The 56,739-nt window shown below is 67.7% G+C and carries 49 protein-coding genes and 1 tRNA gene (2 of these 50 cut by a window edge); 29 read left to right on the top strand and 21 right to left on the bottom strand.

From position 1 onward, the window contains the following. Both HWX76_RS03700 and HWX76_RS03695 read right to left on the bottom strand, forming a co-directional pair. On the bottom strand, positions 1-1,131 hold the 5' portion of the coding sequence (locus HWX76_RS03700; RefSeq protein ID WP_050014463.1) for an isoprenylcysteine carboxylmethyltransferase family protein. 153 nt of this gene lie to the left of the window's left edge; the window shows 1,131 of its 1,284 coding nt (coding positions 1-1,131); it begins with the start codon at positions 1,129-1,131; the stop codon falls past the left edge of the window. Between the two features lie 127 nt (positions 1,132-1,258). Next, on the bottom strand, positions 1,259-3,322 hold the full coding sequence (locus tag HWX76_RS03695; RefSeq protein WP_176015500.1) for a collagen-like triple helix repeat-containing protein: 2,064 nt from the start codon (positions 3,320-3,322) through the stop codon (positions 1,259-1,261). A gap of 364 nt (positions 3,323-3,686) precedes the next feature. Here HWX76_RS03695 and HWX76_RS03690 point away from each other — a divergent pair, with 364 nt between their 5' ends. Further along, on the top strand, positions 3,687-4,085 hold the full coding sequence (locus HWX76_RS03690; RefSeq protein ID WP_050014467.1) for a carboxymuconolactone decarboxylase family protein: 399 nt from the start codon (positions 3,687-3,689) through the stop codon (positions 4,083-4,085). Between the two features lie 57 nt (positions 4,086-4,142). Here the strand turns inward: HWX76_RS03690 and HWX76_RS03685 are convergent, their stop codons facing one another. From HWX76_RS03685 to HWX76_RS03675, 3 genes are read right to left on the bottom strand one after another with little or no spacing between them, the layout of a single operon-like run. After that, positions 4,143-5,126 carry an alpha/beta hydrolase gene (locus HWX76_RS03685; RefSeq protein WP_176015499.1) on the bottom strand — a complete coding sequence of 328 codons (984 nt, stop codon included), beginning with the start codon at positions 5,124-5,126 and terminating at the stop codon, positions 4,143-4,145. Between the two features lie 7 nt (positions 5,127-5,133). Beyond that, positions 5,134-6,735, bottom strand: coding sequence for an NAD(P)/FAD-dependent oxidoreductase (locus tag HWX76_RS03680; protein ID WP_176015498.1), 1,602 nt, complete (start codon positions 6,733-6,735; stop codon positions 5,134-5,136). Further along, the gene (locus HWX76_RS03675; protein WP_176015497.1) at positions 6,732-7,634 is read right to left on the bottom strand and encodes an SDR family NAD(P)-dependent oxidoreductase; all 903 of its coding nucleotides are present in this window, start codon (positions 7,632-7,634) and stop codon (positions 6,732-6,734) included. Before HWX76_RS03675 ends, HWX76_RS03680 begins: the two co-directional genes overlap by 4 nt. Before the next feature lie 87 nt (positions 7,635-7,721). On the opposite strand from HWX76_RS03675, the gene HWX76_RS03670 reads away from it, so the two are divergent. The 3 genes from HWX76_RS03670 (at position 7,722) to HWX76_RS03660 (ending at position 9,067) form a co-directional block, all read left to right on the top strand. Continuing rightward, positions 7,722-8,378 carry a TetR/AcrR family transcriptional regulator gene (locus tag HWX76_RS03670; RefSeq protein ID WP_089489057.1) on the top strand — a complete coding sequence of 219 codons (657 nt, stop codon included), beginning with the start codon at positions 7,722-7,724 and terminating at the stop codon, positions 8,376-8,378. 90 nt (positions 8,379-8,468) lie between these two features. Then, positions 8,469-8,741, top strand: a complete 273-nt coding sequence (locus tag HWX76_RS03665) for a type II toxin-antitoxin system Phd/YefM family antitoxin (RefSeq protein WP_050014516.1) — start codon at positions 8,469-8,471, stop codon at positions 8,739-8,741. Next, entirely contained in the window at positions 8,738-9,067 is a 330-nt protein-coding gene (locus HWX76_RS03660) for a type II toxin-antitoxin system RelE/ParE family toxin (protein ID WP_176015496.1), read from the top strand. Before HWX76_RS03665 ends, HWX76_RS03660 begins: the two co-directional genes overlap by 4 nt. A gap of 24 nt (positions 9,068-9,091) precedes the next feature. On the opposite strand, the gene HWX76_RS03655 is transcribed toward HWX76_RS03660, so the two are convergent. Continuing rightward, positions 9,092-10,051 (bottom strand): LysR family transcriptional regulator, encoded by a 960-nt coding sequence (locus HWX76_RS03655; protein ID WP_176015495.1) that lies wholly within the window; start codon positions 10,049-10,051, stop codon positions 9,092-9,094. Positions 10,052-10,177: 126 nt separating this feature from the next. On the opposite strand from HWX76_RS03655, the gene HWX76_RS03650 reads away from it, so the two are divergent. The 6 genes from HWX76_RS03650 to HWX76_RS03625 all read left to right on the top strand — a co-directional run bounded on the left by HWX76_RS03650 (position 10,178) and on the right by HWX76_RS03625 (position 18,069). Then, positions 10,178-10,822, top strand: coding sequence for a glutathione S-transferase (locus HWX76_RS03650; RefSeq protein WP_023475046.1), 645 nt, complete (start codon positions 10,178-10,180; stop codon positions 10,820-10,822). Between the two features lie 37 nt (positions 10,823-10,859). Then, the gene (locus HWX76_RS03645; protein WP_176015494.1) at positions 10,860-12,923 is read left to right on the top strand and encodes a pyridoxamine 5'-phosphate oxidase family protein; all 2,064 of its coding nucleotides are present in this window, start codon (positions 10,860-10,862) and stop codon (positions 12,921-12,923) included. 120 nt (positions 12,924-13,043) lie between these two features. Further along, entirely contained in the window at positions 13,044-13,247 is a 204-nt protein-coding gene (locus tag HWX76_RS03640) for a DUF2970 domain-containing protein (RefSeq protein WP_050014477.1), read from the top strand. A gap of 675 nt (positions 13,248-13,922) precedes the next feature. Further along, positions 13,923-16,154 (top strand): TonB-dependent siderophore receptor, encoded by a 2,232-nt coding sequence (locus HWX76_RS03635; RefSeq protein WP_176015493.1) that lies wholly within the window; start codon positions 13,923-13,925, stop codon positions 16,152-16,154. A 59-nt stretch (positions 16,155-16,213) separates the two neighbouring features. Beyond that, complete coding sequence (pnuC, locus tag HWX76_RS03630; protein WP_050014479.1) at positions 16,214-16,846, top strand: nicotinamide riboside transporter PnuC; 633 nt, start codon at positions 16,214-16,216, stop codon at positions 16,844-16,846. Positions 16,847-16,878: 32 nt separating this feature from the next. Further along, a complete protein-coding gene (locus tag HWX76_RS03625; protein WP_176015492.1) occupies positions 16,879-18,069 on the top strand; it encodes a phosphotransferase in 1,191 nt (396 codons plus the stop codon). Between the two features lie 163 nt (positions 18,070-18,232). On the opposite strand, the gene HWX76_RS03620 is transcribed toward HWX76_RS03625, so the two are convergent. Continuing rightward, positions 18,233-18,703: a hypothetical protein gene (locus HWX76_RS03620; protein ID WP_176015491.1), complete on the bottom strand. Its 471-nt coding sequence runs from the start codon at positions 18,701-18,703 to the stop codon at positions 18,233-18,235. 358 nt (positions 18,704-19,061) lie between these two features. Here HWX76_RS03620 and HWX76_RS03615 point away from each other — a divergent pair, with 358 nt between their 5' ends. The 5 genes from HWX76_RS03615 (at position 19,062) to HWX76_RS03595 (ending at position 27,330) form a co-directional block, all read left to right on the top strand. Beyond that, on the top strand, positions 19,062-20,372 hold the full coding sequence (locus HWX76_RS03615) for a TolC family protein (RefSeq protein WP_176015490.1): 1,311 nt from the start codon (positions 19,062-19,064) through the stop codon (positions 20,370-20,372). A 34-nt stretch (positions 20,373-20,406) separates the two neighbouring features. Beyond that, positions 20,407-21,879 (top strand): efflux RND transporter periplasmic adaptor subunit, encoded by a 1,473-nt coding sequence (locus HWX76_RS03610; RefSeq protein ID WP_050014484.1) that lies wholly within the window; start codon positions 20,407-20,409, stop codon positions 21,877-21,879. Between the two features lie 128 nt (positions 21,880-22,007). Next, positions 22,008-25,220, top strand: a complete 3,213-nt coding sequence (locus HWX76_RS03605; RefSeq protein WP_089489063.1) for a CusA/CzcA family heavy metal efflux RND transporter — start codon at positions 22,008-22,010, stop codon at positions 25,218-25,220. Beyond that, complete coding sequence (gene irlR, locus HWX76_RS03600; RefSeq protein ID WP_124639314.1) at positions 25,220-25,903, top strand: heavy metal response regulator transcription factor IrlR; 684 nt, start codon at positions 25,220-25,222, stop codon at positions 25,901-25,903. Before HWX76_RS03605 ends, irlR begins: the two co-directional genes overlap by 1 nt. After that, complete coding sequence (locus HWX76_RS03595) at positions 25,900-27,330, top strand: heavy metal sensor histidine kinase (protein WP_176015489.1); 1,431 nt, start codon at positions 25,900-25,902, stop codon at positions 27,328-27,330. Before irlR ends, HWX76_RS03595 begins: the two co-directional genes overlap by 4 nt. A gap of 79 nt (positions 27,331-27,409) precedes the next feature. Here the strand turns inward: HWX76_RS03595 and HWX76_RS03590 are convergent, their stop codons facing one another. Continuing rightward, positions 27,410-27,697, bottom strand: a complete 288-nt coding sequence (locus HWX76_RS03590) for a DUF4148 domain-containing protein (RefSeq protein WP_176015488.1) — start codon at positions 27,695-27,697, stop codon at positions 27,410-27,412. Between the two features lie 141 nt (positions 27,698-27,838). Here HWX76_RS03590 and HWX76_RS03585 point away from each other — a divergent pair, with 141 nt between their 5' ends. From HWX76_RS03585 to HWX76_RS03575, 3 genes are all read left to right on the top strand, one after another. Next, positions 27,839-28,234, top strand: coding sequence for a hypothetical protein (locus tag HWX76_RS03585; RefSeq protein WP_244137938.1), 396 nt, complete (start codon positions 27,839-27,841; stop codon positions 28,232-28,234). A 433-nt stretch (positions 28,235-28,667) separates the two neighbouring features. Continuing rightward, positions 28,668-28,943, top strand: coding sequence for a DUF4148 domain-containing protein (locus tag HWX76_RS03580; RefSeq protein WP_050014493.1), 276 nt, complete (start codon positions 28,668-28,670; stop codon positions 28,941-28,943). Positions 28,944-29,006: 63 nt separating this feature from the next. Further along, positions 29,007-29,510, top strand: coding sequence for a hypothetical protein (locus HWX76_RS03575; protein WP_176015487.1), 504 nt, complete (start codon positions 29,007-29,009; stop codon positions 29,508-29,510). A gap of 22 nt (positions 29,511-29,532) precedes the next feature. Here HWX76_RS03575 and HWX76_RS03570 read toward each other — a convergent pair whose 3' ends face one another. From HWX76_RS03570 to HWX76_RS03545, 6 genes are all read right to left on the bottom strand, one after another. After that, complete coding sequence (locus HWX76_RS03570) at positions 29,533-30,258, bottom strand: hypothetical protein (protein ID WP_050014495.1); 726 nt, start codon at positions 30,256-30,258, stop codon at positions 29,533-29,535. Between the two features lie 162 nt (positions 30,259-30,420). Next, positions 30,421-31,716, bottom strand: a complete 1,296-nt coding sequence (locus HWX76_RS03565; protein WP_124679444.1) for an aminotransferase class I/II-fold pyridoxal phosphate-dependent enzyme — start codon at positions 31,714-31,716, stop codon at positions 30,421-30,423. A 192-nt stretch (positions 31,717-31,908) separates the two neighbouring features. After that, a complete protein-coding gene (locus tag HWX76_RS03560; RefSeq protein WP_050014497.1) occupies positions 31,909-33,204 on the bottom strand; it encodes a hypothetical protein in 1,296 nt (431 codons plus the stop codon). A gap of 62 nt (positions 33,205-33,266) precedes the next feature. Next, positions 33,267-34,415: a DUF1176 domain-containing protein gene (locus HWX76_RS03555; protein ID WP_176015486.1), complete on the bottom strand. Its 1,149-nt coding sequence runs from the start codon at positions 34,413-34,415 to the stop codon at positions 33,267-33,269. A gap of 262 nt (positions 34,416-34,677) precedes the next feature. Further along, positions 34,678-35,493, bottom strand: coding sequence for a nucleotidyltransferase domain-containing protein (locus tag HWX76_RS03550; protein WP_089489067.1), 816 nt, complete (start codon positions 35,491-35,493; stop codon positions 34,678-34,680). A 55-nt stretch (positions 35,494-35,548) separates the two neighbouring features. Continuing rightward, the gene (locus HWX76_RS03545) at positions 35,549-36,772 is read right to left on the bottom strand and encodes an RtcB family protein (RefSeq protein WP_050014499.1); all 1,224 of its coding nucleotides are present in this window, start codon (positions 36,770-36,772) and stop codon (positions 35,549-35,551) included. Between the two features lie 92 nt (positions 36,773-36,864). Between HWX76_RS03545 and HWX76_RS03540 the strand changes: the two genes are divergently transcribed. Further along, the gene (locus HWX76_RS03540; RefSeq protein WP_089489069.1) at positions 36,865-37,917 is read left to right on the top strand and encodes an RNA-guided endonuclease TnpB family protein; all 1,053 of its coding nucleotides are present in this window, start codon (positions 36,865-36,867) and stop codon (positions 37,915-37,917) included. A 79-nt stretch (positions 37,918-37,996) separates the two neighbouring features. Here HWX76_RS03540 and HWX76_RS03535 read toward each other — a convergent pair whose 3' ends face one another. From HWX76_RS03535 to HWX76_RS03525, 3 genes are all read right to left on the bottom strand, one after another. Next, on the bottom strand, positions 37,997-39,136 hold the full coding sequence (locus HWX76_RS03535) for a slipin family protein (RefSeq protein ID WP_050014519.1): 1,140 nt from the start codon (positions 39,134-39,136) through the stop codon (positions 37,997-37,999). Continuing rightward, positions 39,115-39,372: a hypothetical protein gene (locus tag HWX76_RS03530; RefSeq protein WP_124595474.1), complete on the bottom strand. Its 258-nt coding sequence runs from the start codon at positions 39,370-39,372 to the stop codon at positions 39,115-39,117. The genes HWX76_RS03535 and HWX76_RS03530 overlap by 22 nt, the downstream gene beginning before the upstream one ends. 21 nt (positions 39,373-39,393) lie before the next feature. After that, a tRNA-Phe gene (locus tag HWX76_RS03525) sits at positions 39,394-39,466 on the bottom strand. Between the two features lie 339 nt (positions 39,467-39,805). On the opposite strand from HWX76_RS03525, the gene rtcR reads away from it, so the two are divergent. Next, positions 39,806-41,422 carry an RNA repair transcriptional activator RtcR gene (gene rtcR, locus HWX76_RS03520; RefSeq protein ID WP_050014502.1) on the top strand — a complete coding sequence of 539 codons (1,617 nt, stop codon included), beginning with the start codon at positions 39,806-39,808 and terminating at the stop codon, positions 41,420-41,422. A 36-nt stretch (positions 41,423-41,458) separates the two neighbouring features. Here rtcR and HWX76_RS03515 read toward each other — a convergent pair whose 3' ends face one another. Beyond that, on the bottom strand, positions 41,459-42,211 hold the full coding sequence (locus tag HWX76_RS03515) for a class I SAM-dependent methyltransferase (protein ID WP_050014521.1): 753 nt from the start codon (positions 42,209-42,211) through the stop codon (positions 41,459-41,461). 13 nt (positions 42,212-42,224) lie between these two features. After that, the gene (locus tag HWX76_RS03510; RefSeq protein WP_089489071.1) at positions 42,225-42,851 is read right to left on the bottom strand and encodes a LysE family translocator; all 627 of its coding nucleotides are present in this window, start codon (positions 42,849-42,851) and stop codon (positions 42,225-42,227) included. 167 nt (positions 42,852-43,018) lie between these two features. Here HWX76_RS03510 and HWX76_RS03505 point away from each other — a divergent pair, with 167 nt between their 5' ends. The 3 genes from HWX76_RS03505 (at position 43,019) to HWX76_RS03495 (ending at position 45,477) form a co-directional block, all read left to right on the top strand. Beyond that, entirely contained in the window at positions 43,019-43,819 is an 801-nt protein-coding gene (locus tag HWX76_RS03505; protein WP_050014505.1) for a helix-turn-helix transcriptional regulator, read from the top strand. A 120-nt stretch (positions 43,820-43,939) separates the two neighbouring features. Then, the gene (locus tag HWX76_RS03500) at positions 43,940-44,359 is read left to right on the top strand and encodes a hypothetical protein (protein WP_050014507.1); all 420 of its coding nucleotides are present in this window, start codon (positions 43,940-43,942) and stop codon (positions 44,357-44,359) included. Between the two features lie 113 nt (positions 44,360-44,472). Further along, positions 44,473-45,477: a LysR family transcriptional regulator gene (locus tag HWX76_RS03495; RefSeq protein WP_050014509.1), complete on the top strand. Its 1,005-nt coding sequence runs from the start codon at positions 44,473-44,475 to the stop codon at positions 45,475-45,477. A 225-nt stretch (positions 45,478-45,702) separates the two neighbouring features. Here the strand turns inward: HWX76_RS03495 and HWX76_RS03490 are convergent, their stop codons facing one another. Next, positions 45,703-46,623 (bottom strand): LysR substrate-binding domain-containing protein, encoded by a 921-nt coding sequence (locus HWX76_RS03490; protein ID WP_124630815.1) that lies wholly within the window; start codon positions 46,621-46,623, stop codon positions 45,703-45,705. A 108-nt stretch (positions 46,624-46,731) separates the two neighbouring features. On the opposite strand from HWX76_RS03490, the gene HWX76_RS03485 reads away from it, so the two are divergent. Together HWX76_RS03485 and HWX76_RS03480 are read left to right on the top strand one after the other, a co-directional pair. Beyond that, positions 46,732-47,814 carry a tartrate dehydrogenase gene (locus HWX76_RS03485; protein ID WP_050018246.1) on the top strand — a complete coding sequence of 361 codons (1,083 nt, stop codon included), beginning with the start codon at positions 46,732-46,734 and terminating at the stop codon, positions 47,812-47,814. Positions 47,815-47,983: 169 nt separating this feature from the next. Then, positions 47,984-49,294 (top strand): MFS transporter, encoded by a 1,311-nt coding sequence (locus HWX76_RS03480; protein WP_050018244.1) that lies wholly within the window; start codon positions 47,984-47,986, stop codon positions 49,292-49,294. Positions 49,295-49,372: 78 nt separating this feature from the next. Here the strand turns inward: HWX76_RS03480 and HWX76_RS03475 are convergent, their stop codons facing one another. Next, complete coding sequence (locus HWX76_RS03475) at positions 49,373-49,888, bottom strand: shikimate kinase (protein WP_089489073.1); 516 nt, start codon at positions 49,886-49,888, stop codon at positions 49,373-49,375. A gap of 244 nt (positions 49,889-50,132) precedes the next feature. On the opposite strand from HWX76_RS03475, the gene HWX76_RS03470 reads away from it, so the two are divergent. The 4 genes from HWX76_RS03470 to HWX76_RS03455 form a co-directional block, all read left to right on the top strand. Beyond that, positions 50,133-52,271 carry a filamentous hemagglutinin N-terminal domain-containing protein gene (locus HWX76_RS03470; protein ID WP_244137937.1) on the top strand — a complete coding sequence of 713 codons (2,139 nt, stop codon included), beginning with the start codon at positions 50,133-50,135 and terminating at the stop codon, positions 52,269-52,271. Then, positions 52,271-54,097, top strand: coding sequence for a ShlB/FhaC/HecB family hemolysin secretion/activation protein (locus tag HWX76_RS03465; protein ID WP_124630814.1), 1,827 nt, complete (start codon positions 52,271-52,273; stop codon positions 54,095-54,097). The genes HWX76_RS03470 and HWX76_RS03465 overlap by 1 nt, the downstream gene beginning before the upstream one ends. 11 nt (positions 54,098-54,108) lie before the next feature. Continuing rightward, entirely contained in the window at positions 54,109-55,029 is a 921-nt protein-coding gene (locus tag HWX76_RS03460) for a peptidyl-prolyl cis-trans isomerase (RefSeq protein WP_089489712.1), read from the top strand. Between the two features lie 154 nt (positions 55,030-55,183). After that, positions 55,184-56,739 carry the beginning of a filamentous hemagglutinin N-terminal domain-containing protein gene (locus HWX76_RS03455; RefSeq protein WP_244137940.1) on the top strand. It continues 10,381 nt past the right edge of the window, so only the first 1,556 of its 11,937 coding nucleotides appear in the window; the start codon lies at positions 55,184-55,186; its stop codon lies off the right edge, out of view.

The following is a 56,739-nucleotide window of genomic DNA, read 5'->3' as shown; positions in this document are numbered from 1 at the left end:
GAGCCCCGCGCAGTGCATGAGCCCGATCTGCCAGCCGAGCGGTTCGACGAACGGCACCGACACCATCCAGTACGACAGGTTCTTCGTGATGTACGCCGGATGCTTCGTGAAGCGGTACGGGCCCGACGTGATGATCCCGCGGTTGGTGAGGTTCGAGAACCGCAGCCCGAACGAGATCGTGCACAGCGCGTAGGTCAGCAGCAGCAGGATGATCGTCGTGCCCCAGATCACGCGCAGCGTCGGCGCCGACAGCAGCCAGTTGTCCCAGAACAGCGAGCCTTCGTAGCGGATGTAGTTGTTCGAGATCAGCGACCAGAACGGCTGGTAGCAGATCAGCGCGGCGACCCAGCCGAGCGTCGTCGGCTCGACGGTGCGCACGTGACTGTCGAGGATGCGGAACGTGCACAGGTAGCCGACGGTGCCGAACATCAGGTCCATCGTGAACGACAGGTCGTACATGAACACGAAGGTCGCGATCGTCATCGGCGCATGCATCGCGTTCGCGAGCGACGCGCTCAGGTGATCGGCATCCTTCGACAGGTAGACGGTCATCAGCGGCAGGAAGAACGCCTTCACGCCCCAGCCGGCCAGCATCTCGCGCACCGGCTTCCAGCTCGCGGGCCGCGCGCGGCGGAACAGGAAGCGGCCCCACAGCAGATACGCGTCGTCGGTCTCGCGTTGGTGGCGGTCCATCCACGCGAAGTAGAACGGCGCGGCGACGATCACGTACGGCGCGAGCGAGCGCAGCAGCGACCAGAACGGCAGGTAGAACGCGCCGTGGTATTCGGGCAGCAGCCAGTAGATCGCGCCGATACCTGCGTAGATCGACGTCAGCGCGCCGAGCCGCGTCGCCACGCGCGCGATGCCGAGCGGCCGGACGGCCTGCCGCGACAGCCCCGCGCTCGGGCGCAGGTAGACGCGCGAGATGAAGAGTTCGTGCAGCGCGATCGTGCCGATGATCGCGAGGCTCGCGATGACCGCGCGCGTGGCCGCGTCGAGGGCCGGGTGGTCGCGCGTGACCCACAGCGCGAAGAGTCCGGCCGCGATGCCGAGCAGGCCGGCGCGCAACGGCGTGGCGGAACGGGGTGGGCGGTCCGGGGCAGCGACGATGCCGTCGAGCGTGGAGTTCATGATCGGATCCTCGTAGGGATGAGGGCCGGCGCCCCCGCTTGGCGGGTGACGCCGGCCGTCGGCCGGGCTGTTTATGGATGCGCGCCCGGCCATTGGCCTGTCGTTCTGATACGTGTTGCGTTGACGCTTACTTCTTGGTGACGCCGCCCAGCAGACCGCCGAGCAGGTTCGTCACCGGCGACAGCAGGTTGCCGGTGCCGCTTGCGGTGCCGCCGCTCGTGCCGCCGGTCAGGCCGGTCACCACGGAGCCGCTGCCGCCCGGCGTCGTCACGGTGCCCGTTGCGCCGCCAGGGCTGACCGTGCCGATGGCGCCGGCCGAGCCGGCCGGCGTGCCCAGCGCACCCGTGAGCGTGCCGACAGGGCCGCTCGTCAGCACGCCGCCGACCGTGCCGGACAGGTTGCCGCCCGGCGTCGTGACGGTGCCGGTGAGGCTCGCGCCGAGCGGCGTCAGCGAGTTGACGAGGTTGGTGACCGGCGCGAGCAGGCCGCCGACGCCTGCGCCGCTTGTCCCACTCGTCCCGCTGGTGCCGCCGGTGCCGCTCGAGCCGATGCTGCCGAGCGCACCCGTCACCGTGCCGAGCAGGCCGGTGATCGGCGCGAGGGGGCCGCCGCTGGTACCGCTCGTGCCGCCTGAGCCGCTCGAGCTGCCGCCGCCGCCGAGTGCGCCCGTCAGCGAACCGAGCACGCCCGTGATCGGCGCGAGCGGATTGGTGCCGCTGCTGGAGCTGCCGCTGGACAGCAGGCCGCCGGCCGATGTCACCGTGTTGCCGAGCTGGGACACGCTGCTGCCGGCGCTCGTGCCGACCGGATTGCCGGTTGCGCCGCCGACCTGCGAACCAGCGAGGCCGAGGCCGCTGCCGAGCGTGCTCAGCAAGCCGCTGAGCGGGGCGCCGAGCAGGGTCGCGTTGCCGAGCGTCTGCGTGACGCCCGGCGTCGTGACACCGCCGGTCAGCGTGTTCGTGATCGGGTTGATCACGCTGCCGAGCTGCGTCTCGAGTTGCTGCACCGGCGCGCTGTTCAGCGCCGTATTCAGCGCCGATGCGGTCGAGTTGACCGCGGTGCCGACCGTGTTGACGAGACTGCCGACGAGGGTCGTCGCCGGCGCGAGCGGCGACAGCGGACCGGTGCCGAGGCTCGTCACGGCATTGCCGAGGCTGTTGACCGCGCCGCCGGCGCCGGTCAGCAGGCCGGTGGTCGACGTGAGCGTCGGCCCGAGCGGGTTCGGCGACACGCCGATCGAACCGAGGCCGGCCGCGACGCCGTTGCCGAGCGATTGCACGCCGTTGCCGAGGCTGCTGACCGCGTTGCCGACGCTGTTGACCGTCGTCGCGTTCGTGCCGGGAATCTGCACGCCGCCGATCTGACTGCCGCCGTTCACGACCGTCGTGCCGAGCGCCGTCACGAGGTTGCCGGATTGCTGAAGGACATTGCCGAGGGGGGTGACGCTGGTGCCGGAGGTGCCGGACGTACCCGAGGTGCCGGAAGTGCCCGACGTGCCGGAAGTGCCCGACGTGCCGGAAGTGCCGGAAGTGCCGGAAGTGCCGGAAGTGCCGGAAGTGCCGGAAGTGCCGGAAGTGCCGGAAGTGCCGGAAGTGCCGGAAGTGCCGGACGTACCCGAAGTGCCGGAAGTGCCCGAAGTACCCGAAGTACCCGAAGTACCCGAAGTACCCGAAGTACCCGAAGTACCCGAAGTACCCGAAGTACCCGAAGTACCCGAAGTACCCGAAGTGCCCGAAGTGCCCGAAGTGCCCGAAGTGCCCGAAGTGCCGGACGTACCCGAGGTGCCGGAAGTGCCTGACGTGCCGGAAGTACCCGACGTACCGGAGGTGCCCGAGGTGCCGGAAGTACCCGAGGTGCCCGAGGTGCCGGAAGTACCCGAGGTGCCCGAGGTACCCGACGTACCGGAAGTACCCGACGTGCCAGAAGTACCCGACGTACCGGAAGTACCCGACGTACCGGAAGTACCCGACGACCCCGAACTACCGCCGCCCGACGTCCCCGACGAACCGCCGCCCGACGTCCCCGACGAACCGCCGCCCGACGTCCCGGAAGTCCCCGACGTGCCGCTTGTCCCGGACGTGCTCGGCTTGATGGTCGGCGTCGTCGGCCCATCGACCGAGCCGCAGCCGTACAGCGCGAGCAGTGACGAGACGGCCATCGTTACCGTCGTCTTCTTGATGAGAATGTGCATGTTGGCCTCGACATTGGAAGTGTGTCCCAGCCTTCACTGCAAATTCCGCGCCACGGCGTGTTTCGCGAAACGGTGTCGCGATTTGTTGCGGGAATCGGGGCTATCGATGCGATTTAAACGGAGGAATGGCGGTTTCGCGCGACAGGCGCGCGTGATCCCCGAACGTCGCGGCTGCGATGTTCCCGTAAGGCGCCGTAACGCGCGACGGGATGTTACGTAGCGTTCGACCGCACGTGACGCGCACGGCCGGGAACCGAGGCCCGCATCTTTGACGAAACGCGTCGTCCCGCCGAACATGACGCGAAACCCCCCGGCCGCCGGCGGCGGCGCAGCGGCCACGACTCCAGACCACGAGGACACCGACATGAGCGAACAGGACAGGGAATACGGCAAGGCGCGGCGCATCGACGTGATGGGCGAGGCGTTCGTCGAGCGCGCGATGAGCGATCTCGACGGATTCTCGCGCCCGCTGCAGGACTGGCTGAACGAGCATGCGTGGGGCAGCACGTGGCAGCGGGGCGGGATCGACCTGAAGACGCGCAGCCTGTGCACGTGCGCGATGCTGGCGGCGCTCGGCCGCAGCACGGAACTGAAGGGGCACATTCGCGGCGCGCTCAACAACGGCGCGAGCCTCGTCGAGATCCGCGAGGTATTGCTGCACAGCGCGCTGTATGCCGGCGCGCCGGCCGCGGTCGAGGCGTTTCGCAGCGCGCGCGAGGTGCTGTCGGAGCGCGGGTTGTCGCTACCCGACGACGAAGCCTGATTCCGTCGCGGCGTCGGCTGCCCGCCACGGAATCGGGCTGCGCTTCGCCGCCGCGATCTACGCGATGCGCACGGGCTGCGCCGCCACGTCGACTGGCGCGGCGGCGACTTCGAGGAGCCAGTCGGCCGTCGCTTCGGGCATCGTGACCGGCAGCATGTGCCCGCCCTCGACCACCTTCAGCCGCACGCGCGCCGATTTCTTCGCGAGCGCATCGCCGTGCTCGCGCCAGTTCAGGATCGGATCGGCGTGGCCGTACAGCACGTCGACCGGCAGCGCGAGCTCCGCGTAGCGGCGCGCCATCGCAGGCAGGTCGACGGGCGCCGACAGCAGGTCCGTCGCCGTCGCGTAGAACACGTGCGGGCGCATCCCGAGCAGGCCGCCGCCCTTGGTGGGGAAGTCGCGCGGCACGTCCTCCGGCGCGAACACCTGGCGCACGGCCTGGCGGCCCGTCAGGATGGTCAGCGGGATCGCGAAGGTCCACGACACGAAACGGCGCACGAGCGGCGACGGCAGCATCAGCGGCTTGAACGGCGCGGGCGGCTCGGTCTGCTCGTGCGACAGCGGCGCGATCAGCGCGAGCCGGCTCACGCGGTCCGCATGGTTGAGGCCGACCGCGAGCGCGATCGCGCCGCCGAGCGAGTGGCCGACCAGCACGGGCTTGTCGAGCTGCAGCGCGTCGATGAACGCGGCGACCGTGCGGGCCTGCGCGAACACGTTCGCCTGCGAGGCCGCGCCGCGCAGCGAGCGGCCGGCGCCCGGGCGGTCGATCAGGATCACGCGATGCTGCTGCGCGAGCCGCGTGAGCGGCAGGTACGCGAAATTGCGCCATTGCCCCGCGAGCCCGTGGACGAACACGATCGGCGGGCCGTTGCCGTATTCGACGTAGTGGATACGATCGCCGTCGATGTCGACGAAGCGGCCTTCGGGCGGAAACGCGCGCGTCACGCGACGGGCCACGTAGCCGGAAAACAGCGCGAGCGCGGCGAGTACCGCGACGACGCCGAGCAGCACGTTCTGGATCAGATGGAGCGTAGGAGTCATGTCGGCCTCAGCGGGTGTCGAGTGCGGGTTCGGCTGCCGGCGCGGCGGCGGCCGGGCCGGTTTTTGCGCGGCGTTCGAAATGCATCGCGGAATCGGCGAGCGCGCTGAACTTCAGCGACGCGAGATCGAGCACGTAATTCTGATGAAATTTCCACGGCTTGCGGTGCCCCTGTTTCGGCAGGATGCCGGCCGCGCGCTGGATGTAGCCCGAGCTCAGGTTGACGGCCGGCACGTCGCCGAGATCGCCCGCGCCGAGCCGCGGCACGCACGTGTCGTAGCCGTTCGCGTGCATGTGGTTGAGCAGCCGGCACACGTAGCGTGCGATCAGCTCGGCCTTCAGCGTCCACGACGCATTCGTGTAGCCGAACGACGACGCGAGGTTCGGCACGTCGCTGTACATCATCCCCTTGTACGACACCGTCTCCGGCAAATCGACCGCGCGGCCGTCGACCGTCACGCGCGCGCCGCCGAGCATCTTCACCTTCAGCCCGGTCGCGGTGACGATCACGTCCGCGTCGAGCTGCTGGCCGCTCTTCAGCTGGAGGCCGGTCGGCGTGAAGCGTTCGATCTCGTCGGTGACGATCGATGCGCGGCCCGCGCGGATCGCCTTGAACAGGTCGCCGTTCGGCACGAGGCACACGCGCTGGTCCCACGGCATGTAGCGCGGCGTCAGGTGCTTCGCGACGTCGAAGTCGGGGCCGAGCTGCCGGCTGGCCGCGCGGATGATGAATTGCTTCGTCCGGTCGGGCTTGCGGCGCGACACGTTGTACAGGTACATCGTCAGCAGCACGTTCTTCACGCGCACGAGCCGGTGCGCGAGCCGCGACGGCAGCACGCGGCGCAGCGCGTTCGCGATCTTGTCGCGCGCGGGCAGCGACACGATGTAGGTCGGCGAACGCTGCAGCATCGTCACGTGCCGCGCGTCGGCCGCCATCGACGGCACCAGCGTGACGGCCGTCGCGCCGCTGCCGATCACGACCACGCGCCGGTTCGCGTACGACAGGTCCTTCGGCCAGTGCTGCGGATGCACGAGCTTGCCCTCGAACGTGTCCATGCCTCGCCAGTCGGGCAGGTAGCCGGCATCGTAATCGTAGTAGCCGCTGCACATGAACAGGAAGCGGCAGGTGTAGACCAGCGTGTCGGTCGCGCCGTCCCGCGTGCGCTCGACGCGGACCGTCCAGCGCGCGCGGTTCGAATCCCAGTCGGCCGCGACGACCTTCCGGCCGTAGCGGATCGTCTTGTCGATGCCGTAGGTGCGCGCGGTGTCGCGGATGTAGTCGAGGATCGTCTGGCCGTCGGAGATCGCCTTGTCGCTGTGCCACGGCCGGAAGCTGTAGCCGAGCGTGAACATGTCGGAATCCGAACGAACGCCCGGATAGCGGAACAGGTCCCAGGTGCCGCCGATCGCGTCGCGCGCCTCGACGATCGCCACGCTCGCATGCGGGCAGCGCTGCTTCAGGTGATACGCGGCGCCGATGCCGGACAGGCCGGCGCCGACGATCAGCACGTCGAGGTCGCGAAGGTCGCGATCGTCGCGGTTATCGCCACTGTCGCGGCGGGCGTCGGAGGCGGGCGGCGCGTCCCGCCGGTCGGTCGTCGTCGAGATCATGCGGGGTCCTGGGTCGGCGTGGTCGGGCGCGCGGCCGGCGCGTGCGCGCGTTCGAGGTTGCGTGCGCGGGCGCGGCGCACGTGGCGCAGCATCAGCCACTGGTAACCGGCGCCGAGCAGCCGCGCGATCCGGTCGAGCCGGCGCGCGTCGGCGCCGACCAGCACGCGGCGCGCATTGCGCTCGACGCCCGCGAGGATCTGCCGCGCGGCCTCGTCGGCCGTCGTCGTGTTGATCAGGCGGTTCGCCTGACGGCGATGGGTCGCTTCGTCCTGCCCCGTCAGCGCGTGGATGCTGGTGTCGACGCGGCCCGCATCGACGATGTTCGTCGCGACGCCGCCCGGATGCACGCAGGTCGCGCTCACCGGCGCGCCGTCGAGTTCGAGTTCCATCCGCAGCGCCTCGGTGAAGCCGCGCACCGCGAACTTGGTCGCGTTGTACGCGCTTTGCGTCGGCATCGCGACGAGCCCGAACAGGCTCGACGTGTTCACCACGTGGCCGTCGCCCGACGCGCGCAGATGCGGCAGGAACGCCTGCGTGCCGTGCACGACACCCCAGAAGTTGATGCCGACGATCCATTCGAGATCGGCGAGACGCGCGGTTTCGGCGCTGGCGGCCAGCGACACGCCCGCATTGTTGAAGATCAGGTTGATCTTGCCGTGCTCGGCGCGCACGAAATCGGCCCACGCGAACACCGCATCGCGATCGGCGACGTCGAGCCGCCGCGTGCTCACGCGCACGCCGTGCCGTGCGCAGGCGGCTGCCGTGCCGGCGAGCCCGACGTCGTTGACGTCGGCGAGCGCGACCTCGCAGCCGCGCCGCGCAAGCTCGACCGCGAGGCTGCGGCCCATGCCCGAACCGGCGCCCGTGATCGCGGCGACCTTGCCGGAAAACCCCTTCATTCGTCGTCCTCCCGTTCCGCTTGCGCCGCACCGGCGGCGCATCTATTGTGGTGTTGATCGTCACCACTTTAGTTTTCGGGTGTCCTGATGTCAAATAGCGGAATGGAGAAAGCACTCGAAACGGAAAAAAAGGGCCGGTCGTATGGCGGCGTGGCACCCGAGGTGCGGGCCGCCGAGCGGCGCGACGCGTTGATCCGCGCGGCGACGCGCGTGTTCGGCACGGTGGGTTTTCGCAAGGCGACCGTGCGGTCGATCTGCCAGGAAGCGAAGCTCAACGATCGCTATTTCTATGCGGCCTTCGACAGCACCGAGGATCTGTTGCGCTGCACCTACCTGCATCACGCGCAACAACTGCATGACGCGGTCGCGCACGCGGTCGCCGCGCGCGGCGGCGATCTGCGGGAGCGCGTCGACGCGGGGCTCGCGGCGTTCTTCGCGTTTTTGCGCGACCCGTGCGCGGCGCGCGTGCTGCTGCTCGAGGTGATGGGCGTGAGCGCGGATACCGACATGACGTATCAGCGCATGCTGATCGACTTCGGCAAGCTGATCATGGCGATTGGCGCGCCGCGCGAGGCTGCGACGCCTGCCGAGCGCACCGAGCAGCGGCTGATCGGGCTCGCGCTGGTGGGCGCGATGACGAACGTCGGCGCGGCGTGGCTGCTGACCGACTATCGCGATCCGGAGGCGCAGGTGGTGGCCAGTTGCCGGAAGGTGCTGCTGGGGACGTTGCAGGCGCGCGACTAGGGACGCGCGGGAAAACGGGGCTCATTGGCCGGATGAGACCAAATTCGGACTATAATCAGTCTTGTTATGGACTGGCACAGGACGTGTTCCATGAAATTCTCTACCCAGGTCAAGCCCATCAGCTATCTCAAGAGCCACGCCGCCGATATCGTCAGGGACATCTCGGAAAGCCGCGAGCCGATGCTGATTACCCAGAACGGAGAGGCGAAGCTCGTTGTCATGGACGTCAAGTCGTATGAGGAGCATGAAGAGACGCTTGCGCTTCTTCGGCTGCTTGCACTCGGCAATCGGGAGATCGAGCAGGGCCACTTCCGTCCAGTCGAGGATGTCTTTGCGGACCTCGACAAGGACGACGATCAATGACACTGCGGGTTGTCGCTCTTCGTTCGGCGGAAGAAGATCTGAGGAGGTTGAAGCGCTATCTCGTATCGAATTTCGGTTCGGCTACCTGGCAAACGAGCTACCGGCAGATCAAGGACGCCATTGCATCGATTCGCGCTTTTCCGAATCACGGCAGGATTCCTGATGAACTCGCGAATATCAGCCTCGGTCAGTATCGCGAAGTCATTGCCGGAATGAACCGCATCATTTATGACGTGCGAGGCGACACCATTCACGTGCATATCGTTTGCGATACGCGCAGGGATCTGAAGTCCTTGCTGATGAGGCGGCTTGTGGTCGCTCATTGAGCGCGATCGCCATTCTTCCTCGTTTCACGATCCCGCCCTCCGTGGTTTCGAACTTGCGCGCCGGATAATCGGTGCCGCCGCCGCCACCCCGATCCTCGCCTTCATCGCCTCGATGAACGCCCGCACCTTCGGCGAAGGCAGCCGCGTCGACGGATACACCGCATGGATCCCGGCCGGCGCCGTATGCCAGCCCGGCAGCAGCCGCACGAGCCGGCCGGCCGCGACGTCGTCCGCGGTCGAGAAATCCGTCAGCAATCCGAAGCCGCCGCCCGCGAGTACGATCGCGCGGCACGCGGTCGCGGTGTTCGACACGACCGGCGCGACGCAGCGCACCGACGCGCGGCCGCCGCGCACGTTATCGAGTTCGAGCGTATGCGGGCGCGGCAGCGACGACAGCATCACGAACGGCAGCGCGGCGAGCGCATCGGGATCGCGCGGCAGCCCGTGTCGCGCGACGAACGCCGGGCTCGCGACCAGCCATTTCTCGTACGTGCCGAGCTGCACCGCGCGATAGTTGGAATCGGCGAGGCGGCCGATGCGGATCGCGACGTCGAGGTTGTCCGCGACGAGATCGACGACGCGGTCGTTCGCGACGAGTTCGACGGCGAGCGCCGGATGCCGGTCGCGCAGCGCGACGACGGCCGGCGCGACGATCAGTGCGCCATAGTCGATCGGCACGCTCACGCGCAGCGTGCCGCGCAGCGGCCCCGCGTCGGACGACACCGCGTCGAGCGCGGCTTCGGTCGCGCGCACGATGTCGCGGCACGCGTCGTAGAACACGCGTCCGGCGTCGGTCACGCTCAGCCGCCGCGTCGTGCGCACCAGCAGGTTCGCGCCGATCTCGGATTCGAGGCGCTGCATGTGCGTGCTGACGACCGTCTTCGCCAGGCCGAGCCGCTCGGCCGCGGCCGTCAGCGAGCCGGCGTCGACCACCGCGACGAAGATCGCCAGCCGGTTCAGGTTCACGTCGCGCAGATCGGCCATCGTCGATTGTCCTATGGAAGAGGATGATGTTTCCGTGATTATCCGTCTTCTGGCGACGAACGGCGAGCGCTACGCTGGAGCCGTTCGTCGCCGATCCCCGGCGGCGCGAGATTCCGGAGTGTTTCCATGTCTGCCGCCAGCAAGCCCGCTTCGCCCATTCGCGTCTATTCGTTCCTGCTGTCCGGGCACGCGCACCGCGTCCGGTTGTTCCTGTCGCTGCTCGGTTTGCCGTCGAAGACCATCGACGTCGATCTCGCGGCCGGCGCGCAGCGCGAACCGGCGTTTCTCGCGTTGAATCCGCTCGGGCAGGTGCCGGTGATCGACGACGGCGGCACCGTGATCGCCGATTCGAACGCGATCCTCGTGTACCTCGCGAAGCGGTACGGCGATGCGCACTGGCTGCCGGACGACCCGGTCGGCGCGGCCGTCGTGCAGCGCTGGCTGTCGTACGCGGCCGGCCCGATCGCATCGGGCCCCGCGGCCGCGCGGCTCGTGACCGTGTTCGGCGCGCAGCTCGACCCGGAAGCGGCCAAGCGCACGGCCGCGAAGGTGCTCGACGTGATCGATCGCGAACTGGCCGGCAAGCCGTTCGCGGCCGGCGCGCAGCCGACCATCGCGGACATCGCCGCGTACACGTACATCGCGCACGCGCCGGAAGGCGGCGTGTCGCTCGAACCGTATCCGCACGTGCGTGCTTGGCTGGCCCGTATCGAGGCGTTGCCGGGCTTCGTCGCGATGCCGACGACGCGCGCGGGCCTGCTCGCCGCTTGACGCTCACTGCCGCCGCGCTTGTTCAGGAGAGAACGCGATGAATGCGCCGACCGCCGTCGTACCGGGCTGGGAACTCGATACCGCGCCGTTTCACGCGGGCGAGCTTGCCGTGCAGCAGCGCGCAGGCGTGACGGACGCGGCGGGCGCGGCCGGCCGGCGCGGGATCCGGCGCTTCATGCCGGACCAGCACCGGACGTTTTTCGCGCAACTGCCGTTCTTCGTGCTCGGCGGCGTCGATGCAAGCGGCCAGCCGTGGGCGACGCTGCGGGCCGGTGCGCCGGGTTTCGTCACGTCGCCGGACGCCCGCACGCTGCGCATCGCGGCGCGCGCGCTGCCGGGCGATCCGCTGGCCGGCGCGTGGCAGGCGGGCGCACCGCTCGGCGGGCTCGGGATCGAATTCGATACGCGGCGGCGCAATCGCGTGAACGGCGTCGTGCGCGCGGTCGACGGCGATGCGCTGACGATCGCGGTCGAGCAGAGCTTCGGCAATTGTGCGAAGTACATTCAGGGCCGCAAGCCGACTTTCGTCGCGCGGGACGTCGGGGCGTCCGTCGCGCCGGACGTATCGGATGCGCTGAGCGACGCGGACCGCGCGCTGCTCGCGCAGGCCGATACGTTCTTCGTCGCGAGTGCGAACACGTCGGCGGAGGCGGGCGCGGCGCGCGGCGCGGACGTGTCGCATCGCGGCGGGATGCCTGGCTTCGTGCGCGTCGACGATGCGCGCACGCTGACGACGCCCGATTTCAGCGGCAACCGGTTCTTCAATACGCTGGGCAACTTGCGGCACGATCCGCGAGCGGGGCTGCTGTTCGTCGATTTCGACACCGGCGATGTGCTGTATGTCGCCGCGCACGCGGAGATCGTGTGGGACGGGCCGGTCGTCGCATCGTTCGACGGCGCGCAGCGCGTCGTGCGTTTCCACGTGCGGGAAGTGCGGCGCATGCGGGCGGTGCTGCCGTTCCGGTGGTCGGCGGTCGAGCGTGCGCCGCAGTTCGCGGCGATGGCGGCGGCGTCGAGTGGCGTGGCGGCAACGGCCGGATCTGCGCCGTCCGCGGCCGCGCCGGCATCGGCGCCCGCATGGCGGTCGCTGCGCATCGCGAAGATCGTCGACGAAGCGCGCGCGATCCGGTCGTTTCATTTCGAACCGGCGGACGGCGGGGCATTGCCGGCCTACGAAGCCGGTCAGCACCTGACGTTGCGCATCGCGCTGCCGGGCAGCGACGCGCCGACGATGCGCAGCTACACGCTGTCCGACGCGCCGGGCGGCGCACACTACCGGATCACCGTGAAGCGCGAAGGACGCGTATCGGCGTGGCTGCACGATCATGCGCAGGCCGGCATGACGCTCGACGCGCAGATGCCGCGCGGACGCTTCACGTTCGATCTCGCAAGCCCGCGCCCGGCCGTGCTCGTGTCGGCCGGCATCGGCATCACGCCGATGGTCGCGATGCTGCGCCGGGCACTGGCCGACGACACGCCGTCGCGTCGTGTCGTGTTCGTGCACGGCGCCCGCGAAGCGGCCGACCGGCCGTTCGCCGCGGAACTGGTGCGCATCGCGGCCACCGATGCACGCGTGTCGCTTCACTGGTTCGACAGTCATCCTCAAGAAGGCTCGGGTGCGCGGGCCGGTCGCATCGACATCGGGCAATTGAAGCGGGCCCTTTCATTCGACGATTACGATTTCTATCTGTGCGGGCCGTCGGCATTCATGCGCGACCTGTACGACGGGCTGCGCGCGCTGAACGTGCCGGACGAACGCATCCGGTTCGAGGCGTTCGGGCCGTCGAGCGTTTCGCGCAGTGCAACCCGGGCAACTGCCAAGCCTGCGACGGAAAGCGTGCCGGTCGTGTTCCGGCGCACGGCGCGCGAAGCCGCGTGGACGACCGCCGACGGCACGCTGCTCGAATTCGCGGAAGGGCAGCGCGTGGCCGTGCCGTTCGAATGCCGCTCCGGGTCGTGCGGCGCGTGCGCGACGCGCGTGCTGTCCGGCGCGGTCGACTACGCGCAAACGCCCGATGCGGCGATCGAACCCGGCTGCGCGCTGCTGTGCGTCGCACGGCCCGCAGAAGGGGCGACGGAGCCGCTCGTACTCGACCGCTGACGTGCGTGCGACATGCCGCCGCAGATGGCCTGCTGCGCGAAAAGCGCACGCAACTGCTGCTTTTTTCGAATGCCGTCCGGATCGACGATAGCGCCAACCGATTCGATAAAGGAGCCCATCATGAAACTGCTCGGCATGGTTCGCCTGGTCCTGTGGAGTTTTTTCGGCGTACGCAACAGCAAGGCGCACGCGAACGATCTCGCGAACGCCAACTTCACGCTGCTGCCGTTCGTGGCGCTCCTGCTTGCGCTGCTGGTCGGCGCGGTGATTTACGGCGTCGTGCATCTGGTCGTCGATCCGACCGTGACGATGCAGGGGTTTTGAGCGAGCGACTGATGAACCGGTAGCGGGGCCGCCATTCCCGCTCCGGTTCCAGGCCGCGTGACCGGCGCATGATGACGCCGGCCTCAGTGGCCGGCACGCACGAGGCGAATCGCGACCGCATCGTTGGCATCGCCGCCGTTATCGTGCCGCCCGCACCGTTCGTCCCCGTTCCCGCCTTCCCGTTCCCCGTTTCCCGTTTCCCGTTTCCCGTTTCCCGTTTCCCGTTTCCCGTTTCCCGTTCCGCCCGATTCCGCGGCTCTATGCCCCGCCCGGGGTAAAATGCGCGCCACGCCGCGATGTCGCGCGACGGACAGGCCGCCGTTCCGATGAACGGCCGGCCCGACTGCCCGCCGCCCGAACCGGGGCGTTCGAAGCGTCCCCCGCATGACACGACCACGCGACGCAGTCGGCCGCCCGACAGGCACCCGACGAACCCGTCGGCCGCTGCATCGGTTTGCGGCGCGTCATCCGAATCCGATGTCCCATCCTGCGTTGTCCCGACCGGCCGGCCCGCTTGCACGCCGCAGGGTCGGGTTCGTCCGATGAATATCGTGTCGACGGAACGCGTCCGGCGACGGGCGCGGCGGCGTTCGCTGACGCGCGCTTCGCAGCTTCCTAACGGGTTTCGGGTTTCGGGTTTCGACAGGTCGAATGGCGAGTTTTCCATCCAGAACAATGACGGTGAATAGAACAACAGCGGCACGCGCACGTCGGCGGCGCGCGAAGGTCGGGCTCGGTGTCGGTCTCGGCGTCACGCTTTTCGCGGCGCAGGCCGCAGCGGCTCAGGGCGACACACCTGCGTCAGGCGCCGATGCAACCGGCAGCGCGACGCTGCCCGCGATCACGGTGAGCGGCGAGCGCGGCCACGCGTTGCGCGCGCGCGAAGCGTCGGTCGCGGGGCTCGACGACGCGCCGCTGCGCGACACGCCGGCGTCGGTGAACGTCATCACGCGCGCGCTGATCGACGATCAGCAGGCGAAGCGGCTGAGCGACGTGGTGCGCAACGATGCGTCGGTCGTCAACGACTATGCGCCGGTCGGCTATTTCGAGGGCTTCGCGATCCGCGGCTTTCCGGTCGATCTCGCGAGCGCGATCCGGATCGACGGGCTGACGGTGTCCGGCGAGCAGAACGTGCCGCTGGAGAACAAGGAGCGCGTCGAGATCCTGAAGGGGCTCGCGGGCATCGACAGCGGCGTCGTCGCGCCGGGCGGCGTGTTCAACTTCGTGACCAAGCGCTCCGCGAACGTCGCGAGCGTGACGGGCGGCGTCGACAGCCGCGGCTCGACGTCGGCGGCCGTCGATCTCGGCCGCCGCTTCGGCCCGAACAATCAGTTCGGGTTCCGGATCAATGCGGCGAAGGAGAACATGCACTCGTATATCGACGGCACGAACGGACGACGCACGTTCGGCTCGATCGCCGCCGACTGGGACATCAGCCCCCGCGCGAGCCTGCAGCTGAACGCCGAATTCCAGCAGTGGATCCAGCGTTCCGCACCCGGCTACCAGTTGCTCGGCGGCACCGTCGTGCCGTCGGTGAAGACGACGTCGAAGGCGCTCGGCACGCAGCCGTGGGCGAAACCGGTGACGACAGATGCGCTGAACCTGAACGCGCGTTTCGACTACCAGTTCAACGACGACTGGAAGGCATACATCGCCGCGGGTCACAGCCGCACGATGATCGACGACAACAGCGCGTTCGCGTACGGCTGCTCGTACGCGGCGAGCTGCGCGGCCGGCGCGACGTCGCCGTTCTTCTTCGGCGCGAACGGCGACTACGACGTGTACGACTTCCGCAGCCCCGGCGAATACCGGCGCAACGACGATCTGCGCGCGGTCACGACCGGCAAGTTCGCGACGGGGCCGCTGCGGCACGAACTGACGCTCGGCGTGAGCGTGCAGCGCCGCGTCGTGCACATGGCCGACGCCGTGTACGACTATGTGGGCAGCGAGAATATCTACGGGCCGGACCTGACTTTCCCGTCGTCGCCGAATGCGCCGGGGCCGTCGTATCCGCGCCTCGATGCGTGGCAGTACGGCGTGTTCGGGCTCGACCGCATCAGTATCGGCGAACACTGGCAGGTGCTTGCGGGCGGCAAGGAAGTGCTGCTGCGACAGCGCAGCTGGAGCAGCCTCGACGGCGAGACGACGCATACCGACCGCTCGGTGTTTCTGCCGCAGGTCGCGCTCGTCTACAAGCCGGTGAACGTACTGTCGCTGTATGCGTCGTACAGCAAGGCGCTGTCGCTCGGCGACCAGGCGCCGGTGCGCGCGACCAACGCGTATGCGTTCCTGCCGCCCGTCGAATCGCACCAGATCGAGGTCGGCGCGAAATACGACTGGCTCGACCGGCTGAGCCTCACGGCCGCGGTGTTCTCGATCAGCAAGCCGTTCCAGTTCGCCGACCCTGACGCGTCGGGCAGGTCCTACACGTTCGTGCAGCGCGGCACGCAGCGGCACCAGGGGATCGAACTCGGCGCGGCCGGGCGCGTGACCGAGCGGCTGGGGCTGACGGCCAGCGTCGCGGCGATTCGCGCCCGGGCCTACGATTCGGGGTCGCCCGCCTACGAAGGGCACCAGATCATCAACGTGCCCGCGCTGCGCGCGTCGCTGTATGCGGACTACGCGGTGCCGGGCGTCGCGGGCCTGAACGTGCTCGGCGGTGTGGAATACAGCGCGGCGCGCAACGCGAACGAGGAAGGCACAGCGCGCGTGCCGTCGTGGTTCGTGTTCAATCTCGGCGCGCGTTATACGACGAAGATCGGCGGCCATCGTACGGTGTTGCGCGTGTCGGTGGACAATCTGTTCAACAAGTTCTACTGGCGCGACGCAGGCGAGCAGCAAGGCGATGCATACCTGTTCCCGGGTGCGCCGCGCACCGCGCGCATATCGTTGACCTATGATTTCTGACCGACCGGAACCGGCCGCGTGACGCGCGGCCCCGGCAGCCCACCAGGAGAGCACAGACGATGTCCCCACTCGAAATCGCCGGCGTGATCGTCAGCGCGCTCGCGATCTGGCTGACCGCGAAGCGGCGCATGCTGTGCTGGCCGGTCGGCCTCGCGTCGGTCGCGCTGTACGGCTGGATCTTCTTCGATGCGAAGCTGTACTCGGACATGCTGCTGCAGGGCGCGTTCGCGGTGCTGCAGGTGTACGGCTGGCAGCGCTGGCTCGCGCAGCGCGCGAGCGAGGCAGGCGGCGAGGCGGCGCCTGCCGGCGACGTCGCGCCTGTCACCGGCGTGCGGCCACTCACGATGCTGCCCGACCTGATCGCGGCGGTCATCGGCAGCGCGCTGCTCGGCGGGATGATGGCGCGCTGGACCGATGCGGCGCTGCCGTTCGTCGATGCGTCGCTGACCGCGTTCAGCCTCGTCGCGCAATACTGGACCGCACGGCGTTACATCGCGTCGTGGGGGCTGTGGATCGTCGTGAACGTGGTGTACGTCGGGATGTTCGTGTTCAAGGAACTGTATCTGACGGCCGGCCTGTATGCGCTGTTCATCGGGCTGGCCGTCGTCGGCTGGCGCGACTGGAGCCGGACGGCCGCCGCGTTGCGGGCAGCATCGGGCGGCCCGCTCGCGTCGGGCGGCGGCACACGCTGATTCACGGATTCAACCACGGAGCAACGCCGTTCATGTCATTCCCCCTCGAGCCGGACGGCCCCCTGTCGCGCGACGTCGCGCCGCCGCAATTCGGCGTGGACGGCGAGCAAGCCGAACGCGACTGGCCGCTGATCACGCACGACGAAGTGGCGGCCGTGCTCGCGCGGATCGACGGCGTGGGCGAGCCGGTGCGGCTGACGTGGCACAGCCCGCGGCAGTTCGCGGCAGCGGTGCTCGTGCGGATGGCGGACGGCCGCGGGTTGTTCGTCAAGCGACATCACGCAAGCCTGCGCGATGTCGAGGGGCTCGAGGAAGAGCATCGTTTCATCGCGCATCTGCGCGAACGCGGGATGCCGGTGGTGGACGTGCTGGCCGATCGTCACGGTGCGACCGCGTTTGCATCCGACGAGTGGACGTACGAGGTGCATGTGCTCGCGCCCGGTGTCGATCCGTATCGCGGCGTGATGTCGTGGCAGCCGTTCACGCATCCGTCGCATGCGTACGCGGCCGGCCGCGCGCTGGCCGAACTGCATCGCGCGGCGGCCGGCTACGATGCGCCCGCGCGGCCGGTGCGGACGCTGCTGTCGAGTTTTCGCGTGCTGTCGTCCGCCGATCTGGCGGGTGCGCTCGAACGCTGGGTCGATGCGCAGCCGTTGCTCGTGCGCGCGCTCGGCTCGCGTGACTGGCGCGGCGATGTGGCCGACGCGATCGGGCCGTATCACGCGCGCCTCGTGCCGTTGCTGCCCACGTTGACGCCGCTGTGGACGCACGGCGACTGGCATGCGTCGAACCTGCTGTGGACCGATGCGGGGCCTGGTGCGCAGGTGCGGACGGTGCTCGATTTCGGCTTGTCGGACCGCACTTGCGCGGTGATGGACGTCGCGCTGGCGATCGAGCGCAATACGGTCGACTGGATGGCGCTGGCCGATGCGCGGCGCGTGGAATACGACCAGATCGACGCGCTGCTCGACGGCTACGAATCGCTCGAACCGCTGAGCGATGATGCGTATGCGGCGCTGGTCGCGCTGTTGCCGATCGTGCATACGGAGTTCGCGCTGTCGGAGGTTGCGTATTTCGGCTGCATCATCGATGCGCCGGGGATCGTCGATATCGCGTACGACAGTTACCTGATCGGGCATGCTCGCTGGTTCGGCGAACGCGACGGGCGGCAATTGCTCGACTGGCTCGTGCAGCGGCGGCGGGGGAAGCAAGGGCGCGTTTGATTCTCGAGAATGCGCGGATAGCTTCCCGGGTTCGGCGATTGACATATCGTTCGAATCGAACATCGAACTCTCGTTCGGATGGATTCGATGGACCGTCGCGCGCGAGCGTTGGAGGTACACGGGTCAACGCAAGCGCGGCGGCGGTAAATGAGCCGACTTCATGTCAATGGCCGGTACAGCAGTTGTCGAGGCAGCCGGGGCTCACTTGAATGGTGACCTCACGGGTTTCCGACGTCGATCCGGCTGCACTGTTGGCTGGATAAATTTGCGTTTTTATCTGAAACGGTGCGTTTATCAGCCCGTCGTCGATGACGACTTTTGCCGTCGCGGAAGCGCGCATCGTTGCAAGTCGTTCCGAATCGGCCTCAATCTTGGAAGCGCTGCCAATTATATTGATCCAGTTTTGTATTGGATAATCGGAATTCATTGCTGAAACCCATCGTCCAATTAGTATTTGCTCGGATTCGGAGATCTCGTGGCTGTTGTGGGGGAAGGCTACGAAAAATTGCTGTGACGGCAGATTTTGTGACCCCTGACATTCCGCCGCAGAGCTTGCCGGGAAAAGGAGCGACGCTGCGATATTTACGGTTAGTGAAGTAATAAAAATTCTCATGGGGAGTGAACGAGAAACCATTCTTTGTCTTCGTCAGCGTCAAAGTCATACTTGTCGTGATCGAAGAGGTTTTTCATTGATTCAAAGTCTCGATTCGTAGGTTTTCAAGGAGGCAGCACGACCTTGAGGTCATAAAGCAGCATGATTTCGTTCGTGTTGCCGGGACCTTGAACAGTCATCTTTTCGAGCGAATACGTCTATAGAACTAGTTCTAAATTTCGAAGCATATTTTTTATGCTGACGTGACCATCCGAGCGGATATGCACGCCGGTTCGGCGAATACACCGCGCCCAACATGACGGAAATATCATCTTCGCCTCATGTTCGCACTGCGGCCGGTCCGTAGCATCGGTCGCGAACCGTTACCGCAGAACCGAACATGCTCAAGCTCAACCTCGCCGCGGCCATCGTCTTTGCGATGGCCGCGACGGCTCATGCGCAGCCCGCGCTGTCGCCGGCTTCGGCTGCCGCCGCCGCGCCGATCGGCGCACCGCCATCCGACGCACTTCCAGCATCGTCACTGACGCTATCCGATGCGCTCGCGGTCGCGGCGCGAAACAATCCGGCGCTGCGCGGCGCGCGCGCGGACGTCGATGCATCGGCCGGCGCACTGATGCAGGCCGGCGCGCGCCCCAATCCCGAAATCTCGTTCCTGCAGGAAGGTTTCAGCCGCGCGGAACGCACGTCGACCGCATTGATCAACCAGACCATCGAACTGGGCGGCAAGCGCCGCGCGCGGCTCGACGTCGCATCGTATGGCCGCGAGGCAGCCAACGCATCTCTCGACGACCAGGGCGCGGCCGTGCGCGCCGATGTGATTGCCGCGTTCTACGGGCTGCTCGCCGCGCAGCGCCAACTTCAGGTGACCGAGGAATCGGCCGCGATCGCCGCGCGTTCTGCGGATCTCGCGCGGCGCCGCGCGCAGGCCGGCAAGGTGTCGCCCGTCGAGGCGACCAAGGCGCAGGTGGCGGCGACCGGCGTGCAGATCGAAGTCGTGACCGCGCGCGGCCGTGTCGACGTCGCGCGCGAAAAGCTGAACGCGGTGATGGGCGAAGCGCGCAACGACCGGCTCGCGGCGCGCGGCGACCTGGAAACCGTGCCGCCGGTCGAGCCGCTGTCCGCGCTGACCGCGCAGCTCGACGATGCTCCGCTCGCGCGGGTCGCGCGCGCCGAAATGCTGCGCTCGAACGCGGCCGTGTCGCTGGAGCGCGCGCGGCGCATGCCGGACGTGACGGTCAGCGCGGGCGTGAAGCGCGTGACCACGGGCGGCGTGCCTGACAACCAGGCGGTGGTCGGCGTGTCGATCCCGATCCCGCTGTTCGACACGAACAAGGGTGCGTTGCTCGAGGCGACGCACAAGGCCACGCGCGCGAACGCCGATCTCGATCGCGAACGCACGCGCTTGCGGCTGGAGCTGACGCAGGCATACGCGAATTTCGAGGCCGCCGAACAGGAAGCGCAGCGGCTGAAGTCCGACATCCTGCCGGCCGCGCGTCTCGCGCTCGATGCGATGTCGCGCGGCTACGAACTCGGGAAGTTCGGCTTCCTCGACGTGCTCGACGCGCAGCGCACGCTGTTCCAGGGTCAGTCGCAATACGTGCGTGCGCTCGCCGACGCCCATGCGGCCCGCGCCGACATCGGCCGGCTCGTCGGCACGCCGCTCGCATCGCTTGCACCGGTCGCGCAATAGCGCAACGGACGCCTCTTTTACCTGAAGGATCACCATGTCACGCAACAGAATCCTGATCATCGCGGCGGTCGTGCTCGGCAGTGCCGGGATCGTCATCGGCGCACTCGGCGTCACGCGCAACGGCGGCGGCAACGGCGCGTCCGCATCGGCGGCTGCCGCCGCCTCGTCCGCCGAAGCCGCCGGCGAGCGCGGCGGCGTCGTGCTCAAGCGCGGCAGGCTGTCCGTCGAAATCGTGATGACGGAGAAGCCCGGCGATGCGCGCCTCATCGTCTATCCGTTCGTCGACGGCAAGCCGGCCGACAAGGGCGTCACCGTGTCCGGCACGCTGGTTCGCTACGACCGCACGCACGAACCATTGCGTTTCGACGCGGCCGGCCAGAAGTTCGTGTCCGCGCAGTCGATCGGCAAGCCGCACGTGTTCGACGCGACGATCGACGTGAAGGCGGGCAATGAAGCCGCGTCGTTCCCGTTCGCCCGCGCCGACGGCGCGATCGCGCTGACCGACGCGCAGCTGGCGACCTCGAAGATCGCGCTGGCGAAGGCCGGCCCCGCGCAGATCGCGACGCCGTTCCAGCTCCCCGGCGAGATCAAGTTCAACGAGGATCGCACCGCGCACGTGGTGCCGCGCGTGGCCGGCATCGTCGAGCAGGTATCGGTGTCGCTCGGGCAGAACGTTGCGAAGGGGCAGGTGCTGGCCGTGATCGCGAGCACCGATCTCGCCGACCGGCGCAGCGAGCTGCTGACGGCCGAGCGTCGGCTGTCGGGCGCCCGCGCGACCTACGAGCGCGAACGCACGCTGTGGCAGGAGCGCATCTCGGCCGAGCAGGACTACCAGCAGGCGCAGGTGCAGTTGCGTGAAGCCGAGATCGCCGTGCAGAACGCGCGGCAGAAGCTCGCCGCGCTGAATGCGCCGGTCGGCGGGGGCGCGCTGAATCGCTACGAACTGCGCGCGCCGTTCGCGGGCACGATCGTCGAGAAGCACGCGACGCCGGGCGAAGCGATCGCCGCCGACGCCAGCATGTTCGTGATCTCCGACCTGTCGACGGTATGGGCCGAGATGGCCGTGCCGGCGCAGCGGTTGAACGATGTGCGGGTCGGTCGCGATGCAACGGTCATCGCGACCGCGTTCGAATCGCGTTCGAGCGGCCCGATCGCGTACGTGGGTTCGCTGCTCGGCGAGCAGACGCGCACCGCGCCGGCGCGCGTCGTGCTGCCGAACCCCGACCGCGTGTGGCGCCCGGGGATGTTCGTGAACGTGTCGGTCGACGCGGGCACGCAACGCGTGCTGCTCGCGGTCGCGAGCGACGCGCTGCAGGACGTCGATGGTGCGCCGTCGGTGTTCGTGCGCTCGCCGAAGGGCTTCGTCGCGCAGGCCGTCGAAACGGGGCGGCGCGACGAACGCGCGACCGAAGTGCTGAAGGGACTCAAGCCCGGCCAGGAATACGCGGCGTCGAACAGCTTCGTGCTGAAGGCGGAACTCGGCAAGGGGAGCGCTGAACATGAATGAACAGCAATACGCGTGCGCCGTGGCGCGACTGGCGGCCCGCCATGCGGCCCGCTTTCCAATCGGCCGGGTGACCGGCCGCGCGGCTCGCCCGGTGCGGACGACCGTTCCCCGCTTCAAGGAATCCCGACATGTTTGAGCGCCTGATCCGCTTTGCGATTGCGCACCGCTGGCTCGTGATGCTGGCGATCGCGTCGGTGGCCGCGCTGGGCGTGTTCAGCTACCAGCGGCTGCCGATCGACGCGGTGCCCGACATCACCAACGTGCAGGTGCAGATCAACACGTCCGCGCCGGGCTACTCGCCGCTCGAGGCCGAGCAGCGCATCACGTATCCGGTCGAGACCGTGATGGCCGGGCTGCCGGGGCTCGAACAGACGCGCTCGATCTCGCGCTACGGGCTGTCGCAGGTCACCGTGATCTTCAAGGACGGCACCGACATCTACTTCGCGCGGCAACTCGTCAACGAGCGCATCCAGGAGGCGAAGGACAAGCTGCCGGCCGGCATTGCGCCCGCGATGGGGCCGACGTCGACCGGCCTCGGCGAGATCTACCTGTGGACCGTCGAAGCCGACGCCAACGCGCGCAAGCCCGACGGCAAGCGCTATACGGCGGCCGACCTGCGCGAGCTGCAGGACTGGGTCGTGCGGCCGCAGTTGCGCAACGTGCGCGGCGTGACCGAGGTCAACTCGATCGGCGGCTACGTGAAGGAATACCGCGTCGCGCCGAATCCGGCAAAGCTGATGTCGTACGGGCTGACGCTCGCCGACGTCGTGCGGGCGCTCGAGCGCAACAACGACAACGTCGGCGCCGGCTACATCGAAAAGCGCGGCGAGCAGTATCTCGTGCGCGTGCCGGGCCAGGCGCGCACCGTCGACGACATCGCGAACATCGTGCTGACCAACGTCGGCGGCGTGCCGGTGCGCATGAAGGACGTCGGCGTGGTCGACATCGGCCGCGAGCTGCGCACCGGCGCCGCGACGTCGAACGGCGAGGAAGTCGTGCTCGGCACGGTGTTCATGCTGATGGGCGAGAACAGCCGGACCGTCTCGAAGGCCGTCGCCGCGAAGATGGACGACGTGAACCGCACGCTGCCGGCCGGCGTGAAGGCGATTCCGGTGTACGACCGCACGGTGCTCGTCGAGAAGGCCGTTGCGACGGTGAAGAAGAACCTGCTCGAAGGCGCGGTGCTCGTGATCGCCGTGCTGTTCCTGTTCCTCGGCAACATCCGCGCGGCGCTGATCACCGCGCTCGTGATTCCGCTGTCGATGCTGATGACCTTCACCGGGATGGTCAACGCGAAGGTGAGCGCGAACCTGATGAGCCTCGGCGCGCTCGACTTCGGGATCATCGTCGACGGCGCGGTGGTGATCGTCGAGAACTGCGTGCGGCGGCTCGCGCATGCACAGTCGGCGGCGGGGCGCCCGCTCACGCGCGACGAGCGTTTCGCCGAAGTGTTCGGCGCGTCGCAGGAGGCGCGCCGCGCGCTGATTTTCGGGCAACTGATCATCATGGTCGTGTACCTGCCGATCTTTGCGCTGACCGGCGTCGAAGGCAAGATGTTCCACCCGATGGCGATCACGGTCGTGATGGCGCTCGCGGCCGCGATGGTGCTGACCGTCACGTTCATTCCGGCGGCCGTCGCGTTGTTCATCGGCGAGCGGGTCGAGGAGAAGGAGAACCGGCTGATGGGCTGGGCGCGGCGCGCGTACGAACCGGTGCTCGCCGCGTTCATGACGCGCCCGATGCGCGTGATGATCGGGGCGGCCGCGATCGTGCTGGTCACGCTGGGGCTCGCGACGCGGCTCGGCAGCGAGTTCATCCCGAGCCTGAACGAGGGCGACCTGGCGGTGGCCGCGCTGCGGATTCCCGGCACGAGCCTGTCGCAGTCGGTCGAGATGCAGAAGTCGATCGAGAAGACGCTGAAGGCGCGCTTCCCCGAAATCGAGCGCGTGTTCGCACGCACCGGCACGGCCGAGATCGCGGCCGACCCGATGCCGCCGAATCTGTCGGATGGCTACATCATGCTGAAGCCGGCCGACACGTGGCCCGACCCGAAGAAGCCGCGCGAGCAGCTCGTGAGCGAGATCGAGGAAGCGCTCGCCGAGCTGCCGGGCAATGCGTACGAGTTCTCGCAGCCGATCCAGTTGCGCTTCAACGAACTGATCTCGGGCGTGCGCAGCGACGTCGCCGTGAAAATCTTCGGCGACGACATGGCCGTGCTGAACCAGACCGGCGAGCAGATCGCGGCCGCGTTGCAGAAGGTGCCGGGCGCGTCGGAGGTGAAGGTCGAGCAGACCACGGGCCTGCCGGTGCTGACCGTCAATCTCGACCGCGACAAGCTCGCGCGCTACGGCGTGAGCGTCGCCGACCTGCAGGACTCGGTGGCCGCGGCCGTCGGCGGGCAGAAGGCCGGCACGCTGTTCCAGGGCGACCGCCGCTTCGACATCGTCGTGCGGCTGCCCGACGAATTGCGCACCGATATCGAGGCGATCAAGCGGCTGCCGATCGCGCTGCCGGCGCCTGCGGCCGGCGCCAGTGCGCCGCTCGCGGCGGCGCCATACGTGCCGCTGGCCGAGCTCGCGACGATCGACGTGGCGCCGGGCCCGAACCAGATCAGCCGCGAGGACGGCAAGCGGCGGGTGGTCGTCAGCGCGAACGTGCGCGGCCGCGACGTTGGCTCGTTCGTGGCGGACGCGCGCGAGCAGTTGCAGCAGGACGTGCGCGTGCCGGCCGGCTACTGGGTGTCGTGGGGTGGCCAGTTCGAGCAGCTGCAAAGCGCGAGCGAGCGTCTGAAGCTCGTCGTACCGCTCGCGCTGTTCATGGTGTTCGTGCTGCTGTTCGTGATGTTCAACAACGTGAAGGATGGGCTGCTCGTGTTCACCGGCATTCCGTTCGCACTGAGCGGCGGCGTCGTGTCGCTGTGGCTGCGCGGGATTCCGCTGTCGATCACGGCGGCGGTCGGCTTCATCGCGCTGTCCGGCGTGGCCGTGCTCAACGGCCTCGTGATGATCTCGTTCATCCGCAACCTGCGCGACGAAGGCATGCCGCTCGACGCGGCCGTGCGCGACGGCGCGCTCACGCGGCTGCGGCCCGTGCTGATGACCGCGCTGGTCGCGTCGCTCGGCTTCCTGCCGATGGCGTTCGCGACCGGCACCGGCGCCGAGGTCCAGCGTCCGCTTGCGACGGTCGTGATCGGCGGTATCCTGTCGTCCACCGCGCTGACGCTGCTGGTGCTGCCGGTGCTGTACCGCGTGAGCCATGCGGTGTCGTGGCGCGCGGCGTTGCGCGGCGGTTTCGCCGCGGGCATGATGCGCCGGCTGGGTTTCTTCAAGGGTAATGCGTGATGCGAATTCTGATTGTCGAGGATGAACCGAAGACGGGCGCGTATCTGCGCAAGGGGCTGACCGAGGCCGGCTACGTCGTCGACTGGGTCGAGGACGGCGTCACGGGCCAGCACCAGGCCGAAACCGAGGAGTACGACCTGCTCGTGCTCGACGTGATGCTGCCCGGGCAGGACGGCTGGACGCTGCTGCAGAACCTGCGGCGCAGCAAGTCGACGCCGGTGCTGTTCCTCACCGCGCGCGACGACGTCGGCGATCGCGTGAAGGGGCTCGAACTGGGCGCGGACGACTATCTCGCGAAGCCGTTCGACTTCGTCGAGCTGACCGCGCGCATCAAGTCGATCCTGCGGCGCGGCCAGCCGCGCGATTCGAACACGCTTCGTGTGGCCGATCTCGAACTCGACCTGACGCGCCGCAAGGCCACGCGGCAGGGCGACACGATCCTGCTGACCGCGAAGGAGTTCGCGCTGCTGTGGCTGCTGATGCGCCGCGAAGGCGAGATCCTGCCGCGCGCGACGATCGCGTCGCAGGTGTGGGACATGAACTTCAACAGCGACACGAACGTCGTCGATTCGGCGATCCGGCGTCTGCGCTCGAAGATCGACGACGCGTACGAACCGAAGCTGATCCACACGGTGCGCGGGATGGGCTACGTGCTCGAAGCGCGCGGCGGCGCGGCCGCATGATCGCGCGCCTGCTGCCGCGGACGCTGCGCGGCCGGCTGACCGCGCTGATCATCCTGTCGACGTCGGTGATCCTCGCGTCGAGCGGCGTCGCGCTGTACGAAGCGCTGAGCAACCGCGTCGACACGACGGCAGCCGAGCAGATGGCGGGCATTTCCGCCGCATTGGGCGCGCATCTGGCCGAGGCGCGCACGATGGCCGACGTCGCGCGCAATACCGATATCTGGATCGACCAGTTGCACGGGCATCCGAACATGGATCTCGCGATCTTCGATGCCACGGGAACGCGCCTGGTCGGCACGCCCGGCTTCCGCCCGTACGGGCCGCTGATGTCGCTGGATGCGGGGCGCGTGCCGGTCGGCGTCGCGCCGCCCGGCACGCGGCACCAGTATCTGGTGACGAATGTGCCGCTGGCCGGCGTGGGCGCAAGTGCGCCCGTGGTGCGCGTCGTGGTGCAGTACGACCGCAGCGCCGACGTGCTGCTGCTGCGCACGCACGCTTATACGATCGTCGTGATCGAGGTGTTCGGCGTGGTGCTCGCGGCCGCGATCGCATACGGCATCGCGGCGCTCGGGCTGAGCCCGCTGCGGCGGTTCGCGGCGCGTGCCGAACAGATGTCGACGAGCCGGCTCGCCCATCCGCTGCCGGCGCTCGATACGGCCGGCGAGCTGAAGGAGCTCGAGCACGCGTTCAACGGCATGCTCGAGCGATTGAACGAATCGTTCACGCGGCTCAGCCAGTTCTCGTCGAATCTCGCGCACGACATGCGCACGCCGCTCACGAACCTGCAGGCGGCCGCGCAGGTCGTGCTGTCGCAGCCGCGCAGCGCGGATGAATACCGGAACGTGATCGAGTCGAGCATCGACGAATACCAGCGGTTGTCGCGGATGATCGAGGACATGCTGTTCCTGGCGCGTTCGGAACAGGCCGGCACGTCGATCAGCGTGCGGCGCCTGGATGCGTCGGAAGAGGCGGGGCGCGTCGCGGGCTACTACGAGCCGCTTGCGGAGGATGCCGGCGTGACGGTGAAGGTCGACGGCCATGCGTGGGTCGATGCGGATCTGACGCTGTACCAGCGTGCGCTGAGCAACCTGCTGTCGAATGCGCTGGCCTACGCGCCGCGCGGCAGCATCGTGACGATCGATTGCGTGGAGCAGGGCGGTGCGACGACGATCGCCGTGTCGGACACGGGGCCCGGCATCGAGGCCCAGCATGTCGGAAGGATTTTCGAGCGCTTCTATCGCGTCGATCCGTCTCGGCACAATTCCGCGCAAGGGACGGGGCTGGGGCTCGCGATCGTCCGGTCGATCATGGACAATCACGGCGGCGAATGCGGCGTCGACAGCGACCCGGGCAGGCGCACGACGTTCTGGCTGCGCTTTCCGCGGCGGCCGGCCGAGCTGAACCGGCCGGCGGCCATCCCTACCTGACACCGCCGGTGGGCACGCCCGCGCGTTCGCCATGAGGCGGCCGCGCGCGGCACGCTGCCCGCGGTCGGTTGACCGAGCGTCATTTCTGCGCGGTCAGGTTGTCGTGGTTGTCGGTCTGCGGCTTCTTCTCGCCGCCATGCACCGAAACCCCGTGCAGCTCCTTGTTGCGCGCGACCAGCTCGCCGGTCGGCGGGTACTGCGTCTTGCTGATCGGCACGACGCCGTCGTGCTGCGCCTGCTTCAGTTCGTTGACGACCTGCGTGCGGGTCTTGCCCTGCGTTTGCGTCTGCGCGAATGCGCCCTGCGCGGCCATGCCGAGCGACAGCGTGGCGGTGACGAACAGTGCTGCGAGTTTTGCCGTTTTCATCGAGTGCTCTCCTTGATCAGGGCCGCCGGGTGGCGAACCGTGGACCCAGTATGCGAAAGCAGCCGTGCGTGATCGTGATCGCGAGATGAAAAATGCGTCAGATTGCGTGATGAGGGGCGGTGCCGTTCGGACGCGATTGGCATGACGCAATCGTCATGTTCGGGTCATGGGCGCGATGAGCGGGAAGCGGAACATGAAGTCCGCCGGTGGTCGATGTGGCCGGCGGCATTCATGCCGTTCGCGATAGCTGTATGGAACGCGTGCGGCCTCGTTCAGACTTTCCTTCCGGACCGAAAAGTGCCTCGTCCCGCCATCCGCCTAGCCTTGATCGCAGTCCTGATCGTCCCGTTGTTCGCGGGCTGCGCATCGACACGTTCCGGCGCCACGGCCACCGTTTCTGCCGCCGCGCGCAAGCCCGCGCCGACCGACCTGACGCCTGGCGAGCCGGTCGACTATGCCGGGCACCGGTGCGGCAATCCGAACCTGTATGTGAAAACGCATCCGTGCGTGTACCCGCAGCGCAATTCCCCGCGGTGATGGTCGGACACGCGTAAAAAAATGGCCCGGCGCTCGACGAGTCCGGGCCTAATGCGTGATCGTGCCGTGCGGCAGCGACCCGCTGCGTGGGTAGGAACGGGCAGGGCCCGCTACCGTTCCGATCGTAGCGATGCGACGCATCGTGAACCTGATCGGAACATGAAATTTTCGTCACGCAGTGCGCATGGGCAACCGCCGAGGGATTGACGATGCCCGTCGTACGCGTGCCACCGGCCAGCGTGCGCGGTTCCCCGTTCGCGCGCCGCCACGCGCCGACCGCATGAAGATGGGTGTGCGTCGATAGCGCATGGTCGGCGGACATCAAACATCGTCGGGACGGTGACGAAACCGTCATCAGGCGATCACGAATCCGCACCGCCTCGGGATCAAAGTGAAGGCTTCTGTCACGGAATTCCAGTAAGGAGCCAACCACATGAACATTCCGCACTCGCTGATCGCCATGGCCGCTGGCGCGCTGTCGATAGCAGCCTTCTCGCAAGCCGTGGTCGCGCAGCCGAAAAGCCGTCAGGAAGTGATTCAGGAGCTGGTGCGCGCGCGCCACGACGGCGTGATCCCGAGCCCCAATCACGACTATCCGGCGAGTCCGGCCGCCGTCGCGCGCAATCGGGAAATTCATCGCTCGACCGTTCATCGCGGCGAGAAGACGCCGATGGTCGACGCGCACGACAACCGCTTCGCGGTGCTTTGATCGTTGATTCGCGGCCGACCGGGACGACGCCCGTCGGCCGCATTTACGGAAAAGGAGCGTGCGATGCGCAATATCGCGAAAGGAATCGTGCTGGCGGCGTGCCTGACGTCGACGGCCGCGATGGCGGCTGGCTGGCCGGAACGTGCGCTGTCGCACGCGCCGGCGCACGACCTCGGCATCCGCGCGAACGAGAAAATGCGCTGCGAGTTCGCGGCCGTGCCGGCCGGCGCGTGGACCGCGACGTTCGCGCGCGGGCAATGCGAGATCGACAACGGCCGGCTGACGTTCGTGCCGGCCGATCCCGGTGACGAGCCGACCATCACGGAGAAACGGATCATGCTCGGTGACGTCCGCACTGCGTCGCATCAGTCACGCAAGCTGAAGGAACAACTGCAGCTGACGACGCGCGATCAAGTGATCGCGCTGAACGTATTGACCGACGATGGCAGCCGCAAATCGCGCGAACATGCGATCGACCTGTGGACCACACTGCGCAACGCGGGTGTCACGCCGGTCAACGGCACGCGTATCGTCGACACTTATCCGACCGGCGCGACGACATGGTAGCCACCACGCCGTTGCGCGCGGCCTACCCGGCCTTCACCGATCCTTCGATCAGGAAGAACACGATGAAGCCGATGAAGAACGCTGCCGTCGCGAACGGCGTTTCCGGCACCTCGTGCGCTTCGACCAGCAATTCTTCGGTGACGAGGTACAACAGCGCGACGGTGCCCAATCCCAGGAGCACCGCATAGACGTTCGCGGGCAACCCCGCGAACGCCGCATTGCCGGCCACGGCCGCGACGCTCAGCAGCGCCGCGAGCGCGACCGGCACGACGATCGACAGCATGCGGCCGATGCCGGCCGCGGCCAGCGCCGCGCTGACCGACAGCGCGAGGAACAGCACCTCGAGCGTCAGCGCGACGGTCAGGATGATGCCGCTTTCGTCGCTCGCGGAAAAGGCGATGCCGAGCACCAGGCCGTCGACGACGAGGTCGATCGCGGTGACGATGATCAGACTCACCGGCAAACGCGCTTGCTCGAAGCGCGTCTCGATCGCGCCCGACAGCGCGCGGATCGCCAGCATCAGCGCGATGCCGAGCACGAAGCCGACGACGACCGGAAACAACGCATGCGCGCGGTCCTGCGGCAGCAGTTCGAGCGCGGCGGCCGCGAATACGATGCCGCCGGTGAAATGCTGGATCACGCTCGACGTTTTCGGGCCGGGCGCACGCCACGCGGCCGCGAGCGCGCCGAAACAGGCCGCCAGCACGGGCGGTAACGTGAGCAGCGCGAGCTTTGCGGTCGGTGTCATGAGTCCTCTCGGCGGTTGGCGCGTCGCAGTCGGACGCTGCGTGGCACGATCGTACGCGCCGGGCGTCGCCCGGGCATCAACCGGAGATTGAACACCTTGAAGCCGCTCCAGGGTCAAGCGGTTCGATGCGGGCGCACCGGCAAGCCGGTGCGCCCGTTCCGCTCAAAGCTGCACGAGCGCCTGGTCGAGATCGGCGAGCAGGTCGTCGATATGCTCGATGCCGATCGACAGCCGCACCGTTTCTTCCTTCACGCCGGCCTTCGCGAGCTCGGCCGGCGACAGCTGACGGTGCGTGGTCGATGCCGGGTGCGTCGCGAGCGACTTCGTATCGCCGATGTTGACGAGTCGCGTGAACAGCTTCAGTGCGTCCTGGAACTTCGCGCCGCCGTCGCGACCGCCCTTCACGCCGAATGTCAGGATGCCCGGCGCACGGCCCGACAGGTAGCGGGCGACGAGCGGATGGTCGGGGTGATCGGGCAGGCCCGCGTAGTTCACCCATTCGACGTGCTCGTGGCGCGCGAGATGCTGCGCGATCTTCAGCGCGTTGTCGCTGATCCGCTCGACCCGCAGCGCGAGCGTCTCGATGCCCTGCAGGATCTGGAATGCATTGAACGGCGAGATCGCCGCGCCCATGTTGCGCAGCGGCACCACGCGGGCGCGGCCGATATACGCGGCCGGTCCGAACGCTTCGGTATAGACGACGCCGTGATAGCTGACGTCCGGCTCGTTCAGTCGCTTGAAGCGGTCCGCGTGTTCGGCCCACGGAAACTTGCCCGAATCGACGATCGCGCCGCCGAGGCTCGTGCCGTGGCCGCCGAGATACTTCGTCAGCGAGTGCACGACGATGTCGGCGCCGTGCTCGAACGGGCGCAGCAGGTACGGCGACGGCACCGTGTTGTCGACGATCAGCGGGATGCCGTGGCGATGCGCGACCTCGGCGAGCGCGGCGATGTCGGTGACGTTGCCGAGCGGGTTGCCGACCGATTCCGCGAAGATCGCCTTCGTGCGCGCATCGATCAGCGGCTCGAACGACGCGGGGTCGCGCGGATCGGCGAAGCGCGTGGTGATCCCGTACTGCGGCAGCGTGTGCGCGAACAGATTGTAGGTGCCGCCGTACAGCGAACTCGCGGATACGATGTTGTCGCCGGCTTCGGCGATCGTCTGGATCGCGTAAGTGACGGCGGACTGCCCCGACGCGAGCGCGAGCGCGCCGATGCCGCCCTCGAGCGCGGCGATCCGCTGCTCGAGCACGTCCGTCGTCGGATTCATGATCCGCGTGTAGATGTTGCCCTGGACCTTCAGGTCGAACAGGTCGGCGCCGTGCTGCGTGTCGTCGAATGCGTACGCAACGGTCTGGTAGATCGGGACGGCGACCGCGCGCGTGGTCGGGTCGGGACGATAGCCGCCGTGCACGGCGATGGTTTCGAGACGCCAGTTCGAATGGGCCTGATCGGTCATGGTTGCTCCGTTTGTTGTTGTGAAGGTCGAGGGGGCCTGCCGTCCGGCGATTATAGGAGCACGTGTGCGGCTGCCCTTAGAACGAATCGTTGGTTGCTTATGGGGACGCGCCGCATAGAATGCGTTTTTCCGCAGACGATCGTCGGCACCGCGTGACGCGACGCCGGTACGCCCTCGCGGGCGCACCGCGCACTAGCTCTTGTCGGGATTCGAGTCGCTGCACTGGTCGGGATCGTCGCGCAACAGGATGCGGCGGATGCGGCCATTGTCGTAGAACGGCACGTCCGGGCAGAACTTCGTGCCGGCGCGCGTTGACGTACGTTTCCAAGCGACCTTTTCGGTACGCACGAGCGTCGGGGCGCTGCCCGGCGCACCCGGTTTCCAGATGTCGATATACACGCGCGACATCTGCGGCGAATCACCCACTTCGCAGTCCTTCAGCGCACCCAGCGTCGAGCGCAGCCCGGTATCGGCCTGCTCGATGCGTTGCGGATACTCGATATGGCCGTTGTCGTAGCCGGGCACGACGTAGCAATAGCGGCGCGTGTTCCCGTCGAGCACCGGCAGCAAGTAGCTGCTGGCGGAATCGACCTCCTTCACGTCGTTGCCCTGCCAGCGGTAGGTCGTCACGCCATGCTCGCAGCAGCTCGCGCGCCAGCCCGTCCAGATGATCCGGTGAACCGGATCGAAATCCGGCGACGTGATGTCTTGCAGTCCCTGCGGCGCATCGACGAAGCGCCGCGTCTTCGGGTTGAAGATCCACGTCTGATACGGAATGTTCGGGCCGGCCCCCATCGACTGTGCGAGCATCAGGTCGGGCCAGCCATCGAAGTTCACGTCGGCGAAATCCGGTGTGAACAGGTTGCAGGTGCCTCGCGAATCGGTCTTGAGCGTCTGCACGAGACGGTCGTGATCGTACAAGCGGATCGCGGTGACCTGCGGCGCGTCGTTGCACGAACCGCCATCGTCCGGCAGATGGTCGGCGACGAGGCGGATGTCGTAGGGGAATGGTCTGCCTACGCGCTTCTGCGCGAGCGAGACAGGGAATGTGCGCTTGCCGTCCGGGGCGGTCCATGTGCCGGTGACCGCATTGTCGAACGAAGCGGCGCGCCACGTGCCCGTCACGCGATCGGCATTCGTCTTCGCGCCGCTGTCGCGTTCCGACAGCGTCGTGCCGTGCGGATCGAGCGAACCCTTCAACGCAAGCCGATAGCGCTTGTCGGACGCGCATGGCGCGTAGCAGTACCAGCCGGATATCGTATCGGCGACGCGCGACAAAGACACTTCGACATGGCGATTGCCGATCGTGCCGGTCCAGTCGCGCGACCAGAACGGGATCTCGACCGCCCCGTCGGCGTCTGCCGCGCGCGACGGCAGCGACACGAATGCGGTGACGGCGATCAGCGCGAACGCAAGCGCGCTGCGCCGGCCTCGCGTGCGCCGCGTCGCAGCCGCGTGGCGCGATGCGGCGATGAACGGGTGATGCATGGTTCGGCCCCTCGTTTTGTTATGGGTTATCTCTGCAGGCGTGTTTCGGTGCGATACGTGCGTCAGCGGCTTCCGGCCGCATCGGCCCGTCGATACAGGCGCGGCCATTGATCGTCGAACAGGCCGTTGCATGCGCCGTGCGTCGCGATATCGCCGAGCATGAAGCGCCGGCCGTCGAAGATCCACGATGCGGTCGAGCCGCAATCGCCGGCACTGCGCAGCCTCACCTTGCTCGACAGCGTCGCGCTGGCGGGATCGTAGCCGGCGTCGGTCAATTCGTTTGCGAACGACGCTGAATCGAGGCCCGCGTTCGCGTTCTCGCCGAAGTTCATCGCGGCCGGCGCATACGGCGCAGTTCGCCGCACGCGATACCACAGATCGGTGTGGTTATACATGCTGCTGGTCTGGCACGGGATCGCGACGAGCGCCTCGTCGGACGAAATCGCGACGGCACGCGACGCTTTCCTGCGGTCGCTCGCCGACATTTCGTCTTCGACGTCGGCCGCACATTGCTTCACGTCGCTGCCGAATTTCGCGAGCACCGCATCGACGAGCGGACGCTGTTCGGCGGCCGACAGGGCCGAGGGAGGCGGCGGCGCGGGCGTGACGGCGGGCGGCAACGCGGGCGCGGCCGGCACCGACGATGCCGGCCGGGTGCCCGGGCGCAGCAGTGCCGTGACCGTACCGACGCGGCCCTGCGTGTCGTCGATCAGCAGCAGCGCGGCATTCAATCCCGACAACGGCGTGCGTGCGGTGGACGTCGTGGCCGGATCGCCGACGCTCAGCAGTTGCGCATTACGCGCCGCGGCCAGCCACGCGGCCACCGTTGCTGGATCGCTGGTCCGGATCCGGAGCGGGCGGGCGTCGTCGTCGCTCTTGTCGCCGAACGCATGCCATTGCGCCGGCATCGCATCGAACGGCCGGCCATCCACGCGTGCGGTGCGCAAGTCGATCGGCGCCGACGCGTAGAGGTCGAGCGAGGCTTGCGCGTCCGGGCCGGCATCGCGCGTCACGCGGAGGATCAGGCCGGTGCGTGCGTCGTCGATATCGTCGGCGTGGCTTTCCGCGATACAGCGGTTGCCGTTGTCGCAGACGACCGACCAGTTCTTGAAGTCGCGTTCGACCGGCGGCCGCGCGAGCGGGCGAGCCTCGGCAACGAACGGGGAAACGGCGAGGAGGGCGGCGATGGCGAGCGAAAGGCGGTGCGACATGACGGTTCGTATCGACTGTGGATGGGCGGGCGGAAGACGTCGGACTGCAAGCGCATCGTCAGCAAGCGGGGCAGGTCGAAGGCTGCGGCGCATGCAGCGGCGCGCATTGGCGAACGGCATCGAGTATACCGCCGCCATGCGCTGCGATCGTGACGACGACACGTAGTATGCGGGCACGGACGTTGCTGCCTGGCCTGCATAGATCGGACGAGTGCCGATGCAAAAACGGCGCGATCCCCGGAGGCATCGCGCCGTTCACGTTTCATCGGCCGTCGACCACGTCGCGCAGGAACGCGTCGAGCATCGCCACGTCGCCCCACGGCCGCTTGTATTCGCGGTCGTGTTCGGCATCGGCGAGCATCGTCTCGACCAGCGCGTGGATCGCCGGTCGGCGCGGCCCGTATTCGCTTTCGTTCGCGCTCATCTTCAGCGCGAGCAACGCATCGAGCTCCGCGCGCACAGCCGGCTCATGCACGGTGCCGTCGACGAGATCCGCGAAACGCATCGGCGGCATGCCGAGCCCCATGTCGATCCAGCGCACCGCGAGCAGCGGCCGCAGCACGTACAGGTACTTCTTGTAACGCACCGTGTCGCCTTGCAGATAGCCACGAAAATTCTTCTTCGCCATCGCGAGGTAGTGATGACGCCCTCGTACCGGCGAGAAGAACGCCGATGCCAGCGACCTGAGCCGCGGCGCCCAGCGCGCGTCTTCGCGATACACGACGGGCGAGTCGAGCCATTCGAGCAGCGTCGGATTCGAGCGTCGCAGCAGTTGCAGCGCCTTGCGCAATTCCCAGCCGCTGACGTCGAGCTCGTCGTCGAGCGGCCGTTCGATCACGTCGCGTTGCGGTTCGACGCTCAGGTACCAGTCGCGCCGGTGTGCGTACACGAAGCGTACGTCGTAATCGCTGTCCGGCGACGCGAATCCCCAGCCGCGGCTGCCCGATTCGCACGCGAACAGCACGCTTACATCGTGGCGGCGCTCGACTTCCGCGAGCTCCGCCATCACGCGCGCCCGCACCGCCGGGTCGACCGGATGCGCGCTGCGTACGGTCGTCATCGTCTTGTCGGTTTTCATCGTTGTCGTTTTCCTTTCGTTGTGCGCGGCCGCCGGCCATCGGCCGCATACCGCACTATCCCTTCACGCACACCACCTGGCGCAGCGTATGCATCACTTCGACGAGGCTGCGCTGGGCCGCCATCACCGCGTCGATGTCCTTGTAGGCCATCGGGATTTCATCGACGACGCCCGCGTCCTTCCGGCATTCGACGCCCTGCGTCGCCTTCGCCTGATCGTCGGCCGTGAAGCGGCGCTTCGCTTCGGTGCGGCTCATCGTCCGGCCCGCACCGTGGCTGCACGAGCAGAAGCTTTCCGGATTGCCCAGCCCGCGCACGATGAAGCTCTTCGCGCCCATCGAGCCCGGGATGATCCCGAGCTGCCCCTTCTGCGCGGACACCGCGCCCTTGCGCGTGACGAGCACGTCTTCGCCGAAGTGGCGTTCGCGCTGCACGTAGTTGTGGTGGCAGTTCACCGCGTGCTCGTCGACCGAGAACGGTGTGCCGATCACGCCGCGCGCCGCGCCGATCACCGCGTCCATCATTGCCTGCCGGTTGCGTCGCGCGTAGTCCTGCGCCCAGCCGACCGCCTCGACGTAATCGTCGAAGTGCCGGCTGCCTTCGGTGAAATACGCGAGGTTGCGATCCGGCAGGTTCGCGATGTGCTGGCGCATGTCGGCCTGCGCGAGTTCGATGAACAGGCTGCCGATCGCATTGCCGACGCCACGCGAGCCGCTGTGCAGCATGAACCACACGCGGTCCGCTTCGTCGATGCACACTTCGATGAAGTGGTTGCCGGTGCCGAGCGTGCCGAGATGCGCGTAGTGGTTCGTCTTTTCCAGCTTCGGATACTTGTCGACGATCCGCTGGAAACCCGGTTGCAGCGACTTCCACGCGTCGGTCACGGCGGCCGGCGTGCGATCGCCCCATGCGCCCGGATCGCGGCGGCCCGGCGCGCGGCCGTGCGGGACCGCGCGCTCGATCGCGCTGCGCAGCCCACCCAGCGAATCCGGCAGGTCGGACGCGGTCAGCGTCGTGCGCGCGGCCATCATCCCGCAGCCGATGTCGACGCCGACCGCGGCCGGAATGATCGCGCCCTTCGTCGGAATCACGCTGCCGATCGTCGAGCCCTTGCCGAGGTGAACGTCCGGCATCACCGCGACGTGGCCGAAGATGAACGGCATCTGCGCGGTGTTGCGCAGTTGCGTGCGCGCTTCCTCTTCGACGGCGACGCCTTGCGTCCACATCTTCACCGGCTTGCCGTTCGCCAGTTCCATCACCTGATATTCGATGTCATTCATCAGAATTTGCTCCGGGAAACCCCGCCATTGATGGCGGGAAGGAAAGGGGTGCTGTTGACAGGCGGCTTCTCCCACGGGGTAGGATCACCGGCATGATTCTTGTCTACCGCTACCGGGTGAAGTCGCTCAACGGACTGCTTAACAAGCAGAGCCGCGCGGTGAACTACGTCTGGAACTTTTGCAACGATACGCAGAAGCACGCGCTCAAATGGAGCAAGAAGTGGCCGACCGGCTTCGACCTGAATATGCTCACCACCGGCAGCAGCAAGGCGCTCGGTATCCACTCCGGTACGATCAACGCCACGTGCGAGCAATATGCGAAGTCGCGCAGTCAGCACCGTCGGCCCTACCTGCGCTATCGCGGCAGGAAATCGCTGGGTTGGGTGCCGCTGAAGGGCCGTGACCTGAAGCGCGAGGGCGACGCGTTTCGTTTCGCCGGCAACACGTTTCGCGTGTTCAACAGCCGGGCGCTTCCCGAAGGCAAGATCAAGGACGGAACCAACTTTGCGCAGGATGCGCGCGGTAATTGGTTCTTGAACATCGTGATCGAGATGCCCGATGTTCAGGCCCGCCCAATCCGTTCCGGCGTCGGCATCGATCTCGGTCTGAAAGACTTCGCCACACTTTCGACCGGCGAGAAGCTGCCTAACGATCGGTTCGGTCGATGCGCGGCCGAGAAACTCGCGAAAGCGCAACGGGCGCGAAAGCACAAGCGGCATATCGCGAAGCTGCACGCCAAGGTCGCGAATGCCCGCGCCGATTTCCAGCATAAGCTCGCGCTCGATCTGGTGCGGCGTTTTGATTACATCGCGGTCGGCAACGTGTCGGCCGCAAAACTCGCCAGAGCCAGGATGGCGAAGAGCGTCTACGACGCATCCTGGTCGTCCTTCCGAAACAAGCTCCGCTACAAAGCGATCGCGCACGGGGCCACGTTCGAGGAAGTGGACGAAAGCGGTTCGACCCAGTCCTGTTCGTCGTGCGGATCGAAAGACAGCACGACGCGGCCGAAAGGTATCGCGGGACTGAGAATAAGAGAATGGGCCTGCAGTGACTGTGGTCTCGTGCATGATCGTGATATCAACGCTGCGCTGAACATTCTCCGATGCGGACGTGCATCGCCAGGTGTGGGAATCCTCCGCCTTTAGGTGGACGAGGACGTCAATTGCTTCACCTGATTCATTTCGGGGTCCGGCGCGATACACGTGCGCCGCGCCGGCTCCTGCATTACGCGCCCTTGATGCTGACGAGTCCGTTCAGCACCTGGTCGAGACCGCCGAACACCGAGATGCGGTCGATCCGTTCCGCGACGCGCTCGAGCGTTTCCAGCTCCTTGAGTCGCAGCGCGGTCGGGTTCTCTTCCATCACCTTCGCGGTGTTCAGCAGCGAACGCGTGGCCGCCGTTTCCTCGCGGCGGCGAATCACGTTCGCCTGCGCGGACTTCTCCGCTTCGACCACCTGCGCGAGGATCGTCTTCATGTCGCCCGGCAGCACGATATCCTTCACGCCGACGCTGCGCACGTCCACGCCTGAATCGTCGAGGCGGGCGCGTACTTGCGCAATCACGACGTCGTCGAGCGACTGCTTGTCCTCCAGTAGCGCGTCGAGCGAGCGCGTGCCGACCGCCGAACGCAGCGCGAACTGCAGTTCGCGATACAGGTGTTCGACCGGCTTCTGCAACTGGCCGAACGCGTGCAGCACGTCCGCATAGCACCACGTCGCCGACAGGTTCAGCCGCAGCGCGACCTTGTCGCGCGTCAGGATTTCCTGCCCGCCGACTTCGATCGCCTGCAAGCGCAGATCGACGAGTTCGACCGCGACGTCGCGGTTGAAGCGCCAGAACGCCGACGTACCCGCGTCCAGCACCCGCTCGATCTTGCCGTCGATCTTCAGTACACCGACGTGGTACGCCGGCACCTGAGCCAGCAGCACGCTCGTGAGCCCCGCCACGCCGCGCGCACGCAGCGACGGTTGCGCGATGCGCTTCACGAGCGCGGCGGGCAGCATGCTGTCCTGCGCGAGATCGATGCGCTCCAGCCGATGCGCGGTCAGGCCACGCCAGTACAGCCGGCGCGTGCCGGGCGCCAGGATCTCGACGAGCACGTCGTCTTCGTAGCGCAGGCCGGCTTCGTCGTCGGCGAGATCCATCGCGACGAAATGCTGCGCGAGCACATCCTGTGCGTCGTGACGCAGGTAATCGGCCAGCGCTTCGTCGGCGAGCGGCGCATCGAGACGCGCGGTCTGCACCGACAGGCGCTTGAACGGATCGAAGGCCTTGAACACACCCGGTTCGAGCACCTTCACGAAATCGCCTTCGCTCATCAGCAGCGCGCGTTCGTTCTTTTTTACGACATGTCGCATCCACATATTCTTGTCCTTTTCTTCAATGGCCGCCGGGTGACGCGCATCGGGCGGATCGCGGTGCGACGCAATCGGGCGGGCGGCACGCTGGCCGGCGTCGAAGCGCATGGCGACGCGTCCTGCATCGCGTCGTCGTGCGCATTCGCGCGGGCCGTGCGGCCGCCCGGCGCGATCGCGCGGAACCGCAACCGGTCGGACGCGCGGCGGGCCTTGCGGCCCGCACCGGCGGGTACTGCTTTCATACGAGACCGTCCTTGCGGACAGCGTTCGAGCGGGATTCGAACCCGCCACCGGCCGGCTTTCGCCGGCTGCTCCACCTGACTGAGCTTCCGAACAATGGGGCGCCCCGGGATTCGAACCCGGGCGAAGCATCCTGGCGCGCGCCCCTTTGCCTTCGTCTGTCCATGGCGGCATGCGCTGCCGCGACGAACGAGGTTCGGCGGCGGCGCACCAGCAGGGCTTGTTGAACCCTGGCTCGTGGGCCAGCGGGACATCCGGCGTCTTCTATTTAGCGAGGAGCGTGCCAGTGCGGGCGTGGGCTTTCGTGAAATTTCCCAGGCGATTGAAAATAAAGGGAATTTTTTTATTTGGCGCGGCCTGCTGGCAACGCTCGTTGCACCGCGCCGCCATGAATATCCGATACAATCGGATCGCTTCTTATCCCATGAGATAAACATGCGCAAAACCGTCGCGATCGGTTTTCTCGGCACCGTACTCGACCAGGGCGGCCGCGCGCCGCGCCGTTACCGCAAATGGCGGCCGACGATTTCGCTGTGCGAGCAGCCCGGCCTGCCGATCGACCGGCTCGAACTGCTGCATTCGCTGGACTACACGCGTCTCGCCAACCAGGTGCGGGACGATCTCGCGCGCGTGTCGCCGCACACCGACGTGCGGCTCACGCCGGTCACGATCCACGATCCGTGGGATTTCGAGGAGGTCTATGCGACGCTGCACGATTACGCACGCGCGTATCCGTTCGACCTCGAGCACGAGGATTACCTGATCCACATCACGACCGGCACGCACGTCGCGCAGATCTGCTGGTTCCTGCTGGCGGAAGCGCGCTACCTGCCCGCGCGTCTCGTGCAGACGGGGCCGCCGCAGCGGACGGACGAAGGGCCGAGCGGGCCGGGCACGATCTCGGTGATCGATCTCGACCTGTCGCGCTACAACCGGATCGCGCAGCGCTTCACGCGCGAGCGCGACGAAACGGTGTCGTTCCTGAAGGCCGGCATCGCGACGCGCAACGCGCGTTTCAACGCGCTGATCGAGCAACTGGAGCGCGTGGCCGTGCGGTCGCGCGCGCCGATGCTGCTGGTCGGGCCGACGGGTGCCGGCAAGTCGTTTCTCGCGAAGCGCGTGTACGAACTGAAGCGCGGCCGGCACCGGCTCGCGGGGCCGTTCATCGAGGTCAACTGCGCGACGCTGCGCGGCGACGCGGCGATGTCGACGCTGTTCGGTCACGTGAAAGGCGCGTTCACGGGCGCGCAGTCGGCGCGCGCGGGGCTGCTGCGCGCAGCGGACGGTGGGCTGCTGTTTCTCGACGAAATCGGCGAACTCGGGCTCGACGAACAGGCGATGCTGCTGAAGGCGATCGAGGAAAAGCGCTTCCTGCCGGTGGGCGCGGACGTCGAGGCGAGCAGCGATTTCGAGCTGATCGCGGGCACGCATCGCGACCTGCGGCAGATGGTGGCTGCCGGTACGTTCCGCGAGGATCTCTACGCGCGGATCAATCTGTGGACCTACGAACTGCCGGGACTCGCCGAGCGCCGCGAGGACATCGAGCCGAACCTCGAATTCGAGCTCGACCGTTTCGGCCGCGAGCAGGGCGAGCAGGTGCGGTTCAACGTGGAGGCGAAGCGGCGCTATCTCGCGTTCGCGGCGTCGCCGCGCGCGACGTGGGCCGGCAACTTCCGCGAGCTGTCGGCCTCGGTCACGCGGATGGCGACGCTGGCCGATGCGGGGCGGATTACCGAGGCGCTCGCCGAGCAGGAAGTCGAGCGGCTGACGCGCACGTGGTCGTCGCCGGGTGGTGCGGGGGCGTCCGATGCATGCGTCGACGCGGTATTCGGTGCGCGGGCGGCGGAGCTCGACCTGTTCGACCGCGCGCAGCTCGAACGCGTGCTCGACGTGTGCCGCACGTCGGCGAGCCTGTCGGAAGCCGGGCGCACGCTGTTCGCGGTGTCGCGGAAGAGCAAGAAGCAGCCGAATGATGCGGACCGATTGCGCAAGTATCTCGCGCGGTTCGGGCTCGATTGGGACGGGGTGCGGCGCGCGCTCGACGGCGTGTGATGACGAGAGGGGCGCGTGATGTCTGCGCTGCGCCCGTTACGCGCGGCAGATCGCGATGATCTCCGCGCTGGTCGCCTCGTCGAACGGGGCACGGTCCCAATCGCCGCACCAGTCGGCCGACGCGAAGCCGGCCGCCGTCACGCGGGCCTGCAATTCGGATCGAGCGATGAAACGCAGCCGGCTCGTATTCGTCAGCACCGTATCGTCGCGACGGAAGCGGTAATGCGTGTCGAACGTCACGATCGCGCCGTCGATCGCCCGCACCGCGTGATGGAGATCGACGATGCCGAATGCGTGTGACTCGACGCTGCGTGCCGACTGCGCGGGTGTCCATGTTCGCCACGGTTCGATACGCGGGTTGCGGGTGTCGAACAGGAAGCGGCCGCCGTCGGCGAGCACGCGTCGCACGCCGCGCAGCGTCGCATCGATGTCGTCGTCGGTCAGCAGGCACTGGAACGCGTGCCCGGTCATCGCGACCGCATCGAACGGCGCGCCGGGCGGCAGGCCGTCGAGTGCGCACGCGAGCCAGCGTACCGCGTCGGCACCCGGCTGGCGCCGCGCGTAATCGATCATCGCCGGTGCGGGATCGATCGCGACGACGTCATGCCCGGCTGCCGCGAGCCGTCGCGCGAACGTGCCGGTGCCGCAGCCGAGATCGAGGATGCGTTGCCCGGCGGCGCCGATCGTGGCCGCGTAGAACGCGAAGTCCCGATCGCCCGCGTTGAACACGTCGTACACCGCGACGAGGCGCGGGTCGGTGTAGAGCAGGTCCGCGTCGGCGCGCGTCATGCAGCCGCGCACATCAGCGCTGCTGCACGGCCACGCGCAGCCCGAGCGCGATGAAGATCGAGCCGATGATCTTGCCCTGCCAGCGCGTGAGCCACGTGAGCCGCTTCACGATGCGGCCGAGCGGGCGGATCGAGCACGCGATCAGTGTCGTGTAGAGCGAGCTGAGCACGACGAAGATCAGCCCGAGCACCGCGAACTGCACGAACGTCGAACCGCGCTCCGGATGCACGAACTGCGGCATGAACGCGAGAAAGAACAGCGCGGTTTTCGGATTCAGCACTTCGGCGGGAATCGCCTGCAAGTACGCCCTGAGCGGCGTGACGGGCGACACCTGCGGCAGCGACGGGTCGGCCGCCTTCTCGAGCAGCGCGCGCACGCCGAGGTAGATCAGGTACGCGGCGCCGGCCAGCTTCACGACGTTGAACGCGAGTGCCGACGTCATCAGCAGCGCGGACAGCCCCACGGCCGCGAACAGCGTATGCACGAAGTCGCCGCTCGCGACGCCGAGGCCGGTCAGGATGCCGGTCTTGCGGCCGCCCTGCACGGTGCGGCTCAGCACGAGCAGCACGGCGGGACCGGGAATCAGGAACAGGCCCAGAACGACGGCCGTGAAGGTGGTCAGCGTGGTCAGGTCGAACATGGCGGCTCCGGCAGGTTGGCGCAGCGGCAGGGGATCGGCGCATTGTATTCGGTTCGGCGCGCGGCCGCAGACGGCCGTTTTCAAACGGCGCGGCCGCGCCGGCGCCTTTCTGGTATAAGCACGACAGGGCGCGCCGGCGTCCGGCCTTCTTTACAGCCCGTCGTTCCATGCGCGACCTTCCACCGATCACCGATCCCGCCGCGGACGCCGACGTCTATCACGTGCCGCGTCCGCTCGTCGTGTTCGGCGGCTCGGTCGTCGAGCCCGAATGGCGGCTCGAGCGGCACAGCCATCGTCAGGCGCAACTGCTCTACACGTTGAGCGGCGTCGTCTATTGCGAGATCGACGGCGGCGTGTGGACTGCGCCGCCGCAATGCACGGTCTGGATTCCGGGCGATGTCCCGCATGCGGCGCGCGGCTCGGCCGGCGCGACTTTCTACGCGGTACTGGTCGAACCCGACGCGGCGCTCGAGCTGCCCACGCGCTGCTGCACGCTGGCCATGTCGCCGCTGTTGCGCGAACTGCTGCTGAAGGCGGCCAGCTTCCCGAACCTGTACGACGTCGACGGGCCGCAGGGGCGGCTGGTGGCGACGCTGCTCGACGAACTCGTCGCGGCGCCGATCGAGGATCTGTACCTGCCGATGCCGGCCGACCGCCGGCTGCGCAAGCTGATCGACCATCTGCTCGACGATCCGGCCGACAAGTCGCCGCTGGCCGAACTCGCGCGGCGCGCGGGCATCAGCGAGCGCAGCCTCACGCGGCTCGCGACGAAGGAACTCGGCATGAGCCTGGGCGACTGGCGCCGTCGGCTGCACGTCGCGCTGTCGTTGCGGATGCTGACGACCGGCCGCCGCGTGCATCAGATCGCAATCGATCTCGGCTACGAGAGCGCGAGCAGTTTCGTCACGATGTTCCGCAAGGCGACCGGCAAGTCGCCGACGCAATACCTGACCGACCGGCAACGCTGAACGCCTACGCTGCGCGCTCGCACACGTTTGGCCGGATTGAAAAAGCAGTTGGCCGGGATGAGAAATGACGCATCGGGTCTCGATCCATAAGATGAGAATCGTTCTCATCTGGAGGTCGACATGCAAATCGTCACGACTGAATTCCCGTTTGTCTGGCTGCGTTACAGCGGCTCGACCCACACCGATCCCGCCCGCCTGATTGCCGAACTCGACGCGCTGCTCGCGCGCCGCGAACGCTTCGTCTTGCTGACCGACGATGCCCCGTCCGGCGACGATCGCGCGGACAACGATCACGAGATGCGCAAACAGCTCGCGAAGTGGAGCAAGGCCAACCGTGCGCTGTCGCGCGAACGGATCCCCGGGATGATCGCGATCGAGCCCAACGCGGCGCGGCGCGTGGCGCTCAATGCCTTTTCGGGCGCCTTCGAGAAGGTCTGGGGCTATCCGCTGAACGCGGCGGCGAGCCGCGACGACGCACTGGCGCTCGCGCAACGGCTGCTCGCCGAACCGGCGCCCGGCGTCGCGGCGGCGAACGCCTGACCCGACGGCCGCGCGGGTCGCGCGGCTTGCGTCGACATCGACGTCGATATTGACACGCACGCACGGTGCGCGAACGCGCGCCGCGACATATCGCAACCACGCAGAGGTGTTGGGTGGACAATCCGATCCGCGCGATGCGCATCTTCACGCGCATCGTCGAAATGAACAGCTTCACGCGCGCGGCGCAGGCGCTCGGCATTTCGCGCGCCACCGCGACGCGCACCGTGCAGGAACTCGAAGCGGCGCTCGGCATGCCGCTGCTGGTGCGCACGACGCGCGCGTTGCGGGCGACGCCCGAAGGTGATGCGTATTACCGGCGCTGCGTCAGCATCACCGCGGACGTCGACGAGCTCGAAGCGAGCATCCGCGGCGCCGCGCTGCATCCGAGCGGGCCGTTGCGCGTCGAATTGCCGGCGTCGGTGGCGGGCGCGATCGTATTGGCCGCGCTCGGCGAATTTCATGCACGACATCCCGATCTCGAACTGATGCTCGCCATGGCCGGGCGCGCGGGCGATCGCATCGGCGACGCGATCGACTGCAGCGTCCGGCTCGGTGCGCTGCCCGATTCGTCGCTCGTTGCACGCCGGCTCGGCTCGCTCGAGCGCGTGACGTGCGCGAGCCCCGCGTATCTCGAGCGCTTCGGCGTGCCGCGCACGCCCGACGATCTGGACGCGCATCGCGCGGTAGCCGGGTCGCACGTGTTCGGCCAGCGTCCGGCCGAGCTCGAATTCGTGATGGACGACGCGGTGCGCAAGGTGCAACTCGACGGCATCGTCAGCGTGGACGACGAGCAGGCGTATCTCGCCTGCGGCGTGCACGGCCTCGGGCTGATCCAGCCGACGCGCGTCGCCGCGCAGCCGCTGATCGACGCGGGGCGGTTGCGGGAAGTGCTGCCGCGCTGGCAACCCGATGCGCTCGCGGTGTCGGCCGTCTATGTGAAGCGCCCGCATGTGTCGCCCGGCGTGCGGGCGTTCGTCGACTGGATCGCGGAGCGCTTCGTGCAGGCCGGGTATGAGCAGGCGGGACTGGCGGCGGCGGGGGCGGTGGGGTGGCGGCCGGCGCTGCCGGGTGCAGTCGCTGCCGGCGATCGCTACAGCGGGCTCGTAGCGGTGGCTTGACGGCGGTATGCGGACGGAAGGTCCTCAAGCGGTTGCGAGGTGGCAGGCGCTGGCCTTTGATCCGTATCGGAGGATGTAAATATTTTGGCGATTTGGCACGAAATTCGCCGGAATATTTACATCGTATGCTGCGGGGCCAGCAGTGCAGCGGCATACGGAGAGGCGCAGGCGTGCGCATGCCCGCAGCACCGACAGCCGACCCGCATGGGGTGCGGAATACCCGCCTTACACCACCCTAAACCGCCCCAAATCCTCCGCCACGAAATCGACGAACGCGCGAATCCGCGTGGACATCTGGTGACGCTGCGCATACACCGCGTAGATGTCGGCGCTCGGCGTTTCGTGCTCGGGCAGCACGACGACCAGCCTGCCGTCGGCGAGATAGTCGCGCAGATCCCATTCCGCGCGCATCAGGATCCCGTGTCCGTCGAGCGCCCACTTCACCGCGATCTCGCCGTCGTTCGTCGTCAGGTTGCCGTTGATCCGCACGGCTTCCGTGTGGCGGGCCGCACCGCGTCCGCTCGTCAGGCGCCACACGCCGTAACCTTCGTCGCCCTGCCGGATGCCGATGCAGTTGTGCCGCGTCAGGTCGTGCGGCGTGCCGGGCGTCCCGTGCCGCGCGAGATACGCGGGCGCCGCGCACAGCAGCCGGCGGTTCGGCGCGAGCCGCCGCGCGACGACGCGCGTATCGGGCGGTTCGCCGAAGCGGATGCACACGTCGAACGCGTCGTCCGTGAGCGGCGGCGGCATCACCGACAACTGCAGTTGCACCGATACCTCCGGATAGCGCGCGACGAAGCGCGAGATCGCCGGGCCGACGTGGCTGCGCCCGAAACCGAGCGTCGCGTTCACGCGCAGCAGGCCTTTCGGCCGCTGCTTCGCGCTGCCGAGCAGTTCGCCGAGCTCGTCCATCTGATCGAGGATCCGGCGCGCATAGTCGAGGTACACGTCGCCTTCCGGCGTCAGCATCATCCGCCGCGTCGTGCGGTTGACGAGCGTCACGCCCGCGCGCCGCTCCATCTGCGTGAGCCGCTTGCTGACGGCCGCCGCGGTCAGCCCGAGTTCGCGCGCGGCCGCGCTCAGGCTGCCCGACGCAGCCAGCGTCGAAAAGAAGCCGAGATCGGCCGGCTGGACGGTATCCGCCATGACGGGATTCGTGAATTGAAGTTAAAGATGCTTTGAGTATAGCCCCGGTTTCTGTACTTCCAGTTCGATAAAGTGCGTTCACGCTCACGATCAATGGAGGATGTCCGCGTGAAGACCTACCGTATCGCAACGATTCCCGGCGACGGCATCGGCAAGGAAGTGGTGCCTGCCGGCAAGCAGTTGCTGGAAGCGCTGGCCCGCGGCAGCGACCGCTTTGCGTTCGCGTTCGAGGATTTCGACTGGGGCGCCGATTACTACCGCCGGCACGGCGCGATGATGCCGGCCGACGGCCTCGACGCGCTGCGCGGCAAGGACGCGATCCTGTTCGGCTCCGCGGGCGACCCGGACGTACCCGACCACGTGACGTTGTGGGGCCTGCGCCTGAAGATCTGCCAGGGCTTCGACCAGTACGCGAACGTGCGCCCGACGCGCATCCTGCCGGGCATCGACGCGCCGCTGAAACGCTGCGGGCCGGACGACCTGAACTGGGTGATCGTCCGCGAGAACTCCGAAGGCGAATACGCGGGCGTTGGCGGCCGCGTGCACCAGGGCCATCCGATCGAGGCCGCGACCGACGTGTCGATCCTCACGCGCGCCGGCGTCGAACGCATCATGCGTTTCGCGTTCCGGCTCGCGCAGTCGCGGCCGCGCAAGCTGCTGACCGTGATCACGAAGAGCAACGCGCAGCGGCATGCGATGGTGATGTGGGACGAGATCGCGAAGCAGATCGCACAGGAATTCCCCGACGTGACGTGGGACAAGGAACTCGTCGACGCGGCGACCGCGCGCATGGTCAACCGCCCGGCGTCGCTCGACACGATCGTCGCGACCAACCTGCACGCGGACATCCTCAGCGATCTCGCCGCCGCGCTCGCGGGCAGCCTCGGCATCGCGCCTACCGGCAACATCGATCCCGAGCGCCGCTATCCGTCGATGTTCGAGCCGATCCACGGCTCCGCGTTCGACATCATGGGCAAGGGACTCGCGAATCCGGTCGGCACGTTCTGGTCGGTCGTGATGCTGCTCGAACATCTCGGCGAGGCGGATGCCGCCGCGCGCGTGATGCACGCGATCGAGGCCGTGACGGCCGACCCGTCGCTGCACACGCGCGACCTCGGCGGCAGCGCGACGACCGCGCAGGTGACGGCGGCCGTCTGCGAGCGCGTCGCGAACGCGGCGGTCGCGGCCTGACGGCAGCGACGCGGTGACGGCCGCGCGTGCGCGCAGCCGAGCGCCGCCCGCTCGCTCCACTCACGCATTTTCAGCCCGCGACTCGCGCATGCGACGCGAGCCGGGCGCCGGCCGGCGCTCGAGGTCCATCGACCGACGGCGCACGGCCCGACCTCGAAGGAGGAGACACATGCAAGCGGATCTGGAAACCCGCGTCGCGCGGAAACTGATGTGGCGCATCATTCCGTTCGTGATGCTGCTTTACTTCGTCAGCTTTCTCGATCGCGTCAACGTCGGCTTCGCGGCGATGACGATGAACAAGGCGATCGGCCTGTCGCCGACCGCATTCGGGTTCGGCGGCGGCCTGTTCTTCATCGGCTACTTTCTGTTCGAAGTGCCAAGCAACCTGATTCTCCATCGCGTCGGCGCGCGCATCTGGATCGCACGCGTGATGATCACGTGGGGAATCGTGTCGGCGGTGTCCGCGTTCGCGGCCGGACCGACGAGCTTCTACGTGCTGCGCTTTCTGCTCGGCATCGCGGAAGCCGGCTTCTTCCCCGGCATCATCCTGTACCTGAGCCTGTGGTTTCCCGCGAAGCAGCGTGCGGTGGCCGCCGCGTGGTTCATGGCGGCCGCGCCGATCTCGACCGCGATCGGTTCGCCGCTGTCGGGCGCGATCATGCAGATGCCGCCGATGTTCGGGCTGGCCGACTGGCAGATGCTGTACATCGTCGAAGCGCTGCCGGCGGTCGTGCTCGGCTTCGTCGTGCTGAAGCGCCTGACCGATGCGCCGTCGCAGGCCGCGTGGCTGCGCGCCGACGAACGCGACTGGCTGATCGCGAAGCTGAAGGCGGAAGCGGACGCGCGCCACACGCATGCCGGGCATACGGCCGGTGCGTGGCAGGCGCTGCGCGACCCGCGTGTGCTGGCGCTCGCGCTGATCTACTTCGGCACGTCGGCGGGGCTCTATACGCTCGGCCTGTGGGCGCCGCTGATGGTCAAGCAGTTCGGCTTCACCGCGTTGCAGACGGGCCTGCTGACCGGCATTCCGAGCATCGCCGCCGTGGTCGCGATGATCGGGTGGGCGCGGCATTCGGATCGCACCGCCGAGCGCACGTGGCACGTCGTGATTCCGTGCGTGCTGGCCTGCGTCGGCTTCGTGTTCGCGGGGCAGGCGAGCACGGCGTTGCTGACCGTGCTGGCGCTGGTGGTCGTCAACATCGGGATCAGTGCCGCGAAGGCGCCGCTGTGGGCGATGCCGAGCGCGTTCCTGTCGGGGGCCGGCGCGGCGGCGGGGATCGCGATGATCAATTCGATCGGCAATCTCGGCGGGTTCGTCGGGCCGTTCGCGATCGGCTGGCTCAAGCATGTGACGGGCGGGTATGCGGCGGGGTTGTATGTGGTCGCGGGGACGCTCGCGGTGTCGGCGGTGGTGACGTTGATGTTGAGCCGGAAGGGGGCGCGGGAGCAGGTCGTGTCGGGGGTGCGGCAGCATCATTGAGCGTGGTGCGCGTCCGCGGGCATGCATCCGGACGTGCATGCGGTGCGCTGACGACGGCGCACGACCGAAGCAGCCGCGTCAATGCGCGGGAAGTGCCGCGAGGCGAGCGATCTCCGCCGCGCACGCGTCGGCCGACGCGTTCGATGTATCGATCACGCAATCGCTGAACGCGCGCGATGCATATCCTTCCCGATACATCTGCGCGATCCGTTGCCGCTCCCAGTCCGTCAGTGCACGTGTGCCGCGATTCGATGCCGCGACCGCTTCGGGCGGTGCCAGCGTGACGACGAACAATCGTGCATCGCGTACATCGCACGCCGCGCGCAGCCGCTCGAATTCCGCCCCGCCGATTGGATAGGCGATTACGACGTGGCGTTCGCGCGCTTGCGCGATCTGCGTGACCAGTCGCTCCAGCGCAATGGCCCATTGCACGTCGAACGGCGCATCTTCAGGCGCGTCGTGATCGTCGCCGTCGATGAAGCGCGCATCGGGCAGCACGCGTGCGAGTGCGCGGCCGATCGTCGTCTTGCCGCTGTTGATCGGTCCGTTCAGATGGATGACGGTGAGCGGTGTGTTCGTCGATGTAGAGGACATGAGGAGCAGGATGAATCGGACACCTTCATTGTGCCTCGACGTGAAATCTATTTGTAATGTCGACTCCGAAGCGATTAGAGAAATTATTCGATAAAGCACCCTAAAGAAAGGCGTCGCCCCGCCGTTACTCTTCCTCGGTATCTCAAAAAAGTATGACGAAAGCAGTACGACCACACGACCAAAAAACCGAGGGCGCACGGCCGGCGAAGCCGTGCGCGGGATCAGAATGGGATGCACCGATTCAATGGGGCGCGCAGGCAGCGGGGGCTGGCGCGCGCTGTGCCTTTGCCTTGCCGTAACGGGACTGCTGCCGCATTGCGCCGCCGCCACGGGGATCGTCGCGGACGGCGGCACGCCCACGAGCGTGTCGATCGGGCCGAATGGCCGGCAGCTCGTCAATCTTGCGCCTGCAGTCGCCGGCGTATCGAGCAACACGTATTCGTCGTTCAACGTGACGACGGCCGGCGCGACGCTGAACAACGCCGGCATCAACGCGCGCACGATCGTCAACCAGGTGACGAGCACGAACCGCAGCCTGATCGAAGGCGAGATCGCCGTGGCGGGGCCGCGCGCGAACGTCGTGCTTGCGAACCCGAATGGCATCACCGTCAACGGCGGATCGTTCGTCAATACCGGGCACGTCGCGCTGTCGACCGGCACCGTGAACTTCAACGACCTGCAGATCGCCCCCGGCGTGATCCAGCGCAACATCGTGCTCGATACGTCGACCGGCACGATCGTCGTCGGTCCGGGCGGCCTGGCCGGCGCGTTGATCGGGCTGGATCTGATCGCGAAGAACATCGTCGTCGACGGCGCGATCGACAACGCGTTTTCGTCGGCGACGGCCGGCGTGCGCCTGCTGGCCGGACGCAGCCGTGTCGAACTGAACACGGGGCTGTCGCCGAACGACAACGCCAACGACTGGCTCTCGCGTACCGCGACGACCCAGCCGGACACCGCATCGTCCTACGCGATCGACATCACCGCCGCAGGCAGCGTGACGAGCGGGCGCGTGCAGTTGATCGTCACGGACCGCGGCCCCGGCGTGCGCAGCGCCGGCGCGATGAATGCGTCGCTCGGGGATTTCACGTTGACGTCGAACGGCAACGTCGAGATGTCCAATACGAAGATCGACGTCGCGCGAGACCTCGACGTCACCGTGCAAGGCGGCATGACGCTGACCGACACCGACCTGAAGTCGCGCGGCGGCCACGCGAACGTGTCGGCAGCCGATGCGATCGCGTTGACGGGCAGCAGCCTGATGGCGTCGGGCAGCGTCAAGCTGAATGGCGCGGGCATCGCGCTGAATCCCGACGACGCGATGAAGGGCGCCACCGTGGCATCGTCGCAAAGCGGCGTGGTGCTCAAGAGCGCGGCGGACATCGAGAACGTCGGCTCACTGGTACAAGGGCAGACCGCGATCGACGCGGATCCGGATTCTGCGGGCGCGGTAACGCTGAACGCGGCGGGCCGCATCCTGAACCAGTCGCTGCCGCAAACGGGGATCGGCATCCTGTTCGGCGTGAAGGGCGATGTGTCGCTGACCGCGGGCACCGATATCGTCAACCGGAATGCACGGATCCTGTCGAACCGGAGCGTGTCGATCGACGCGGGCGGAGATCTGCAGAACATCGTCGACCACAGCACCGGCGTGCAGAACGGTGCGGTGGTCGGCTTCTCCGAGCAGGGCGGCCGCTTCCTGTTCTTCAAGCATCGTAGCGACGGCTTCACCGTCGACTATGGCGCGCTGGCCGACGCATCGAAACTCGCGTACATCACGGCCGATGCGGGCAACGTGACCGTGCGTGCCGCGAACGTGACGAATATCGGCGGATCGATCCTGTCGAATGGCGGCGCGATCGACATCGCCGCGCGCGAAAACATCCTCACGCAGGCCGTTTTCACCGGGCAGGCAGCGTATCGGCGCTCGTGTTTCGTGTTCTGCCGCGCGAGCGCGTCGTCGAACGTGCAGGCGTTCGGCGGCGTGATCGAGGCCAACGCCGACATCCAGCTGAAAGCCGGTACGCAGATCACGAACACGGGCGGAACCGTGCTCGCGCTCGGCGCATTGACGCTCGACGCGCCGAAGACGCTCGCGCAGGGCGTGCCGGGCTACACGGTGATCAACCGCGACCACGACCTGAAAGCGTGGTTCGGCAATCGTTGGGCGGCGATCTATGCGGCCGACACCGGTGGCGTGTTTACCGGCGGAACCGGCAAGGTGCGCCTGACCGGCGAGGCCGACATCGAAGGCGGCGCGTACAGCGCGCCCGAAGGTGTGCTCGCCGCGGGCGGCGTCGTGACGATCCGGCCGCCTCATCGCGATCTCGTGACGATCGGCAACCGCAATCACATGGGTCTCGTGTCGTGGTTCGGCCTGTGATGTCGCACAAGGATCACCGCATCGCCGCCGCGCTCGCATTGACGATCGGCGCAATGTCGCCGTGCGCGCATGCCCAGCTCGCGGGCGGGCCGCCGGCCGGCGCGCTTCCAGGCCTCGGCGCGCTGCCGGCCGGGCTCGCGGTGCCGCGTGCGGAACAGGATCCCGCGCAGCGTCTGCTGCAGGAGCAGCGCGACCGGCAGCGCCGCGACGAGATCGCGCAGCCGCCGGCGCAGATCGCGGTGCCCGAGCAGCCGACGATGCCGGACCTGCCGCCGGGCGCCGACGTCGACACGCTGCCGGACGTCGCGCCGACGTTCCTGATCGAGCGGGTCGAATTCACCGGCGACGCGATCCTCGGGCAGCGCGAACTGGACCGTATCGCGGCGCCGTTCATCGGCAAGCAACTCGGGCGCAACCGGATCAACCTGCTGCTGCGCCGGCTGACGGAAGCGTTCATCTCGCGCGGCTACATCACGACGCGTGCGTACCTCGGGCCGCAGAATCTCGCGTCCGGCACGCTGAAGATCAATCTCGTTCCCGGCCGCGTGGCCGCGTTGACGCTGAACGGCAAGCCGCTGAGACCGCGCGATCCCGACGAGAAGTGGTACGAAGTGCGCGGCGGCGGGTGGCTGACCGAAGCCGGCACCGCATGGGCGTTCGCGAGCACGCCGGGCGACGTGCTGCGTCTGCCCGATCTGGAGCAGGGCGTCGATCAGATCAACCGGTTGCGGCGCAATCAGGCCGAAATCCGCATTCTCCCCGGCGAAGCGCCGGGCGATTCGATCGTCGCGATCTCGAACCGCTACGGCGACCGTCTTCATTACGATTTCGGCATCGACAACTACGGCAGCTCGCAGACCGGCAAGACGCGCTATCGCGCCGGTGTCGAAGCCGACAACGTGATCGGACTGCAGGAATCGCTGTCGTTCAGCTACGTCGGGACGACCGACACGAACGCGGTCGTGTTGTCGGCGGCGGTGCCGTACGGCTATCAGACTTTCAGCTACACGGCGTCGATGTCCGAGTACCAGCAGGCGATTGGCGACGTCGCGCTGCTCGCGGGGCGCACGTTCAGCCAGATGCTCGGCTGGAACGACGTGCTGATGCGTTCGCCGCGCGGGCGCATGAGCGTCGACGTGACGCTCAACAAGCTGCGCACCGAGCGCGATCTCAACGGCATTCCGTTGTCGCCGCAGAACCTGACGGTGTTGCGTGTCGCGCTGAACGGGCTGTCCCGCTTCGTCATGCGCGATCAGGGCGCAGCCGCGACCTGGGATGTCGGCGTGTCGCAGGGTTTGCCCTGGCTGGCGGCCAACCACGATGCGTCGGACATCGGTATCGACGACGCACACAGCCAGTTCACGAAGCTCGATGCCACCGGCACGCTGCAGTTCACGCTCGGCGATTTCGCCGGTTCCATCTGGGCGTATCGCGGCACGCTTCGCGCGCAGTACAGCCGCGTCGCGCTGTTCGGCAACGAGCAGATCTTTCTGGGCGGCATGGGTTCGGTCCGCGGGTTTACCGAAGGCGGGATCGCGGGCGACAGCGGCGCATTCGTGCGCAACGAGCTGGCCTGGCAGAACGTGCCGGCGTGGCACGACGCGCGCATCGAACCGTACGTGTTTCTGGACGGCGGCAAGACGCACCTGAACGCGCAGGGCGGCTGGCCGTCGCTCGTCGGCACAGGCGTCGGCACGCGCGCGCAATGGCGCTTGAAAGGCGGGACGCTGTCGACCGAAGTGCTGGTCGGGCAGGCGCTCGTGCAACCGGCCGCACTCGGCAAGAAGGCCAGCGTGTTGCTGGCAACACTCAACTGGACGGACTGATGGAGAACTTCATGGATCGCCTGTCGAACGGTCGCGAGATCGCGATGCAACCCAACCTGTCGGCGCGGATTCGCAAGATCGGCGTCGCGCTCGTCGCGGCGATGCTGTGCGGCGCTGTCGTCCCGCACGCGTACGCGGTTCCCAAGGCGGCGAAGAAACCGGCCGATGCAACCGCCGCGATGCCGGCCGATGCGATCGCGAGCGTGAACGGCGTGCCGATCCTGCAAGCGCAGGTCGACGAAGCCGTGCGTGCGTCGAAGGCGCCCGATACGCCGGCGCTGCGTGCGGCGCTGAAGAACCAGCTGATCGCGCGTGAGCTGTTTCGACAGGCGGCGCTCAAGCAGCACTACGACACGAAGCCGCAGGTCGTTGCCGCCGTCGAGCAGGCGAAGGCGCTCGCGATGACGCAGGCGTACCTGCGCGATCAGGTCAAGCCGGCGCCCGTCACGGATGCGGACGTCAAGGCGCGCTACGACGCGGTTGTCGCAACGCTCGGCGAGAACGAATACAAGCCGAGCGTGATCGCGGTCAACGATGCGGACACCGCGAAGCAGATCCTCTCGCGGCTCAAGAAAGGCGAGGACTTCGGCGGGCTCGCGCGGCAGTTCAGCAAGGGGCCGGCCGCGGCGCAAGGCGGCGCGCTGAACTGGATCTCGTTCAAGACGCCGATCGAAGCAGGCCACACGCAGAACTGGCCGCAACCGCTCGCCGAAGCGCTCGTGAAGCTTCCGCAGGGCGGACTGACGCGCGAGCCCGTGCAGGTCGGCGATACGTACTGGATCGTGCGTGCCGACGACAAGCGCCCGACGCAGGTGCCGCCGTTCGACCAGGCGAAAGACACGCTGCGGCAACAACTCGAGCAGGTCGCGATAGAGAAGGCGACCGCGCAGGTCGTGGCGGATCTGATCCGCAACGCGCGGATCCAGCAGTAAGCGGCAAGCAGCAAGCCGCCAGTAGCAGCGTCGGGCAGCCGCCCGGCGAACACGCACGCGATGCCGGGCGGGGAAACCCGGCATCGCTCGGCGCCACGGTCCGCCGGCCGATGGCGTACGGCGCGGGGCCATGAAACGAAGCGAACAACAGAAGATGAACACGTCCAAGCGTAAGACCTTGCAGCAGCTTGCCGCCGCCGGTGCGGCGCGAATCGGTGCACGTGCGCGGTCGGCGGCAAGTGCGCCGCGGTTCTTCGCGGTCGAGCAGGTCGCGGGATCGTATCGCTGGTGGCAGCGTGCGACGAGCGCGCTTCTCGCGCTGGCGATGTTCATCGGACCGATCACGGTCACCGTCGAGCAGGGCCGCGATGCAGCCGGCGTGCTCGGCGCGGGCAATCGTCGAATCGACGACGACGCATGGCAGCGGCTGCTCGATCTCGCGTCGCTGCGCGTCCGATTCTCGATGCAGCTCGCGGCTGCCGCGCCCATCGTCGATCCCACGGCGCCGATCTCGTTTCAGCCTGCCATCACGCAGTCGACCGGCGCAGGCGGCGGCGTGCCGGTCGTCAATATCACCGCGCCGAACGCGGCCGGTATTTCGCTGAACCAGTATCAGCAATTCAACATCGATCCGGTCGGGCTGATTCTGAACAACAGCCTGATGTCGGGCACGTCGCTGACGGGCGGCAACGTGCAGGCCAACCCGAACCTGAACGGCCGCACGGCGAGCGTGATCGTCAACCAGGTCACGTCGACCGGCAATGCCTACGCGAGCTTGCTGAACGGTCCGCTCGAAGTATTCGGCGCACCCGCGGCCGTCGTGATCGCGAATCCGAACGGGATCACGACACGCGGCACCGGCTTCACCAACACGATCGGCGTGACGTTGTCGACCGGCGCGCCGCAGTTCCTCAGTGGCGTGGGCGGCAGCGCGACCGACTTCGCGAACGCGAAGGCGCTCGGCTACAACGTGACCGGCGGTCACCTGCAGATCGAAGGCAATGCCGGCGTCAACGGGCCCGGCGCGGGGATCGAGGGGACCGTGGGCACGATCGACCTGATCGGCGAGACGATCGGCATCAACGCGCCGCTCTATGCCGGCACACGCATCAACGTGATCGCCGGGCGTCAGTTCGTGACGCCGGCCGCCGTCGATACGTACGGCACCACGTACGGCACCGCGTCGAACGGCTCGGACAACTCCGCCGCGGCGATCAATGCCGCGAACGGCGGCGCGAATCGTTCGCTCGCGATCGACGCGACCGCATTCGGCGCGATGACGGCCGGGCAGATCCAGGTGGTCAGCACCGCGGCGGGGATGGGGGTGCGATCCGACGCGCAGCTCGCCGCGAACGCAGGCGACTTGCTGCTGTCGGCGAACGGCGACGTATCGGTCGCAGGCTCGGCCGCGCAGCAGCAGGCGGCGGTCCATAGTGCCGGCAACGTGTCGATGACCGGTACGCACATCGGGGTCGGCGGTTACGCGATCGACGCGAATGGCGACGTGACGTCGACCGGATCGATCCAGTCCGGCGGCAAGCTCGCCGTGGCGGCAGGCGGCAACGTGAACGTCGCGAATGCACAGGCGCACGGCGACATGACGGTCGCGGGCGGCACGAACGTCACGCTCGGCGACGTACAGGGCGGCGGGGCATTGTCGGTTACCGCGCGCGGCGCCGACGGCACGGGCGACGTGAACCTGAACGGCAC

This window comes from Burkholderia sp. BCC0398 (assembly GCF_902833245.1).
In the GTDB taxonomy this organism is placed as follows: domain Bacteria; phylum Pseudomonadota; class Gammaproteobacteria; order Burkholderiales; family Burkholderiaceae; genus Burkholderia; species Burkholderia sola.
Note: the sequence above shows the minus strand (reverse complement) of the source record. Positions and strands in the feature narration are given on the sequence as shown.

Excerpts from the sequence above, each read along its gene's own strand:
- HWX76_RS03695 (WP_176015500.1), bottom strand. The coding sequence starts at position 3,322 with ATGCACATTCTCATCAAGAAGACGACGGTAACGATGGCCGTCTCGTCA.
- HWX76_RS03690 (WP_050014467.1), top strand. The coding sequence starts at position 3,687 with ATGAGCGAACAGGACAGGGAATACGGCAAGGCGCGGCGCATCGACGTG.
- HWX76_RS03685 (WP_176015499.1), bottom strand. The coding sequence starts at position 5,126 with ATGACTCCTACGCTCCATCTGATCCAGAACGTGCTGCTCGGCGTCGTC.
- HWX76_RS03680 (WP_176015498.1), bottom strand. The coding sequence starts at position 6,735 with ATGATCTCGACGACGACCGACCGGCGGGACGCGCCGCCCGCCTCCGAC.
- HWX76_RS03675 (WP_176015497.1), bottom strand. The coding sequence starts at position 7,634 with ATGAAGGGGTTTTCCGGCAAGGTCGCCGCGATCACGGGCGCCGGTTCG.
- HWX76_RS03670 (WP_089489057.1), top strand. The coding sequence starts at position 7,722 with ATGTCAAATAGCGGAATGGAGAAAGCACTCGAAACGGAAAAAAAGGGC.
- HWX76_RS03665 (WP_050014516.1), top strand. The coding sequence starts at position 8,469 with ATGAAATTCTCTACCCAGGTCAAGCCCATCAGCTATCTCAAGAGCCAC.
- HWX76_RS03660 (WP_176015496.1), top strand. The coding sequence starts at position 8,738 with ATGACACTGCGGGTTGTCGCTCTTCGTTCGGCGGAAGAAGATCTGAGG.
- HWX76_RS03655 (WP_176015495.1), bottom strand. The coding sequence starts at position 10,051 with ATGGCCGATCTGCGCGACGTGAACCTGAACCGGCTGGCGATCTTCGTC.
- HWX76_RS03650 (WP_023475046.1), top strand. The coding sequence starts at position 10,178 with ATGTCTGCCGCCAGCAAGCCCGCTTCGCCCATTCGCGTCTATTCGTTC.
- HWX76_RS03645 (WP_176015494.1), top strand. The coding sequence starts at position 10,860 with ATGAATGCGCCGACCGCCGTCGTACCGGGCTGGGAACTCGATACCGCG.
- HWX76_RS03640 (WP_050014477.1), top strand. The coding sequence starts at position 13,044 with ATGAAACTGCTCGGCATGGTTCGCCTGGTCCTGTGGAGTTTTTTCGGC.
- HWX76_RS03635 (WP_176015493.1), top strand. The coding sequence starts at position 13,923 with ATGACGGTGAATAGAACAACAGCGGCACGCGCACGTCGGCGGCGCGCG.
- pnuC (WP_050014479.1), top strand. The coding sequence starts at position 16,214 with ATGTCCCCACTCGAAATCGCCGGCGTGATCGTCAGCGCGCTCGCGATC.
- HWX76_RS03625 (WP_176015492.1), top strand. The coding sequence starts at position 16,879 with ATGTCATTCCCCCTCGAGCCGGACGGCCCCCTGTCGCGCGACGTCGCG.
- HWX76_RS03620 (WP_176015491.1), bottom strand. The coding sequence starts at position 18,703 with ATGGTTTCTCGTTCACTCCCCATGAGAATTTTTATTACTTCACTAACC.
- HWX76_RS03615 (WP_176015490.1), top strand. The coding sequence starts at position 19,062 with ATGCTCAAGCTCAACCTCGCCGCGGCCATCGTCTTTGCGATGGCCGCG.
- HWX76_RS03610 (WP_050014484.1), top strand. The coding sequence starts at position 20,407 with ATGTCACGCAACAGAATCCTGATCATCGCGGCGGTCGTGCTCGGCAGT.
- HWX76_RS03605 (WP_089489063.1), top strand. The coding sequence starts at position 22,008 with ATGTTTGAGCGCCTGATCCGCTTTGCGATTGCGCACCGCTGGCTCGTG.
- irlR (WP_124639314.1), top strand. The coding sequence starts at position 25,220 with ATGCGAATTCTGATTGTCGAGGATGAACCGAAGACGGGCGCGTATCTG.
- HWX76_RS03595 (WP_176015489.1), top strand. The coding sequence starts at position 25,900 with ATGATCGCGCGCCTGCTGCCGCGGACGCTGCGCGGCCGGCTGACCGCG.
- HWX76_RS03590 (WP_176015488.1), bottom strand. The coding sequence starts at position 27,697 with ATGAAAACGGCAAAACTCGCAGCACTGTTCGTCACCGCCACGCTGTCG.
- HWX76_RS03585 (WP_244137938.1), top strand. The coding sequence starts at position 27,839 with ATGACGCAATCGTCATGTTCGGGTCATGGGCGCGATGAGCGGGAAGCG.
- HWX76_RS03580 (WP_050014493.1), top strand. The coding sequence starts at position 28,668 with ATGAACATTCCGCACTCGCTGATCGCCATGGCCGCTGGCGCGCTGTCG.
- HWX76_RS03575 (WP_176015487.1), top strand. The coding sequence starts at position 29,007 with ATGCGCAATATCGCGAAAGGAATCGTGCTGGCGGCGTGCCTGACGTCG.
- HWX76_RS03570 (WP_050014495.1), bottom strand. The coding sequence starts at position 30,258 with ATGACACCGACCGCAAAGCTCGCGCTGCTCACGTTACCGCCCGTGCTG.
- HWX76_RS03565 (WP_124679444.1), bottom strand. The coding sequence starts at position 31,716 with ATGACCGATCAGGCCCATTCGAACTGGCGTCTCGAAACCATCGCCGTG.
- HWX76_RS03560 (WP_050014497.1), bottom strand. The coding sequence starts at position 33,204 with ATGCATCACCCGTTCATCGCCGCATCGCGCCACGCGGCTGCGACGCGG.
- HWX76_RS03555 (WP_176015486.1), bottom strand. The coding sequence starts at position 34,415 with ATGTCGCACCGCCTTTCGCTCGCCATCGCCGCCCTCCTCGCCGTTTCC.
- HWX76_RS03550 (WP_089489067.1), bottom strand. The coding sequence starts at position 35,493 with ATGAAAACCGACAAGACGATGACGACCGTACGCAGCGCGCATCCGGTC.
- HWX76_RS03545 (WP_050014499.1), bottom strand. The coding sequence starts at position 36,772 with ATGAATGACATCGAATATCAGGTGATGGAACTGGCGAACGGCAAGCCG.
- HWX76_RS03540 (WP_089489069.1), top strand. The coding sequence starts at position 36,865 with ATGATTCTTGTCTACCGCTACCGGGTGAAGTCGCTCAACGGACTGCTT.
- HWX76_RS03535 (WP_050014519.1), bottom strand. The coding sequence starts at position 39,136 with ATGTGGATGCGACATGTCGTAAAAAAGAACGAACGCGCGCTGCTGATG.
- HWX76_RS03530 (WP_124595474.1), bottom strand. The coding sequence starts at position 39,372 with ATGAAAGCAGTACCCGCCGGTGCGGGCCGCAAGGCCCGCCGCGCGTCC.
- rtcR (WP_050014502.1), top strand. The coding sequence starts at position 39,806 with ATGCGCAAAACCGTCGCGATCGGTTTTCTCGGCACCGTACTCGACCAG.
- HWX76_RS03515 (WP_050014521.1), bottom strand. The coding sequence starts at position 42,211 with ATGACGCGCGCCGACGCGGACCTGCTCTACACCGACCCGCGCCTCGTC.
- HWX76_RS03510 (WP_089489071.1), bottom strand. The coding sequence starts at position 42,851 with ATGTTCGACCTGACCACGCTGACCACCTTCACGGCCGTCGTTCTGGGC.
- HWX76_RS03505 (WP_050014505.1), top strand. The coding sequence starts at position 43,019 with ATGCGCGACCTTCCACCGATCACCGATCCCGCCGCGGACGCCGACGTC.
- HWX76_RS03500 (WP_050014507.1), top strand. The coding sequence starts at position 43,940 with ATGCAAATCGTCACGACTGAATTCCCGTTTGTCTGGCTGCGTTACAGC.
- HWX76_RS03490 (WP_124630815.1), bottom strand. The coding sequence starts at position 46,623 with ATGGCGGATACCGTCCAGCCGGCCGATCTCGGCTTCTTTTCGACGCTG.
- HWX76_RS03480 (WP_050018244.1), top strand. The coding sequence starts at position 47,984 with ATGCAAGCGGATCTGGAAACCCGCGTCGCGCGGAAACTGATGTGGCGC.
- HWX76_RS03475 (WP_089489073.1), bottom strand. The coding sequence starts at position 49,888 with ATGTCCTCTACATCGACGAACACACCGCTCACCGTCATCCATCTGAAC.
- HWX76_RS03470 (WP_244137937.1), top strand. The coding sequence starts at position 50,133 with ATGGGGCGCGCAGGCAGCGGGGGCTGGCGCGCGCTGTGCCTTTGCCTT.
- HWX76_RS03465 (WP_124630814.1), top strand. The coding sequence starts at position 52,271 with ATGTCGCACAAGGATCACCGCATCGCCGCCGCGCTCGCATTGACGATC.
- HWX76_RS03460 (WP_089489712.1), top strand. The coding sequence starts at position 54,109 with ATGGATCGCCTGTCGAACGGTCGCGAGATCGCGATGCAACCCAACCTG.